Annotated in this window: 50 protein-coding genes and 1 pseudogene (1 of these 51 only partly in view); 26 read left to right on the top strand and 25 right to left on the bottom strand. The window is 71.6% G+C overall.

Translation table 11 applies throughout. From position 1 onward, the window contains the following. From araB to ACLQ25_RS00225, 7 genes are all read right to left on the bottom strand, one after another. Window positions 1-868, bottom strand: partial view of a ribulokinase gene (araB, locus tag ACLQ25_RS00255; protein ID WP_425727945.1) — the 5' portion only. It extends 815 nt beyond the left edge of the window; 868 of the gene's 1,683 nt are visible here — the first part of the coding sequence; it begins with the start codon at window positions 866-868; its stop codon lies beyond the left edge, outside the window. 535 nt (window positions 869-1,403) lie between these two features. Continuing rightward, window positions 1,404-2,192, bottom strand: coding sequence for an ABC transporter permease (locus ACLQ25_RS00250; RefSeq protein ID WP_425727943.1), 789 nt, complete (start codon window positions 2,190-2,192; stop codon window positions 1,404-1,406). Further along, window positions 2,189-3,157 carry an ATP-binding cassette domain-containing protein gene (locus tag ACLQ25_RS00245; RefSeq protein ID WP_425727941.1) on the bottom strand — a complete coding sequence of 323 codons (969 nt, stop codon included), beginning with the start codon at window positions 3,155-3,157 and terminating at the stop codon, window positions 2,189-2,191. The genes ACLQ25_RS00250 and ACLQ25_RS00245 overlap by 4 nt, the downstream gene beginning before the upstream one ends. A 32-nt stretch (window positions 3,158-3,189) precedes the next feature. Further along, a complete protein-coding gene (locus tag ACLQ25_RS00240) occupies window positions 3,190-4,032 on the bottom strand; it encodes a DUF4097 family beta strand repeat-containing protein (RefSeq protein WP_425727939.1) in 843 nt (280 codons plus the stop codon). 57 nt (window positions 4,033-4,089) lie between these two features. After that, window positions 4,090-4,617 carry a hypothetical protein gene (locus ACLQ25_RS00235; RefSeq protein WP_425727937.1) on the bottom strand — a complete coding sequence of 176 codons (528 nt, stop codon included), beginning with the start codon at window positions 4,615-4,617 and terminating at the stop codon, window positions 4,090-4,092. 66 nt (window positions 4,618-4,683) lie between these two features. Next, a complete protein-coding gene (locus tag ACLQ25_RS00230; protein ID WP_425727935.1) occupies window positions 4,684-5,895 on the bottom strand; it encodes an FUSC family protein in 1,212 nt (403 codons plus the stop codon). 95 nt (window positions 5,896-5,990) lie between these two features. Next, entirely contained in the window at window positions 5,991-6,959 is a 969-nt protein-coding gene (locus tag ACLQ25_RS00225) for an SDR family NAD(P)-dependent oxidoreductase (RefSeq protein WP_425727933.1), read from the bottom strand. An 82-nt stretch (window positions 6,960-7,041) separates the two neighbouring features. On the opposite strand from ACLQ25_RS00225, the gene ACLQ25_RS00220 reads away from it, so the two are divergent. Together ACLQ25_RS00220 and ACLQ25_RS00215 are read left to right on the top strand one after the other, a co-directional pair. Further along, window positions 7,042-7,968 carry an AraC family transcriptional regulator gene (locus ACLQ25_RS00220; protein ID WP_425727931.1) on the top strand — a complete coding sequence of 309 codons (927 nt, stop codon included), beginning with the start codon at window positions 7,042-7,044 and terminating at the stop codon, window positions 7,966-7,968. Between the two features lie 160 nt (window positions 7,969-8,128). Next, the gene (locus ACLQ25_RS00215) at window positions 8,129-10,324 is read left to right on the top strand and encodes a hypothetical protein (RefSeq protein ID WP_425727929.1); all 2,196 of its coding nucleotides are present in this window, start codon (window positions 8,129-8,131) and stop codon (window positions 10,322-10,324) included. Window positions 10,325-10,332: 8 nt separating this feature from the next. On the opposite strand, the gene ACLQ25_RS00210 is transcribed toward ACLQ25_RS00215, so the two are convergent. Next, window positions 10,333-11,082: an SDR family oxidoreductase gene (locus ACLQ25_RS00210; protein ID WP_425727927.1), complete on the bottom strand. Its 750-nt coding sequence runs from the start codon at window positions 11,080-11,082 to the stop codon at window positions 10,333-10,335. A gap of 123 nt (window positions 11,083-11,205) precedes the next feature. Here ACLQ25_RS00210 and ACLQ25_RS00205 point away from each other — a divergent pair, with 123 nt between their 5' ends. Further along, window positions 11,206-11,856 (top strand): methyltransferase domain-containing protein, encoded by a 651-nt coding sequence (locus ACLQ25_RS00205; RefSeq protein ID WP_425727925.1) that lies wholly within the window; start codon window positions 11,206-11,208, stop codon window positions 11,854-11,856. A gap of 6 nt (window positions 11,857-11,862) precedes the next feature. On the opposite strand, the gene ACLQ25_RS00200 is transcribed toward ACLQ25_RS00205, so the two are convergent. After that, window positions 11,863-12,393 (bottom strand): adenylate kinase, encoded by a 531-nt coding sequence (locus ACLQ25_RS00200; protein ID WP_425727923.1) that lies wholly within the window; start codon window positions 12,391-12,393, stop codon window positions 11,863-11,865. Between the two features lie 100 nt (window positions 12,394-12,493). Between ACLQ25_RS00200 and ACLQ25_RS00195 the strand changes: the two genes are divergently transcribed. From ACLQ25_RS00195 to ACLQ25_RS00185, 3 genes are read left to right on the top strand one after another with little or no spacing between them, the layout of a single operon-like run. Continuing rightward, the gene (locus ACLQ25_RS00195) at window positions 12,494-13,834 is read left to right on the top strand and encodes a hypothetical protein (RefSeq protein WP_425727921.1); all 1,341 of its coding nucleotides are present in this window, start codon (window positions 12,494-12,496) and stop codon (window positions 13,832-13,834) included. Next, window positions 13,831-14,439 carry a hypothetical protein gene (locus ACLQ25_RS00190; RefSeq protein ID WP_396802088.1) on the top strand — a complete coding sequence of 203 codons (609 nt, stop codon included), beginning with the start codon at window positions 13,831-13,833 and terminating at the stop codon, window positions 14,437-14,439. The genes ACLQ25_RS00195 and ACLQ25_RS00190 overlap by 4 nt, the downstream gene beginning before the upstream one ends. Window positions 14,440-14,443: 4 nt before the next feature. Further along, the gene (locus ACLQ25_RS00185) at window positions 14,444-15,049 is read left to right on the top strand and encodes a hypothetical protein (RefSeq protein ID WP_425727919.1); all 606 of its coding nucleotides are present in this window, start codon (window positions 14,444-14,446) and stop codon (window positions 15,047-15,049) included. A 46-nt stretch (window positions 15,050-15,095) separates the two neighbouring features. Here the strand turns inward: ACLQ25_RS00185 and ACLQ25_RS00180 are convergent, their stop codons facing one another. After that, window positions 15,096-17,684: a LuxR C-terminal-related transcriptional regulator gene (locus ACLQ25_RS00180; protein WP_425727917.1), complete on the bottom strand. Its 2,589-nt coding sequence runs from the start codon at window positions 17,682-17,684 to the stop codon at window positions 15,096-15,098. Window positions 17,685-17,938: 254 nt separating this feature from the next. Here ACLQ25_RS00180 and ACLQ25_RS00175 point away from each other — a divergent pair, with 254 nt between their 5' ends. Beyond that, window positions 17,939-19,126 (top strand): RNA ligase RtcB family protein, encoded by a 1,188-nt coding sequence (locus tag ACLQ25_RS00175; RefSeq protein WP_425727915.1) that lies wholly within the window; start codon window positions 17,939-17,941, stop codon window positions 19,124-19,126. Beyond that, window positions 19,123-19,785, top strand: coding sequence for a peptide chain release factor H (gene prfH, locus ACLQ25_RS00170; protein WP_425727913.1), 663 nt, complete (start codon window positions 19,123-19,125; stop codon window positions 19,783-19,785). The genes ACLQ25_RS00175 and prfH overlap by 4 nt, the downstream gene beginning before the upstream one ends. A 14-nt stretch (window positions 19,786-19,799) precedes the next feature. Here prfH and ACLQ25_RS00165 read toward each other — a convergent pair whose 3' ends face one another. Further along, a complete protein-coding gene (locus ACLQ25_RS00165) occupies window positions 19,800-20,693 on the bottom strand; it encodes an alpha/beta fold hydrolase (RefSeq protein ID WP_425727911.1) in 894 nt (297 codons plus the stop codon). A 183-nt stretch (window positions 20,694-20,876) separates the two neighbouring features. Here ACLQ25_RS00165 and ACLQ25_RS00160 point away from each other — a divergent pair, with 183 nt between their 5' ends. After that, window positions 20,877-21,704, top strand: a complete 828-nt coding sequence (locus ACLQ25_RS00160; protein WP_425727909.1) for a PIG-L family deacetylase — start codon at window positions 20,877-20,879, stop codon at window positions 21,702-21,704. Window positions 21,705-21,747: 43 nt separating this feature from the next. Here the strand turns inward: ACLQ25_RS00160 and map are convergent, their stop codons facing one another. Beyond that, window positions 21,748-22,566, bottom strand: coding sequence for a type I methionyl aminopeptidase (map, locus tag ACLQ25_RS00155; RefSeq protein WP_425727907.1), 819 nt, complete (start codon window positions 22,564-22,566; stop codon window positions 21,748-21,750). A gap of 101 nt (window positions 22,567-22,667) precedes the next feature. Between map and ACLQ25_RS00150 the strand changes: the two genes are divergently transcribed. Both ACLQ25_RS00150 and ACLQ25_RS00145 read left to right on the top strand, forming a co-directional pair. Continuing rightward, window positions 22,668-22,934: a helix-turn-helix domain-containing protein gene (locus tag ACLQ25_RS00150; RefSeq protein WP_425727905.1), complete on the top strand. Its 267-nt coding sequence runs from the start codon at window positions 22,668-22,670 to the stop codon at window positions 22,932-22,934. A gap of 656 nt (window positions 22,935-23,590) precedes the next feature. Beyond that, window positions 23,591-25,024 (top strand): arabinofuranosidase catalytic domain-containing protein, encoded by a 1,434-nt coding sequence (locus ACLQ25_RS00145; protein WP_425727903.1) that lies wholly within the window; start codon window positions 23,591-23,593, stop codon window positions 25,022-25,024. Between the two features lie 142 nt (window positions 25,025-25,166). Here ACLQ25_RS00145 and ACLQ25_RS00140 read toward each other — a convergent pair. Together ACLQ25_RS00140 and ACLQ25_RS00135 are read right to left on the bottom strand one after the other, a co-directional pair. Continuing rightward, window positions 25,167-25,445: pseudogene (locus ACLQ25_RS00140) on the bottom strand (ricin-type beta-trefoil lectin domain protein); the annotation flags it as partial. Further along, a complete protein-coding gene (locus ACLQ25_RS00135) occupies window positions 25,346-26,524 on the bottom strand; it encodes an extracellular catalytic domain type 1 short-chain-length polyhydroxyalkanoate depolymerase (protein ID WP_425727901.1) in 1,179 nt (392 codons plus the stop codon). The gene ACLQ25_RS00135 and the pseudogene ACLQ25_RS00140, both read right to left, overlap by 100 nt. Window positions 26,525-26,884: 360 nt before the next feature. Here ACLQ25_RS00135 and ACLQ25_RS00130 point away from each other — a divergent pair, with 360 nt between their 5' ends. After that, window positions 26,885-27,454, top strand: coding sequence for a hypothetical protein (locus tag ACLQ25_RS00130; protein ID WP_425727899.1), 570 nt, complete (start codon window positions 26,885-26,887; stop codon window positions 27,452-27,454). Here the strand turns inward: ACLQ25_RS00130 and ACLQ25_RS00125 are convergent. Then, a complete protein-coding gene (locus ACLQ25_RS00125; protein ID WP_425727897.1) occupies window positions 27,420-28,208 on the bottom strand; it encodes a phosphatase PAP2 family protein in 789 nt (262 codons plus the stop codon). The genes ACLQ25_RS00130 and ACLQ25_RS00125 overlap by 35 nt on opposite strands. 83 nt (window positions 28,209-28,291) lie before the next feature. Further along, window positions 28,292-29,932, bottom strand: coding sequence for an MDR family MFS transporter (locus ACLQ25_RS00120; protein WP_425727895.1), 1,641 nt, complete (start codon window positions 29,930-29,932; stop codon window positions 28,292-28,294). A 174-nt stretch (window positions 29,933-30,106) separates the two neighbouring features. On the opposite strand from ACLQ25_RS00120, the gene ACLQ25_RS00115 reads away from it, so the two are divergent. After that, window positions 30,107-30,724 (top strand): TetR/AcrR family transcriptional regulator, encoded by a 618-nt coding sequence (locus ACLQ25_RS00115; RefSeq protein ID WP_425727893.1) that lies wholly within the window; start codon window positions 30,107-30,109, stop codon window positions 30,722-30,724. Window positions 30,725-30,730: 6 nt separating this feature from the next. Here the strand turns inward: ACLQ25_RS00115 and ACLQ25_RS00110 are convergent, their stop codons facing one another. Both ACLQ25_RS00110 and ACLQ25_RS00105 read right to left on the bottom strand, forming a co-directional pair. Next, entirely contained in the window at window positions 30,731-32,329 is a 1,599-nt protein-coding gene (locus ACLQ25_RS00110) for an arabinofuranosidase catalytic domain-containing protein (protein WP_425727891.1), read from the bottom strand. A gap of 192 nt (window positions 32,330-32,521) precedes the next feature. Then, the gene (locus tag ACLQ25_RS00105; protein ID WP_425727889.1) at window positions 32,522-34,357 is read right to left on the bottom strand and encodes an RICIN domain-containing protein; all 1,836 of its coding nucleotides are present in this window, start codon (window positions 34,355-34,357) and stop codon (window positions 32,522-32,524) included. 299 nt (window positions 34,358-34,656) lie between these two features. On the opposite strand from ACLQ25_RS00105, the gene ACLQ25_RS00100 reads away from it, so the two are divergent. The 4 genes from ACLQ25_RS00100 to ACLQ25_RS00085 are packed head-to-tail and all read left to right on the top strand — an operon-like array spanning window position 34,657 to window position 39,463. Next, window positions 34,657-35,907 carry a sugar ABC transporter substrate-binding protein gene (locus tag ACLQ25_RS00100; RefSeq protein WP_425727887.1) on the top strand — a complete coding sequence of 417 codons (1,251 nt, stop codon included), beginning with the start codon at window positions 34,657-34,659 and terminating at the stop codon, window positions 35,905-35,907. Window positions 35,908-35,925: 18 nt separating this feature from the next. Beyond that, window positions 35,926-36,897 (top strand): carbohydrate ABC transporter permease, encoded by a 972-nt coding sequence (locus ACLQ25_RS00095; protein WP_425727885.1) that lies wholly within the window; start codon window positions 35,926-35,928, stop codon window positions 36,895-36,897. Beyond that, on the top strand, window positions 36,894-37,718 hold the full coding sequence (locus tag ACLQ25_RS00090) for a carbohydrate ABC transporter permease (protein WP_357171492.1): 825 nt from the start codon (window positions 36,894-36,896) through the stop codon (window positions 37,716-37,718). The genes ACLQ25_RS00095 and ACLQ25_RS00090 overlap by 4 nt, the downstream gene beginning before the upstream one ends. Before the next feature lie 32 nt (window positions 37,719-37,750). Then, window positions 37,751-39,463 (top strand): amylo-alpha-1,6-glucosidase, encoded by a 1,713-nt coding sequence (locus tag ACLQ25_RS00085; protein WP_425727883.1) that lies wholly within the window; start codon window positions 37,751-37,753, stop codon window positions 39,461-39,463. A 143-nt stretch (window positions 39,464-39,606) separates the two neighbouring features. On the opposite strand, the gene ACLQ25_RS00080 is transcribed toward ACLQ25_RS00085, so the two are convergent. Next, complete coding sequence (locus ACLQ25_RS00080) at window positions 39,607-40,620, bottom strand: LacI family DNA-binding transcriptional regulator (RefSeq protein WP_425727881.1); 1,014 nt, start codon at window positions 40,618-40,620, stop codon at window positions 39,607-39,609. Window positions 40,621-40,844: 224 nt separating this feature from the next. Between ACLQ25_RS00080 and ACLQ25_RS00075 the strand changes: the two genes are divergently transcribed. After that, a complete protein-coding gene (locus tag ACLQ25_RS00075; RefSeq protein WP_425727879.1) occupies window positions 40,845-41,294 on the top strand; it encodes an iron chaperone in 450 nt (149 codons plus the stop codon). A 43-nt stretch (window positions 41,295-41,337) separates the two neighbouring features. Beyond that, a complete protein-coding gene (locus tag ACLQ25_RS00070; protein ID WP_425727877.1) occupies window positions 41,338-41,655 on the top strand; it encodes a hypothetical protein in 318 nt (105 codons plus the stop codon). A gap of 66 nt (window positions 41,656-41,721) precedes the next feature. Here ACLQ25_RS00070 and ACLQ25_RS00065 read toward each other — a convergent pair whose 3' ends face one another. Then, window positions 41,722-44,571 carry a glycosyl hydrolase family 95 catalytic domain-containing protein gene (locus tag ACLQ25_RS00065; RefSeq protein WP_425727876.1) on the bottom strand — a complete coding sequence of 950 codons (2,850 nt, stop codon included), beginning with the start codon at window positions 44,569-44,571 and terminating at the stop codon, window positions 41,722-41,724. 406 nt (window positions 44,572-44,977) lie between these two features. Here ACLQ25_RS00065 and ACLQ25_RS00060 point away from each other — a divergent pair, with 406 nt between their 5' ends. The 3 genes from ACLQ25_RS00060 (at window position 44,978) to ACLQ25_RS00050 (ending at window position 47,706) form a co-directional block, all read left to right on the top strand. Next, a complete protein-coding gene (locus ACLQ25_RS00060; RefSeq protein WP_425727874.1) occupies window positions 44,978-46,018 on the top strand; it encodes a LacI family DNA-binding transcriptional regulator in 1,041 nt (346 codons plus the stop codon). Between the two features lie 129 nt (window positions 46,019-46,147). Next, window positions 46,148-46,552, top strand: coding sequence for a YciI family protein (locus ACLQ25_RS00055; protein ID WP_425727872.1), 405 nt, complete (start codon window positions 46,148-46,150; stop codon window positions 46,550-46,552). An 8-nt stretch (window positions 46,553-46,560) separates the two neighbouring features. Further along, a complete protein-coding gene (locus tag ACLQ25_RS00050; protein ID WP_425727870.1) occupies window positions 46,561-47,706 on the top strand; it encodes an RNA polymerase sigma factor in 1,146 nt (381 codons plus the stop codon). A 19-nt stretch (window positions 47,707-47,725) separates the two neighbouring features. Here the strand turns inward: ACLQ25_RS00050 and ACLQ25_RS00045 are convergent, their stop codons facing one another. Next, complete coding sequence (locus ACLQ25_RS00045; protein WP_425727868.1) at window positions 47,726-47,914, bottom strand: hypothetical protein; 189 nt, start codon at window positions 47,912-47,914, stop codon at window positions 47,726-47,728. Between the two features lie 112 nt (window positions 47,915-48,026). Beyond that, on the bottom strand, window positions 48,027-48,917 hold the full coding sequence (locus tag ACLQ25_RS00040; RefSeq protein WP_425727866.1) for an SGNH/GDSL hydrolase family protein: 891 nt from the start codon (window positions 48,915-48,917) through the stop codon (window positions 48,027-48,029). A 202-nt stretch (window positions 48,918-49,119) separates the two neighbouring features. Here ACLQ25_RS00040 and ACLQ25_RS00035 point away from each other — a divergent pair, with 202 nt between their 5' ends. Further along, window positions 49,120-49,833 (top strand): hypothetical protein, encoded by a 714-nt coding sequence (locus tag ACLQ25_RS00035; RefSeq protein WP_425727864.1) that lies wholly within the window; start codon window positions 49,120-49,122, stop codon window positions 49,831-49,833. Window positions 49,834-49,840: 7 nt separating this feature from the next. Here the strand turns inward: ACLQ25_RS00035 and ACLQ25_RS00030 are convergent, their stop codons facing one another. Further along, on the bottom strand, window positions 49,841-50,677 hold the full coding sequence (locus ACLQ25_RS00030) for an alpha/beta fold hydrolase (protein ID WP_425727862.1): 837 nt from the start codon (window positions 50,675-50,677) through the stop codon (window positions 49,841-49,843). 106 nt (window positions 50,678-50,783) lie between these two features. After that, window positions 50,784-51,353 carry an alpha/beta fold hydrolase gene (locus ACLQ25_RS00025; protein ID WP_425727860.1) on the bottom strand — a complete coding sequence of 190 codons (570 nt, stop codon included), beginning with the start codon at window positions 51,351-51,353 and terminating at the stop codon, window positions 50,784-50,786. A gap of 265 nt (window positions 51,354-51,618) precedes the next feature. Between ACLQ25_RS00025 and rph the strand changes: the two genes are divergently transcribed. The 3 genes from rph (at window position 51,619) to ACLQ25_RS00010 (ending at window position 55,990) form a co-directional block, all read left to right on the top strand. Beyond that, the gene (gene rph, locus ACLQ25_RS00020) at window positions 51,619-54,237 is read left to right on the top strand and encodes a rifamycin-inactivating phosphotransferase (protein WP_425727858.1); all 2,619 of its coding nucleotides are present in this window, start codon (window positions 51,619-51,621) and stop codon (window positions 54,235-54,237) included. Between the two features lie 147 nt (window positions 54,238-54,384). After that, on the top strand, window positions 54,385-54,741 hold the full coding sequence (locus tag ACLQ25_RS00015; RefSeq protein WP_425727856.1) for a YciI family protein: 357 nt from the start codon (window positions 54,385-54,387) through the stop codon (window positions 54,739-54,741). Window positions 54,742-54,814: 73 nt separating this feature from the next. Continuing rightward, complete coding sequence (locus ACLQ25_RS00010; RefSeq protein ID WP_425728299.1) at window positions 54,815-55,990, top strand: RNA polymerase sigma factor; 1,176 nt, start codon at window positions 54,815-54,817, stop codon at window positions 55,988-55,990. A gap of 28 nt (window positions 55,991-56,018) precedes the next feature. On the opposite strand, the gene ACLQ25_RS00005 is transcribed toward ACLQ25_RS00010, so the two are convergent. Further along, window positions 56,019-56,378, bottom strand: a complete 360-nt coding sequence (locus tag ACLQ25_RS00005; RefSeq protein WP_425727854.1) for a VOC family protein — start codon at window positions 56,376-56,378, stop codon at window positions 56,019-56,021. Window positions 56,379-56,625: the final 247 nt, after the last annotated feature.

Raw genomic sequence — 56,625 nt, 5'->3', positions numbered from 1 at the left:
CGGGCTGTACGGCCTGGGCAGAGGCCGCGGTGACGTGCGCGTCGACGTTGCCGACCGCCACGGCGATCCCCTCCGGGAGGCCGGTCCAGGCGGAGGCGCGGGCGCTGAGCGTGCCGGCCCGCGCGCCGAGCGGCAGCAGCGGACCGTCGAGCTTGGCCACGAAGTCGCCGAAGTCGGGGTTGAGCGCGGTCAGGAAGCTCTCGGACGGGTACTGCCCGTCCTGCAGGATGCCCTTGTAGCCGGCCGTGCAGACGTTACGGGTCTCGGTGCCGCTGAGCTGCCAGACGATCCAGTCGGCGGCCTCGATGAACCGCTCGGCCCGGTGGTAGATCTCCGGGTCCTCCTCCAGGATCTGCAGACCCTTGGCGTACTGCCACTCGGCGGAGATCTTTCCGCCGTACCGGCCGATCCACGGCTCCGACCGCTCGTGGGCCAGCGCGTTGATCCGGTCGGCGTGCGGCTGCGCGGCGTGGTGCTTCCACAGCTTGACCCAGGAGTGCGGCCGGTCGCGCAGCTCGGGATCCTCGCAGAGCGGGGTGCCGTCGGCGCGCGTCGGGAGCACGGTGCAGGCGGTGAAGTCGATGCCGATGCCCACCACCGCCGCCGGGTCCACCCCCGCCGCGGCGATCGCGGCCGGAACGGCGTGGCGCAGCACGTCGCGGTAGTCGTCCGGATTCTGCAACGCCCAGTCCGGAGGCAGCGACCGACCTCCGGGCAGCGTCTCGCTGATGACCCCGTCGCCGTACTCGTGCACCGCGGTCCCGAGCTCGGCACCATCAGAAACCCGGACCACCAGGGCCCGCCCGGAGAGGGTGCCGAAATCGACACCCACGACGTAGCTTTCGGCAGCTCCGCCCACACGCTCCATGTTCACCTCCACCGTTAACGGGGATAGTGTTAACGCTCACATCCAGCCTCGTCAAGACATCTACCTGCAACAGCTCCGTAACGGAACGCGGAGGCCGTACCGACTCGGGCTCGTCGATACCGGACCGGCGCACGGCGCTCGATCCGGGGCGGCGGGCGGGCGTGACCCCGTCAGATGGCGATGACGATCGCCCGCCGGCACGGATGGCAGCGATAACATCGACGGTCTCGCCGCCCCCGCATGATCAGACGCGTCGAACGCGCCCGGGCCCCTGACCCCGCGCTCCGGTGCCCGACCACCACGGGGGGTCGCTGGCCGGTGCGGCGTGTTATCGATGACATTCGATGCGCCGATCCCGGTATCTGATCATCGCCGCAGTGGCCGGCTCCGGGCCGACCGTGTCCGGGGCTTCCGGGCCCCTCCGGACGGGCGGGCCGGGCTGCGGGCTGGCGCGGGTACCGCTCGGCGACACACCGAAAGACCGACGGCCCGGCCCCATCCGGGCCGGGTCATCGGTCGTCAGAGGACGTTGGGGTCAGGCCGTTCGGGGACGGTTGTAGAGCGCCTTTGCCCAGCAGAAGCAGCCGACCGTGATGACGGCGCACCAGGCGACCGCGAGGAGCCCGTTGACACCGATTCCGCTGCCGAGCAGCAGGCCACGGAGCGTCTCCATGACCGGGGTTAAGGGCTGGTAGTCGGCGAACAGGCGGACCGGCGTCGGCATCGAGTCGGTGGGGACGAACCCGCTGCCGAGGAACGGCAACAGCACCAGCGGCATGGGCAGGTTGCTGGCCGTCTCGACGCTTCTGGTGACCAGACCCAGGGCGACCGACAGCCAGGTGACGGCGACGGTGACCATGGTCAGCACGCCGATCGCGGCGAGCCACTCGACAGCGTCGGCGGTGGGGCGGAACCCGACGAGCAGCGCCGCGCCCGTGACGGCCGCCAGGCTGACCATCGTCTGGAACACGCTGCCCACCACGTGGCCGGTGAGCACCGACGGTCGGAAGATCGCCATGGTACGGAAACGGGCGATGATGCCCTCGGCCATGTCCATGGCGACCGAGATCGCGGTGCCCTGCGTCGCGCTGGCCACCGTGATGAGCAGGATGCCGGGGGTGACGTAGTTGGCGTACTCGGCCCGACCCCCGGTCGGCCCGAGGCCGGCGCCGAGCGTGCCGCCGAAGACGTACACGAAGAGCAGCAGAAGGATGACCGGGATGCCGACGAGCATCAGGGTCAGCGACGGGTAGCGGCGCATGTGCAGGAGGTTGCGCCGCAGCATGGTGGAGGAGTCGCGCAGGGCGAAGGTGAGGGTGCTCATCGCGCGGTGGCCCTTTCGCGGGTGGAGGGAGCGTCGGGTTGGCCGGTGAGGGCGAGGAAGACGTCGTCGAGGTCCGGGGTGTGCACGGCGAGACCGGCGACGGTGATGGAGCCCCGGTCGAGGTCGTCGAGGAGGGACCGCAGCGAACCCACCCCGCCGTCGCTCGGCACCTCGAGGGTCAGCGCCGCGTCGTCCCGGGTGGCCGTCGCGAACGTACGGGCCGCCGAGTCGAGTTCGCCCTGGTCGGCGAAGCGCAGGACCACGTGACCGCCCGGGATGAGTCGCTTGAGCTCGTGCGGGGTGCCCTCGGCGATCAGCCGACCGTGGTCGAGGAAGGCGACGCGGTCGGCGAGCTGGTCGGCCTCTTCCAGGTACTGGGTCGTCAACAGGATGGTGACGCCCTCGGCGGCCAGCGCCTTGATGATGTGCCACATGGCGCGGCGGCTGCGCGGGTCGAGCCCGGTCGTCGGCTCGTCGAGGAAGATGACGCGGGGATCGCCGACGAGTGTCATCGCGAGGTCGAGTCGACGGCGCATGCCGCCGGAGTACGTCGCGGCCGGCTTGTCCGCCGTTTCGGTCAGGTCGAACTGGTCGAGCAGGTCGGCGATCCGGCGGCGGCCCGCCGCGCGGTCCAGGTGACACAGATCGGCCAAGAGGTGCAGGTTCTCCCGGCCGGTGAGCAGGCTGTCCACCGCGGAGAACTGACCGGTGACGCCGATCGACCCGCGTACCGCGTCGGCCTCGCGGGTCACGTCGTGGCCGAGGACGCGGGCGTGGCCGCCGTCGGCGGGAAGGAGGGTGGAGAGGATCTGCACGGTGGTGGTCTTGCCGGCGCCGTTGGGGCCGAGCAGCGCGAAGATCGTTCCCTCGGTGATCATCAGGTCGATGCCGTCGAGCACGACCTTGTCGCCGTAGGACTTGCGCAGCTCGGTGGTGACGATCGCGGGTCTGCTGCTGCCGGTCATGGTTTCCTCATCTGTGGTGGGGCCGGGGCGCGTCAGGCGCGGCGGATGGTGATGTCGCCGTAGGAGGTGTTGGCGCGGATCTCGACCGTCTCGTCGGTCTCGGCCGGGCTGTCGGCCGCGTCGAGGGCGTTGTGGACGCGGCCGTGTCGGGAGCTGACGTCGAGCCAGGCGGCGGTGCCACGCCGGACCCCCACCTCGATCGCGCCGTAGGAGGTCTGTGAGTCGATTGACCCGCGCACGACCTCGCCCAGCCGCACGTTGCCGTACGCGGTGCGCGCCGCCACCGAGGCGGTCGACGCGTCGACGGTGATGTCGCCGTATGCGGTGTTGATGCGGACGTCGCCTCCGCTGCGGCCGATCCAGCAGTCGCCGGAGGAATTCTTGATCTCCGCGTCGCCGTCGACCGCGCCGAGGCGCACCTTGCCGGACGACGCCTTCACCCGGGCCGAACCGGTGACATGCTCCACCGCGACCTCGCCGTGGCTGCTGTCGATCTCCAACGGCCCGGTCTCCTCCAGTCGGATCGCGCTTCCGGTCTTGATCCGGCACTCGCCGAGCCGCCCCTGGGCGCGGAAGGCCGCCCACGCCGCCTCGGCGTACAGCCGCGTGCCGGTCGGCACCTCGATCAGGACGTCGACCGACGGTCCGGAGCCGAAGCCGTACCGACGCCAGCTCTTCGGCACCCTGATGCGCAGTTGCCCGGCGGCGAAGTCGACGGTGGTCTGCTCGGCCGCGTTCACGTCGGCCTTGCTCGACGGGTCGCGGGGCCGGACCCGTACCACTGTGTCGGTGCGGTCGGTCGCGGCGATCCAGGCGTCCCCGATGGGCAGCTCGACCTGGACGGAGATCGGTTCTGGCGTGTCGAAAACAGGCATGGTGGTCTCCCGGGAGGTGTTGGCGGAGGCGGAAAGAGCTACGGGTGGGCGTGCGGCTCAGCGCGCCCAGCCGGTGACGTGCTGGCCGGACCTCGGGGGCTCCGGCCGGCGCGGCGGCTGACGGTCGGGGCCGCCGGCCCCGACGGCGCCGGCGACGGCGCGCACCAGCCACGCGTTGACGGAGAGCCCGGCGCGACTCGCGGCCTCGTCGACGCTGGCCTTGAGGTGATCGGGAAGGCGGAGGTTGATCCGGGACGTGCCGCCCTCGTCGCCCTCGGGTGGTAGCAGCGGCACCGGGGCCGGAGCCGGCGCGGCGGGCTCGACCGGCCCGTCCGTGGGCGAGGTGGCGGGCGCCACCACGAAGTCGGGCTCACGTCCGCGCAGCCGGACGTGCACCGACCCGGGGGCGAGATCGCGGGTGATCTCGTCGGCCGCGTCGGACAGCGCCTCGAGCAGCGTGAGGTGGGTCGCCGCTTCGAGCTGGGTGAAGAGCCGTTCGGCCAGCGCCCGACTCTCCGGTTCCACGCCCTCGGCTGCCACGGCGAACTCGTTACGCAGGTTCTCGACGTACGGCCTCAAGTCCATGGCACCATCATGGCACCACTTTGGCTCAGGGTGCAACACCTGTGGCTCAGATTGCTGCCATGGTGCTCATCGGCGCTGCTCAGCGGGTGTGTCAGCGGTTGCGAACGCGCGGCGGACCACCCGGTTCGCGGCGTCCTGGCTCAGACCGGTGGCCACCAGCAGGTCGCTGGCGGTCGTCCGGACCTGCGCCACCACGACGTTCCCGGAGAAGCCGACGCCTTCCCGGTAGGCGTCGCCGGCGGCGCAGACCGCCTGGAGCGCCCGCTCGCGCGCCTGAACGGGTTCACGGCCGGCGGCGAACTGCCGCTGGAGCAGGCGTACCGCCTCGGCCAGGCCGGCGACCGCCGTGGGCATGGGTTCCGGGACGGGCTCACCATCCTCGAGCAGGGTCACCGCCCTACGGATCAGCGTCCCCGCGTTACGCATGGCCCGGTCGACCGGCTCCGCCGTGCGCGCGTACCGGGCCACCGGCCCCTGCCGCTGATGCCAGTGCACGGGAGAGAGGGTGCTGGCCTCCCGGGCCCCCTGCGTCGCCTCGATGAGCGCACCCAGCTCGTCCTTGTTCTGCCGCAACCTCGCCCGGGCGGTCAGCGCGCGGTCGATGTCCCGGTCGGCCAACGCGCCGGCGGTGGCGTCGAGTTGGGCGCTGAGCAGGTCCAGCGCCGGTCGCGCGGCCCGGTTGAGCACCCGCAACGGGCTCAACGGCAGCAGGACGGCGGTGACCAGCAGCGCCACTGCGCCCCCGACGAGAGCGTCCACGAAGCGGGGGATCTCCAGGTCGCGCACGGTTGGACTCAGCGTCGCGATGAGCACCGCCGTGGCGCCCGCCTGGATCACCACGGCCGCGCTGCCGACGAGGAACAGCGCGACGAGGATCGCCAACACGACGATCAGGGCGAGCTGCCACCACCCCGTGCCCATCACCCCGAGCAGCAGGTCACCGACCAGCACCCCGACGGTGACACCGATGATCAGCTCTACGGTGCGGCGCAGGCGTTGCCCGACCGACGCCGCGAGGGTGGAGACCGCGGAGATCGGCGCGAACACCGGCTGCGAGACGTGCAGCACCTCGCGCACCACCAGCCAGGACAGCGCTGCGGCCACGCCGGCCTGCAGGGCCAGCCCCCCGATACCCCGAACCCGCCGCGCTCGATCCCGCAGCGTGCCCGACAGCTGGCCCCGCAGCCGCGCGACGGCCGACGCCGGGCCGGCCGGCGCTGCCCCGTCGGCGCGCGCCGACGCGTCCCCGTCCGCACCGGGACGACCGGCAGCGACCATGGCGGGCGGCTACCCCGCCGTACCCCGATCAATCCTGAACGCCGGGCGCGCCCACGCGGGCCCGCGCCGCGCCCGGCGCCGGACGGCGGTCCCGCTCAGCGCTCGGCAAGCGCTTTCTCGGCGTACGCCCAGAGCTCGTCCGCGGCCGCCGGGTCGACCGCGTGGTCCGCGACGCCGTCCGAGGCATCGGGGCCGCCGGGAACCACCTCCATCTCCTGGTTGTCGACGAAGTACCGGCCCCCGATGCCGTCGAGCAGGGGCGACGCCGCGAGCAGGACCGTGGTCGACGCGCCCCGGGCGGGCGTCTTGTAGTAGTCCGGCACCAGGAGGTTGCCCGCCTCGTCCATCCCGCCGAGCGCGCGCATCGTGTCGTCGTCGAGGTGGCGCTGGAGCTTTGTGTGGATGTATCCGGGGTTGAGGGCGTTGGCGGTGATCCCGTCCGCCGCCCACCGCCGGGTGATGCCCACCGCCAGCAGGACGTCCGCCGTCTTCGACTGCCCGTACGCCGTCCACCGGTCGTACGGCCGCCGCTCGAAGTGGGGATCCGCGGCGTCGAACGGGGCGCTCAGGTGCGCTCCAGAGCTGACCAGCACGACCCGCGCCGCGCCCGCCGCCCGCAGGTTGTCGCGCAGTCCGACGGCCAGCGCGAAGTGCCCCAGGTAGTTGGTCGCGAGCTGGAGTTCCCAGCCCTGGGCCGAGAGCTGACGGGTCGGCAGCGCCATGATGCCGGCGTTGGCGACCAGCGCGTCGAGCGGGCCGTCCCAGGCCTCGACGAACGCGTCGACCGACGACAGATCGGCGAGGTCGAGCGCGGCCGACCGGACGCTTCCCCGCGCGGCGTCGCCGACGAACTCCTCGACGAGCCCCGCGGCCCGATCCGGGTCACGGACCGCTACCGTGACCTCCGCGCCGGCGCCGGCCAGGGCGCGAACGGTCTCGACACCGATGCCGGAGGCGCCGCCCGTGACGATCATCCGACGCCCGGTCAGGTCCACACCGTCGAGGATCTCGGCGGCGGTGGTGCGGGCGGTGAATCCAGTGGTGAGACGTGCGTGCGCTGTCATGTCCACCACGCTATGCAGCTCACTCTGGACTGCCTATAGTCTGGAATCCTTCATACTTTCGCGAGCGTCCAGGACGGTGAGGATGGACCCGCTCGAAGACGTGCTGGCACTGCTCGGCGCCACCGCGCACCTGTCCGCCGGTCTCGTCGCCGGTGGGCGCTGGGCGGTCCGGTTCGACCCGCCGGTCGGCGCCAAGTTCAACGCCATCCGACGCGGCAACTGCCACCTCCTCATCGAGGGCGAGGCGGAACCGATCGCCCTCACCGAGGGCGACTGCTACCTGTTGACCCGGCCGGTGTCGTACACGCTCTTCAGCGATCCCGACGTGCCGGCCCAGCCGGCGTACCCGATCTTCGCCGCCGCCGGCGACGGCGTGGCACACGCCGGTGCGGGCGCCGACATGTTCCTCATCGGCGGCGCGTTCTCCCTGGGTGACAGGGGTCGCAGCCTCCTGCTGGACGGCCTTCCGCCGGTCATCCACGTGCCGGCCGACGCTCCCGAGGCCGCCACCATCCGGTGGGCCCTCGACCAGATCGACATCGAGCTGCGGCGGCCCCAACTCGGGTCGCGGCTCGTCGCGGAACACCTGGCGCTCGTCCTGCTGATCCAGGTCCTGCGGGTGCACCTCGCCCGCGACCCGCAGCACACCTCCGGTTGGCTGGCCGGGCTCGCCGACCCGGTGGTCGCCCCCGCGCTACGGGCGATGCACGCCCGGCCCGCGCAGCAGTGGACGGTGGACGCGATCGCCCGCACCGCCGCCGTCTCCCGCTCGACGCTCGCCGCCCGCTTCCGGAAGGTCGTCGGCGTCGGTCCGCTGGAATACCTCACCGGATGGCGGATCGAACTCGCGGCGGACCGCATCCGGCACGGCTCCGACTCCGTCGCGGCCATCGCCCGAGCCGTCGGGTACGGCTCGGAGAGCGCCCTCAGCGTGGCCTTCAAACGGGTCACCGGCGTCTCACCACGCGCCTACCGCCAGGAGGTGTCCGGGAGCGTTCCGGGCGGGTAGGTGCGCGGCAAGCGCCGACTGGGGCGACCCCGGGCGATTGGGCGCTTCCGGGCGGGGTAGACCCCGGTCCGCCACACCGGTGGCGGGCCACCCACGGACCGATCGCCGGCACCGGGCGGTCGGGGTGTCTCGGGGGGCGGTGGCGGATGGATCAGCGCGGATGAGCGGCCCGGACACCGCCTCCGGCATCGTGGAGCTGCGGGTGCACGGCGTTTCCGGCGCGAGCACCGAGCAGGTGCTGGGCCTGGCGCGGACGGTGCAGGTCGCGGGCGACCACATGGGCGGCTTCGTCCGGGTCCGGCCGCGCTGGGCGAGCCCCGAGGCGCGCGGTGTGACGCTGGAGGCGTACCGCTGGGGCGACCTGCCCTCCGGAACCGTCGCCCGCACCCTGGCGCTGGTGCTCCTACTGCCGTTCCTGCTGATAAACGTGGCGATCTGGATGCGGCCGGCGAACCCCCGCTCGGAGAGCGTGGTCAAGTCCCTCTGCCGGGTGCTGGCACTCACCCTCACCGTGCTGTACGTGCTCGCCATCGCCGGCGTCGCCCTCGACCTGCTCGCCTGGCACTGCCTGAACTCGCCCCGCTGCCTGGCCGGCCGCAGCTGGTTGTCCTGGTTCAGCGGGCAGCCCGTCGGGCGACGACTGGCGGTGTTCGCGCTGGTCCCGGCCGCCGCGATCGGCCTGGTGTGGCGGCTCAGCAACCGGCCCGGGCGGTCGTTCGAGGCGTTCCGCGCGCCCGACGAGGAGGTCGCCGGGCATCGGCTCAGCAAGGTCGGCACGTGGGACGCGGAACCCCTGGTGGGGCGGCTGCGGTCCGTGCACGTCGCCGGGGCGTTCGGGACGCTGAGTCTCGTCCTGCTCACCGCTCGCGCCGCGCGCGACGCCTCGGTCGCCACGATCGCGTTGGCGGTGGTCACGGGCGTGGTCCTGGCGGCCTGTGTGGCGCTGCTCTGCACGCCGGCGCTGATCGACCGGTCCCCGACCGACCGGCGGCTCGACACGATCACCACCACCCTGCGCACGACCGCGACGGTCCTGGCCGTCGTGGTCGCCGCCCACGTGGCGACCAGCCCGGCCGGCTGGCGCGAGGACGCCACTCTGCCCGGCTACGACAGGACGCTGGTCTGGCTGTTCGCCACCCAGACGATCCTGCTGGCCGCCCTCGGGGCGATCCTGCTCTGGCGGCGCAGGGGCAGCCCCCTGTTCGGGTTGGGAGCGCTGGTCATCGCGGCCGCGGCGATCAGCACGGCGGTGGGGTACTCCGCCGAACTGGCCTACCGGGTGGCGGACTACCTCGACCGCGACCTGCCGACCGGGGAGGGCATCGCGACGGGTCCGCCCCGGGCGTACACCTGGGCGATCTTCGGTTTTCTCCGTACCGCGCTGGTCACGGCGCTCGTCGCCGTGCTGGTCGTCACGGTCTCCCGCTCCGGTCGTCGCCGCCGTGCGGCGGCGATCGTCACACGCGACTACCCGGACGCGCCGACGGAGGCCCGCCCGCGGCTGCGACAGGTACGCGACGCGGTGGCCCGGGCCAGCTTCACCGAACGTCTGGTGCTGCTGGGCGTGATCTTCGGTTGTCTCGCCGGGGTCAGCTCCGCCACCACCACCCTCGGCCTGATGGGCGTGTTTCCGGGCGACATCGTCGAGCGGGTCACCCGGTTGCCGGCCGGTGCGATCACCTTCAGCATCGCGTTCACCAGTTGGGTGAAGGCGGTGGGCCTTCTCGGCCTGGTGCTCGCCGGCGTCTTCGCCTACCGCACCACCACCTTCCGGCGGCACGTCGGGGTCATCTGGGACCTCGGCACCTTCTGGCCCCGGGCCGCCCACCCGTTCGCGCCGCCGTGCTACGCCGAACGGGCCGTGCCGGAGCTGACGCGGCGGATCACCTACCTGGTGGAGCGCGGGGACCACGTGCTGCTCTCCGGGCACAGCCACGGCTCGGTCCTGCTCGCCGCCGCGGTGCTCCAGTTGCCGTCCCGGATCGGCGATCGGGTCGCGCTGCTCACGCACGGGTCACCGCTGCGCCGGCTCTACGCGCGACTCTTCCCCGCCTACGTCGACGACGCGGTGCTGCGGGAGATCGGCAACCGGGTGGGCTGGCGCTGGGTCAACCTCTGGCGGGACACCGACCCGATCGGCGGGCGCGTCTTTGCCGACCGGGGACCCGAGGCGTCCGCCGGTGACCCGGCCGCCGCGGTGGACCGCCGGGAGGTCGACCCCAGCGACGTGGTGACCCCGCCCGGCGACAGCGTTCCGCCGCCGATCCTCGGGCACTGGCCGGCCGAATCCGACGAGCGGTTCGCGGCGGTGGTGCGGGAGTTGACGCACCGCCTGCGGCCCACCCCACCGGGGTGAGGCGGCGGCTACCCCGCCGTCCGGGCGCGCCACCCGTCGAGGCGGGTGGCGGCGATGCGGGCGCCGTCAGCCGGAACGAGCGAGCGCTCGGTCAGCGTGGCGCCGAAGTAACGCGCCCCGGGGTCGGAGACGACCGAACGGGAGTCGTGCCGGGTGGCGAGGACGGACCGTCCCAGCTCGTCGAGACGGAACTGTTCCGGTCCGGCGATCTCGACGACGCCGTTCGTCGGCTCGTCGAGCGCGACAGCGGTCACCTCGGACGCGACGTCGTCCGCCGCCATGGGTTGGATGAGCACCGGCGCCAGCCGTACCGTGTCGCCGTCCGTGGCGGCGTCGACGATGCCCTGGAGGAACTCGAAGAACTGGGTCGCATGGACCAGCGAGTACGGCAGACCGGACCCGGCGACGAGTTTCTCCTGTACGACCTTCGCCCGCATGTACCCGCTCTCCGGGAGCCGGTCGGAGCCCACGATCGACAGCACCACGTAGTGCCGCACCCCGGCGGTAGCGGCGGCGGCGAGGAGGTTCCGGGTCGACGTCTCGAAGAACTCCCGGACGGCGTTGTCCTCGAACGACGGGGAGTTCGACGTGTCCACGACGACGGCGGCGCCGTCGAGCGCCTCGGCCACCCCCTCGCCGGTCAGGGTGTTCACGCCGGTCTTCGGGGATGCCGCCACCGCCTCGTGGCCCTGCCCACCGAGGTTCTGGACGACCTTGGAGCCGATGAGACCGCTCCCGCCGATGACGACGATCTTCATGATCGGACCACTTCCGGTGCGCGGAATCGCCTGACGAACCCAGCCTACGGAGCGCGTCGGACCGACGCGGTTGACATCGCGACCCATGATTGTGGTCGCCGCCCGCGAATCCTGGAGGTCGACGTGGCCGCTGTGTCCCATCCGGTGTTCGCGCGGGTCTACGAGCGGCTCAGCGTCGCCATGGACCGTGCCGGCACCGCCGAGTTCCGCCGTGACCTGGCCGCCGGCCTGAGTGGCCGGGTGGTCGAGGTCGGCGCCGGCAACGGACGCATGTTCGCCCACTACCCCCGCGCCGTGACCGAGGTCGTCGCGGTCGAACCGGAACGTCGCCTACGCGCCGCCGCCGTCCGGGCGGCCGCGGGCGCACCGGTGCCGGTCACGGTCGTCGACGGCCTGGCCGAGGCGCTGCCCGCCGCCGACGGCGAGTTCGACGCGGCAGTGGTCGCGCTGGTGCTGTGCACCGTGCCCGACCAGGCGGCAGCGCTCGCCGAGATCCACCGCGTGCTGCGCCCCGGCGGGCAACTGCGCTTCTTCGAGCACGTCGCGGCCGAGGAACCCAGCCGCCTGCGCCGGGTACAGCGGCTGTCCGACGCCACGCTGTGGCCGAAGCTGTTCGCCGGCTGCCACACCGGCCGCGACACCACGGCCGCCATCACGGCGGCGGGGTTCGCCGTCGAGGAGCTGCGACGCTTCCGGTTCCCGACCGGCAGCTCCAGCCCGTCCTCGCCGTGCGTCGTGGGCCTGGCGAGGAGGGTCGACAAGCGGGCGGGCTGAGCGCGCTCACCGGGTCGGCAGGTTCGACAGCCAGTCATCCAGGGCCGCGGGGTGCGTGAACAGGAGAACCGGCGGGCCGGCCGGATCGGCCTGCCAGGCGCGCATCCGCCGCCGTGCGCGCCCGAACGCGGCGACGTGCCAGAGCAGGATCGAGTCCCGGGACAGCACACTGCCGACTGATTCGCGGTTGCCGTTGCAGATCACCTCGCCCGTGCCCAGGCGACGCGCCGTACGACGCAGGAGACGCCCGAACGAACGCCACCGCGGGTAGTCCAGGGCCACGACCAGGTCGGCGCGCGCCAGCGGTACGTCCCGCCACCCGTGGTACGCGCCGTCGAGGATCCAGGCGTCCCGGCGGCAGATCTTCTCGATCCGGCTGCGCTGCTCGGCGACCGGCACCTCAACCCACCCCGGCAGCCACAGCAGGTCGTCCACCGGATACCACGGCACGCCGAGGCGCTGCGCCAACCGCGCGGCGAGAGTGGACTTGCCCGCGCCGTACACCCCGTAGACCAGGATGCGACGCGGTGTGGCCATCGCGGCAGCGTACGCCGGCCGGCGACTACGTAGTCGGGTGGGCCAATCTACGTAGCGGCTGCGGACGTCCGACCACCCGGCTCGCGGCTGCAATGGACACATGACCAGCAACGAGGCCGCGAAGGCCAGCGACCCGGACAGCGCCGAGGCGATCGCCCGGCCCACCACCGCACCGACCACACCGCCGCAACGAACCACCCCGGACGAGGCTCCGGCCCGGGCGGACGTCGCCGCACCGGCGCCGCCGCCGGTCCGGGCACCCGCGCCGGCCCGCGAGGCCGAGCAGGCGCAGCGCGCCGACGGGCCGCCCGACACGGCGGTGCCGGCCAAGGGTGACGCCCAGGCGGCACCGGCCACGCCGACGGCGACACCGCCGACGACCATCACCGCCGACACCGTCGCCGCCCGGGCCGTCGTGCTCGACGGCGCCGACAACGCTCTCGTCCTGACCAACTTCACGACCCGCGCGTACACGATCGGGATGAACGGCGGCACCAGCACCATCAGCCTGGCGAACGACAAGCGCGCCTACACGACCGTTCTGGACGGGCAGAACGGCAACCTGTGGGCCGCCAACAACGTCAACAGCCGGAGCCTGAGCGCCAACCAGGTCGACCTGGACGGGCCGGGTAACCACGTGAAGTTCTGCCACAGCAAGACCCGCACGTACACCATCGGCATCGACGGCGAGCACAGCTCGATGTCCTTCGCCCACCCCGACACCCGGCAGTACCGGCTACTGCTCAACGGCACCACGGGCGACGTGTGGGCCGCCAACAACGTGAACAGCCCCAGTGTCACGGCGACCAACGTGTCCGCGACCAACGCGGTCAACTCCAAGGTCGTCGCGGCGAACGAGGTCGACCTCGACGGCGCCAACAATCACATCAAGTTCTGCCACAGCAAGACGCGCACCTACACGGTCGCGATCAGTGGTGACCAGAGTTCGATGTCCTTCGCCAACCCGGACACCCGGGCGTACACCGTGGTCATCGACGGCGTGCACGGCGACATCTCGCTCAGCAACGCCGACCTGGCCGAGGAGTTCGACGTCGCGGCCGGTCACCTGCCGTCGGCGATCCCGGGCGCGGTGCTCGTGATCGGCGAGACCGGCGCGTTGGAACTGGCCGACAAGCCGTACGACACGGCGGTGGCCGGTGTGGTCTCCGGCGCCGGCAGCTTCGCGCCGGCCATGGTGCTGGACCGGCGACCGGACAGCGAGCAGCGTCGTCCGCTGGCCCTGGCCGGCAAGGTCTACTGCCTGGTCGACGCGACGCACGGCGCGGTGCGCCCCGGCGACCTGCTGACCACCTCCCCCACCCGGGGACACGCCATGCGGGTGGCCGACCCGCTCAAGGCGGTCGGGGCGATCCTGGGCAAGGCGCTCGGGCCGCTGCCGACCGGCCGGGCACTGGTGGCGATCATGGTGACCACGTCATGAACAGCCTGCGTCAGAAGGCCGGGAAGTACCTACGGTTCGAAGCGCCCATGACGGTGCGGGAGGTCGGTACGGAACTGGGCCACCCCACCGGATCCACCCGCCGGCTGCTCGTACAGCTCGAACAGACGTCGAGCGAGTGGTTCTCCGGGAGCCTCCTGCCCTCCAGCGTCAAGGGTTCGGCGTGGCTGCGGCTGTTCAGCGACGGCGGCTACATGTTCGACGGGCACGTGCACGAGAACGGCGCCGTCACGCACAACTGGTCGCTGGTCGCCACGCCGGGCTTCGTGGACGATGACGGCAACGCCTTCGTCTTCTCCAAGAGCGGCAAGGTGTCGGACAACTCGAGCACCGACACCTTCGCCGAGCACGGGCAGGACCCGCGGATCGCGCAGTACTGGGATCAGCTCAGCACGGCCAGCGTGAACTTCCGGCTGAGCGTGTCGATGAACGTGGCAGAGCTGATCGGCAACATCCTGAAGTGGATTCCGGTGGTGATCTTCGGCGCGGTGGTCGCCGGGTGGGTCGCGTTCTTCGGCCAGCCGGGCAAGGTCCACGCGTACAAGGACGAGAACGGGACCACCCACTTCTGGAAGTCGAGGGAGTGAGGCCATGGCCAGCGTCCGTACCGCCGCCGGCCGGTACCTCGATATCCGTGCTCCGCTGACGCTGCGTCAGGTGGGCGCGCAGGTCGGGCATCCGGGCGGGTCGACGAGGGTGGCGATGGACCGACTGGAACAGGAGTGGACCGAGACGTTCTCCGGCAGCCTGCTGCCGTCGAGCGTGAAGGGCACGGCCTCGCTGCGGATGGCCAGCGACGGCCACTACTGGTTCCAGGGGCACGTACACGAGAACGGCTTTCTCAGCCACAGCTGGAGCTTCGCCGCCGGACCGAACGTCGTGGACCAGCACAGGAACGTGTTCGTGGCCATCGCCACCGGCCGGGTGACCGACGACCACAGCAGCGACGACTTCAGCATCACCGGTCAGGACCCGCGCATCGCCGAGTTGTGGGAGCAGATCCGGTACGCGCCCGTCAGCTTCCGGCTCGACGTCACGGCCAACTTCGCCGAGGTCGCCAAGAAGGTGGGCACGGCGATCCTGACCGGGTTGGGTTTCACCCTCCTGGTCGGCACGATCAACGTCCTCGGCGCCAAGGGCGCGGACTGCCGTGAGGACTCCAACGGCAAAATCACCTGCTACACGAAGAACTCCTAGGGCGGTGGCCGGGGCGCACGTCGCGCCCCGGCCACCGTCGGTGTCCTCAGCCGGCAGGCCGCAACGCGTCCGACAGGTCCCGCCGCGAGGTCACCGCCAGCTTGCGGTAGGCCCGACCCAGATGTGTCTGCACGGTACGCACCGACAGCACCAACGCCTCGGCGATCTCCCGGTCGGACAGGCCCCGGGCGGCGAGCCCGGCGATCTGCCGCTCCCGCGCGGTCAGCCCGGCCACCCTCGCGGGGTCTTCCCGCACCGCCGACCGCAACCGGGCACGCAGGTCGACGGCGAGCCGGACGGTGTCGGTGACCCCGGCCCGCCGGCCGACCTCGCCGGCCACCTTCAGCGCCTCCCCGGTCATGTTCATGTCCACCAGACGGTGCGCGTGCTCCAGGATGACGGTGGGATCGCGTCCGGCCAGCGCGATCACCGCCCGGCCGGCGGCCACGAGCCGCTCGGCGTCCACGTGGACGAGAGCCTCGGCGACGCGGTCCGCGTAGCGGGCCGGACCGGCGACCGGGTCCAGGTGCGCGGCGTAGATGAGATAGCCCAGTTCCACCAGCCAACTCCCGGAGGCGTGCGCGACGACGATCGCCTCGTCCATCAGCTCGCCCGCCCGAGCGCGCCGACCGGTCGCCGCGGCGACCGCCGCCAGCGCCCACGGCCGCAGCCCCGGGACCAGCGCGACCGCGTCGACGGGGTGCGCCCGTAGCACCGCCTCCGCCTCATCCGGGCGGCCGTCCTCGGCCAGGGTGACGGCCAGCCAGCCGGTTGCCTCGGCACGGAACATGCCGTTGCCACCGGCCTGCTGGGCGACGGCGTCCCGGAGCCGGCTGATGGCGCCCGCCCGATCCCCGCTGACCCGCTGGGCGTACCCGTCGAAGAGGGGCCAGGCGGTGGGGGACAGACCGGAGACGAGCGGGTCCGGGGGCAGCGGCCACCGACCGGCGGCGGGGTCGCTGACCGGACCGGTCGGGGTGGGCTGACGCCACAGCTCGGCCAGTGCCACCGCGGCCCCGGCCATGCCACGGATCTGCGGCATGGCCGAGGAGCCGGCCCGCTCGACCGCCTCGACCACCGCGCGGCCCACCCGTACCGCCTCTTCCGTGCGGCCGGCCAGCACGAGCGCCGCGACCGACGCCAACATGACCCGCAGCCGCGCGCCGCGCGGGAGTGACTCGCCCAGGAGCTGACGAGCGCTCGCCAGCGCCCGTGCCGTCTCGCCGCTGAACAACTGGACCAGCACGCCGGCCACCGCCAACTCCGCCCGGCCGGCCGCATCGGCGTCCGCGCGCAGTCGCCGCAGGTCGTCGTACGCCTGTCGCGGCTCCCGCCCGACCCAGAGGCGGTGCGCGGCCAGGGCCACGCCCACCGTCACCCGGGCGGTCGGGTCACCGGCCGTGTCGGCGTCACGTGCGGCGGTACGCAGCGTCTCGTACGCCTCGACGGCGCGGCCCTGCTCCGCGAGGGCGGCGCTGAGCGCGACCGCTGCCGACGCCCCACCACCCTCCTGCCAGGCGCGTCGGGCCAACTGTTCCGAGGCCGCCGGGTCGGCGTACAGGCACAGGCCGGCCGACCGAACCAGCTCCGGCGGGTCAACCGGTTGCCCGGCGTGCACCGCCCAGAGCGCGCGGGCCACCGCGTGCGAGCCACGCGGCGTGGCCTGCCGCGCGCCGGTCAGCAGCGCGGCGGCTATGCGGCGACGCCGGGCGGGTGACATGCGTCGGCGTACCGCCGCGCCGAGCATCGGATCGCGCAACCGCACCAGGACCTCGTCGCCGCGCTCCTCGCTGCGGACCATACCGAGCTGTTCGAGGTCGGCGAGCAGTTCCGGCGACGCGGCGGCCTCCGCGACGGGAAGCGGCAGCGGCCCGCCGAGCGCCATCGCGGCCAGCGCCTCCTCACCGGGGCGGCCGACACGGTCCAGCTCCCGGTCGAGCAGGTCCGCGACCTGTGCCGGCACCGCCAGACCGGCGCGCCAGCGCCACTGGTCGCTGTCGCGGGCCAGCGAACCGACCTCCTGCCCGTGGTCGAGCAACGCCACCGCCAGATGCGGCAGTCCGCCGGTCCACTGCCACAGCAGGTGGGTGGTGGAGCGGCTGACCGGACCCGCCAACCGCTCCGAGGCCAGCGCGCCGACCTCGGCCTCGGTCAGGGCGGGCACCACCAGTCGGGACAGTCCGACGTCCTTCCACAGCGCGACGACGGCGTCGGGCACCGGGACCCCCGACCGGACGGTGAGCAGGGCCCGGGCCGCTCGGGCCTGCACGAGGCCGAGCAGCACACCGGCGGACGGCCCGTCGAGCAGGTGGGCGTCGTCGACGACCAGGACGGGCGTGCGGGCCGGCCCGCACCGCTCGACCAGGCTGGTCAGGACGGTGCTGTGCACCAGGGCCGGGTGCAGGGCGGGGTGACCGCCCGTGAGGAGTCGACCGAGCGCGCCGAAGGGCACCTCCTTGCTCGCCTCGGTGGCGGTGATCCACACCGTGGCGAAAAGTCGCGGCGGCAGGTCGGCGACCACCGCGCGAGCGAGGGCCGTGCGACCCACCCCCGCCGGACCGATCAGGACGGCGCCGTCGGCCCGCACCAGCGCGGCGCGGGCCTCGGCGAACGTGCCGTCACGCCCAGTCAGCATTCCCGGATGATGACGGGCGAGCCGCGTCCCGGGCCATCACCCATCCGACAGATGGCGAGCGGCGTCAATCGTGCCGGGTCGGCAGGTGCCCACGCCCCACCGATAACCAGTTGCCGTGCGCATCAGACATCGCCACAGTGGTGCCCATGACGTACTGACGGACACCACCTGAGCACCGCGCCGAGGCCCATTTCACGCCGCCCGGTGCCGTACCGCCGTCCGTCCACTTGCGACTCAGCGAGAAGTGAGCGTCGTTGTCCGAGCACCACTCCCCCGGGGAGTCCCTGTCCCTGTCCACCCCCGCCACCGTCACCGTGTTCGCGTCCGCCTCGAGTTGGATCGAGTCCGCCGCGCTCGACCAGTGCCGGCAGGTGGCCGCCCTCGACGGCATGGTCCACGTCGCCGGCATGCCGGACCTGCACCCGGGCAAGGGCGCCCCGATCGGCGCGGCCATGGCGTCGACAGTCCTGTACCCGTTCCTGGTCGGCTCCGACATCGGCTGCGGTATCGCCGTCTTCCCGATTCGACTCCGGCGCGTCGTACCCGAGCGGCTGGCCGCCCGGTTCCCGGACCTCGACCGCGCGCTGGACCCGGAGCGGGACGCCGACGACCCCGCCTGGGCCGTCCTCGCGGGCGACGTTCCCGCCGGCCACCTGGACGGGCTCGGTACGGTCGGCCGCGGCAACCACTTCGTCGAGCTGGCCCGCGTCGACACCGTCTTCGCGCCGGAGCACGCCGACCGTCTCGGGCTGGCAACCGGTGACCTCGTCCTGGTCGTGCACAGCGGTTCGCGGGGCCTGGGTGAGCGGATCCTGCGGACGCACACCGAGACGCACGGGGCGGGCCCCGCACCCGACCCGGCCGCCTACCTGACCCGACACGACGAGGCGGTGCGCTGGGGCTCGCTCAACCGACGGCTGCTGGCCGCCCGGGTCGCGTACGCCCTGGGGGCCGAACCGACCGAGCCGGTCGTCGACCAGTGTCACAACCTGGTCGAGGTGCGCGACGGCGTCTACCTGCACCGCAAGGGAGCGGCGCCGGGTGACGGTCGCGATGTGCTCGTCGCCGGTACGCGGGGCACCGCGTCGTACCTGGTGGCCGCCCACGCCGGGGCGGACGCCAACCATTCGGTGGCGCACGGCGCGGGTCGCAAGATGTCCCGCGCCGACGCGCTCCGCCGGGGCCGGGCCAAGCACACGGTCGAGGAGCTACGGCGTACGCCGGTGGGTTCGCTGGTGGTGTGCGGCGACCGGCAGTTGCTCTTCGAGGAGGCGCCCACCGCGTACAAGCGGATCGAGCAGGTGATCGGCGATCTCGTCGCGCACCAGCTCGCCACGCCGGTGGCCACCACGATCCCCCTGGTCACCTACAAGACGCCGGACGTCGGGGCCGCGCCTCGCTCGGACCGGCGGGACCAGCGTCGCGGGCGGGGTCGGTCGTGAGCCCGGCTCTGTTGCTGTCCGCCGGCCGTGGGCCGCGGGAGTGCGCGTGGGCGCTGGCCCACCTGCTGCGCCGTCTGGAGGGTGACGCCATCCGGCAGGGCGTGGCGGTCCAGCGGGTCCACGTGGTGCCCGGCGACCGGCCCGGCACCTACCGGTCGGTGCTGATCCGGCTGTCCGGCGTCGACGTCGAGGCGTTCGCCGCCTCCTGGACGGGGACGTTGTGCTGGCAGGCGCCCAGCCCCTACCGAACGAGCGCGGGTCGAAAGAACTGGTACGTGACGGCGCAACCGCCGCCGAGTGACGCTCCCCCGACGACGTTCGCCGAGGCCGACGTCGAGATCGTCGGCTGCCGCACGGGCGGTCCCGGCGGCCAGCACCGGAACAAGGCCAGCACGGCGGTACGCGCCACCCACCGCCCGTCGGGCCTCGTCGTCGTGGTGGACGACGAACGGCAGTTCAGTCAGAACCGGCGCATCGCTCTGGAACTGCTTCGCCAGCGTGTCGAGCGCGGCGACGAGGCGGCCCGCCGCGCGGTCACCACAGCCAGGTGGCGCATCCACGACGACCTAGTACGAGGCGATCCGACCCGCGTCGAACGCCCGGAGCCGACCTCGACGCCGGGTCGACGGCGGCGCGGACAGGCGGCCTCCGGCCACTGACACGCGGCCCCGCCTCACACCTCCAGGACCGCGTCGGCGAACGCCCGCGGCGCCTCCTGGGGCAGGTTGTGCCCGACACCGCCACCGACGGTCCGGTGCTCGTACCGGCCGGAGAACTGCTTGCCGTAGACGCTGGGGTCCAGGTGGGGCGCGCCGTTGGCGTCACCCTCCAGCGTGATGCTGGGCACCGTGATCTTCGGCTTGCCGGCGAGGCGCTTCTCCACCTCGGCGTACTGCGGTTCGCCGTCGGCCAGGGCCAGCCGCCACCGATAGTTGTGGATCACGATGTCGACGTGGTCGGGATTGTCGAACGCAGCGGCGCTGCGGTCGAACGTCGCGTCGTCGAACGTCCATTTCGGCGATGCCGTCTGCCAGATGAGCCGGGCGAATTCGCGGCGGTTGCGGTCGTACCCCTGCCGGCCGCGCTCGGTGGCGAAGTAGTACTGGTACCACCAGGAGAACTCGGCCTTCGGCGGCAGCGGCACCCGGCCCGACTCCTGACCGTCGATCAGGTAACCGCTCACCGACACCAGACCCGCACAGCGCTCGGGCCACAACGCGGCCACGACGTCGGCCGTACGCGCTCCCCAGTCGAATCCGGCCAGCTTCGCGCTGTCGATGCCCAGGGCGTCCATGAGGGCGACGAGGTCGAGCCCCATCGCGGCCGGCTCGCCGTTGCGGACGGCGTCGTCGGCGAGGAACCGGGTCGTGCCGTAACCCCGCAGGTACGGCACCACGACCCGGTGGCCGGCGTCGGTGAGCAGCGGCACGACCTCGGTGAAGCTGTGGATGTCGTACGGCCAGCCGTGCAACAGGATCACGGGCGGCCCGTCCGGCGGGCCGGCATCGACGTACCCGACGTTCAGGACCCCGGCGTCGATCTGTCGCACGTCCTCGAAGTCCGCCATGGGAACCGGTACCTTTCGTCCAGGCTGTTGGCGCGTGGCATCGGTGCGCCGGCCGCCCCGACAGCGTAGGAAGCCCGGAGCGGCCCGACGGCGCGTTGGGCGAAGAGGCCAGGACCGGCCGGCAGATGGCTAGGATGCGTCGCCTACCCCTTCCGGGCGTGACGCTGGTCGTAGGGTGATGACATGGCTGAGCGATCCCTGACCCTGATGGCGGTGCACGCGCACCCCGACGACGAGGCGACGAGCACCGGTGGCGTCCTCGCCCGGTACGCCGCCGAGGGTGTCACCACGGTCCTCGTGACCTGTACGGACGGGCGGTGCGGCGACGGGCCGGGCGGGGTCAAGCCCGGCGAGCCCGGTCACGATCCGGCCGCCGTCGTGGCGATGCGTCAGGCCGAGCTGGAAGTCAGCGCGGCCACCTTGGGAATCACCCACCTGGAGACGCTCGGCTACGCCGACTCCGGGATGATGGGTTGGTCGACGAACGACCAGCCCGGCTCCTTCTGGACGACGCCGGTGGCGCAGGCCGCGGACCGGCTCGCGGAGCTGATCCGCCGGTACCGGCCGGACGTCGTCGTCACCTACGACGAGAACGGCTTCTACGGTCACCCCGACCACATCCAGGCGCACCGCATCACCATGGCCGCCGTGGCGCAGTCCGACGTCCCCGCGAAGGTCTACTGGACCACCGTGCCCCGCACGGCGTTCGAGGAGTTCGGCCGGATCATGAAGGAGCTCGGCGTCGAGTGGGCCGACCCGGACGAGTCGTCGGACATGCCGGAGCTGGGTCTCCCCGACGACGAGATCACCACCTGGGTCGACACCCGCGCCCATGGTGCGCAGAAGTTCGAGGCCCTGGCCGCGCACGCCAGCCAGACCGAGAACATCTTCTTCCTCCAGCTCGGCCAGGAGCGGTTCACCGAGTTGATGGGCGTGGAGACCTTCGTCCGGGTGCGGGACACCACCGACGCGCCCGTTCCCGAGGACGACCTCTTCGCGGGCCTGCGCTGACGCGTGGCACACCGCCCCGCGCACGCGGGGCGGTGGTAGTCGGTCAGGAGGCCGCGGCCGACTGTCCGCTGCGGCGGCCCCGCTCCGGGTGCTCCCCGGGGCGGGACGTCAGCACCCGGGGACCGGACTCGGTGACTGCGATGGTGTGCTCGGAGTGGGCCGAGCGCGAACCGTCCGAGGATCGGATCGTCCAGCCGTCCTGGTCGAATTTGATCTTGTCGGTGGTCCGGCAGAGCCACGGCTCGATCGCGAGCGTCAGGCCGGGCTTGAGTGTCATGCCCCGGCCGGGACGGCCGTTGTTGGGCACGTGCGGGGCCTCGTGCATGGTGCGACCGATGCCGTGCCCGCCGAACTCGTTGTTGACCCGGTAACCGTAGCGGTGGGCGACCTCGCCGATGGCGGCGGAGATGTCGCCGAGCTGGTTGCCCGGTCGGGCGGCTTCGATGCCGGCCTTCAGCGCGACCTCGGTGGCCTCGATCAGCTTCAGGTCGGCCGGGTCGGGAGCCCCGACCACGAACGACAGCGCCGAGTCGGCGGCCCAGCCGTCGATCTCGACCGCCATGTCGATGCTCAGCAGGTCACCGTCGCGCAGGGGGTAGTCGTGCGGCAGGCCGTGCAGCACCGCGTCGTTGACCGAGAGGCACAGGACGTTACGGAACGGCCCACGACCGAACGACGGCGTGTAGTCCCAGTAGCACGATTCGGCACCACGTTCGGCGATGCGGCGGCGGGCATGGTGCTCGATCTCCACCAGGTTGACGCCGACAGCGGCCACCGTCCGCAGCTCGGCCAGCAGCTCGCCGACGAACTGGCCGGTCACGGCCATCCGGTCGATCTCCGCGGCAGACTTCAGCTCGATCACGACAAACCCTCCCCATCCGGTGCGGTATATTTATACCACGTCGCGCGGGAGTCCGGCGGGTCGACATTGCCGGCCTCCAGGGGCGGAACTATCCTGCTCACATGGTTCGGCCACCGCTCACACCGGAGCAGATCGCCGCAGGGCAACGCCTTGGCGCGGCGCTGCGGGTCGCGCGGGGCAGTCGCAGTATCGTCGAGGTCGCCCTTGCCGCCGGCATGTCACCGGAGACCCTGCGCAAGATCGAGGTGGGTCGACTCCCGGCGCCCGCCTTCGGGACCGTGGTCTGCCTCAGCGAAGTCCTCGGTGTCGCGCTCAGCGACCTCGCCGACGTGTGGCTCGCCGACCCGCGGGTCCGCGAGGCGTCCTGAGTACTGGGCCAGGGCACGCTCGCGGCCATGCGCCGCCCGGAACACCCGGACCGGCACCTCGCTCGCTCCCCTGAACAGGGGTATCGGCGCCCAGAACCGGCCGACGGCCGGAAAGGCCACCGACAACCGTCTATGGACAGGGCCGCCTGTTAACGCTAACGTAACGACGGCCGTCGATAACTGACCGTCACCGGTGCCGTCCAGCTGCTGGCCCCGGCCGCGGTCTACGTCGTTCGCGGCGCGGGCGGGTGGAGCGTGGCCGACACGGGACGGCCCGAGTTCACCACCGGGCGACCCGTGCCGAGGGCCGGACGACGGATGCCTGACCAGCGGCGCCCGCAGGTCGGCATCACCCCGATCGGCCGGAGCCGTGCCGCCGATCGGCCTTCCCACGACCGCTCCAGGCCACAGCCACCGCCGTCACCGCGACCCCGGGCCGGGTCGCGGGCGGCGACCGCACCGCCGCATACCCGTCGCGCCTGGCCCGCCGACCCCACCGTCCGCACGGTCGATCCCGCGCCGGACGGTGCCGGCGACGCCGTACGCGCCCGCGGACCGGGCCCCGTCCCGTCGTCCCCCTGCTCAGAGTCCGGGCCCGAGCAGGGTGAACGGGGCGGGGCCCGCACACCGCCAACTCCCACCCATGAGGAGAGAACGTGCGACCCCAAGACATCCGCCATCGGCGGCCGGCGCTCGTCGCCGCGGCCGCCGCCCTCGTGCTCGTCGGCGCCGCCGCCGCTCAGACCGGCGCCTCAGCGGCCGCCGCCGGCTGCCAGGTCACCTACGCGGTCAACTCCCAGTGGCAGGGCGGCTTCGGCGCCAACGTCACCATCACCAACGTGGGCGACGCCATCAACGGGTGGCGGCTGACCTGGAACTTCGCCGCCGGCCAGACCGTCACCCAGCTCTGGAACGGCAGCTTCACCCAGGCCGGCTCCCAGGTGAGCGTCACCAACGTCGCCTACAACGGCAGCATCCCCACCAACGGCAGCACCAGCTTCGGCTTCAACGGCAGTTGGACCGGCAGCAACCCGACGCCGACCTCCTTCGCCCTCAACGGCGTTACCTGCAACGGCGTGGTGGACCCGACGACGCCCCCGCCCACCACACCGCCGCCCACCACTCCCCCACCGACCACGACGCTGCCCTGCGACATCTACGCGTCGGGTGGCACGCCCTGCGTCGCGGCGCACAGCACCACCCGCGCCCTGTACGCCTCGTACAACGGCTCGCTCTACCAGGTACGCCGATCCTCGGACAACACCACCCGCACCATCGGCGTCCTCAGCGCGGGCGGACGCGCCAACTCCGCCACCCAGGACAGCTTCTGCGCGAACACCACGTGCGTCATCACGGTCATCTACGACCAGTCGGGGCGTGGCAACAACCTCGGCTACCAGGGGGCCGGCGGCATCGGTGGCGCCGTACAACCGGCGGTCGCGACCAGGGAGTCGTTGACCGTTGGCGGGAACAAGGTCTACTCGCTCTACATCAACGGCAACAGCAGCTACTGGCGGGACGGCCACCTGACCGGCATCCCGACCGGCGCCGCACCCGAGGGCATGTACATGGTGACCAGCGGCACCCACGTCAACAGCGGCTGCTGCTTCGACTACGGCAACAGCGAGACCACCCGCCGCGCCGACGGCGCGGGCGCGATGGACGCGATCTACTTCGGCACCAGTTGCTGGTTCGGCGGCTGCTCCGGCTCCGGCCCCTGGGTGCAGGCCGACTTGGAGTACGGCCTCTACCCCGGCGGCAGCAGCTCCTGGAACAGCAACCAGCGGGCCTTCACCAGCAAATTCGTCACCGCCACCCTGAAGAACAACGGCACGTCCCGCTTCGCCATCAAGGGCAGCAACGCTCAGTCCGGCGGCCTCTACACCCTCTATGACGGGTCGCTGCCACGCGGGTACAGCCCGATGAGGAAGCAGGGCGCGATCATCCTCGGCAGCGGCGGGGACTGCTGCATCGACAACTCCAACCAGAGCGTCGGTACGTTCTACGAGGGCGCGATGGTGGCGGGCTACCCGTCCGACGCGACCGAGAACGCGGTGCAGGCGAACATCGTCGCCGCCGGCTACCGCTGAGAGCGCGTGACCGCCGCCCTGCGACGCGACGGCGGCGGTCACGAAGGTCCGCGCACGCCGTGTGGCCCGACCCGGGGATGTCCCGGGCCGGGCCACACCGGTGGTTCAGGCCGCGTTGCGGCTCACCACCATCGGGTACGCCTCAACCGCGCGTCCACTTCTGACCGTTGCCGCCGTTGCAGGTCGCGAGCACCACCTGGGTGCTGTTGGCGGTTCCACCGGCGTTCGGCGCGAGGCACAGTCCGGACTGCACACCGGTGACGGAGCCGTCCGTGTTGAGGTTCCACTGCTGGTTCGCGCCTCCGGTGCAGTCCCAGATGATCACCCGGGTGCCCGACGTCGTCGCGGCGCCCTCGGCGTCCAGGCACTTCGTCCCGTACACCTGGAGTTGCCGGCCCGCCGTCGAGGCCCACTGCTGGTTCGCGCCGCCGTTGCAGTCCCACAACGCGACCTGGGTGCCGTGCGCGACTGCGCCGGGACGTCCAGGCAGCGGCCGGCGGCGGAGTTGCGCAACGCCCCGGTCGTGCCGCCCGGGGGCGGCGTCGTCGGAGGCGGCGTCGTCGGAGGCGTCGTGCCGCCGGTGGTGTCGAAGCCGAGGAAGCGGATGGCCTGCGCGGCGTCGAACGGGATGGAGTGGCCGTACCCCTGGAAGCTGATCGCCTCGACCGGCGCGGTGCCGCCGGTGCCGCCGTAACGCGTCCTGGTGGCGCTGGCCTGCGGGTAGTCGGTGTAGCTGGGGGTCTGGGACACGCCCTGCACGTTTGTCCACTGCTTGATCTGCTCGCCGAAGTTGACGTAGCTCAACGTGGTGTCCGTGGTGCCGTGCCAGATCTGGAAACGGGGACGTTTGCCGGTGTAGCCGGGGTACGCGTTGCGCACCAGGTCACCCCACTGCTGCGGGGTCTTGACGATCCGGCCGCCGGAGCACTCGCTGTTCCACTCGGCGCCGTTCGTGGTGGCGAAGCAGCCGAACGGAACGCCGGACGAGCTGACTCCGGCGTTGAACACGTCCGGGTAGAGGGCGGTCATGACGTTGGTCATCATGGCGCCCGAGGAGAAGCCGGCGACACCGATGCGGTCCGGGTCGACCGGGTAGCGGCTCCGGACGTAGTCGATCATGGATTTGAGGCCGACCGGGTCGCTGCCGCCGTCGCGGCGCAGGGCCTGCGGGGAGGAGACGTCCCAGCACTTGCTGCTCCGGGTCACGGACGGGTAGATCACGATGTAGCCGTAGCGGTCGGCCAGCGAGCTGAGCCCGAAACCAGTGTGCACGGCCGGGCCGCTGCCGGTGCAGTAGTGCAGGGCGAGCAGCAGAGCCGGACGTGCCGCGACCCGGTCCGGCACGTACAGGTGCATCTGCAGGTTCGTCGGGTTGGTGCCGAAGTTGGTCACCTGGGTGAGAGTCGCGGCCGACGCCGGGGTGGCGACCGTGACCACGGCCGTCATCGTCGCCAGAGCGGTCGCCAACGCGGCGGCCAGCAGTGCGAACCTTGTTCTCATGGGCGGATCCTTCTGGGTCGGTGGCGGCGGGGGTGGCGGCGCCGCGCGGGAAGGACGTCCGGCCCGATCGTCGGGGGACGTCCACGGGGGCACGCGACATCTGCCGCGCGTCGCCGGCGGCTGGTGACAGGGCCTGATGGCGACGTCCGCTTGCCCGGAGGGGACGTCCGGATGGTGGGGGCCCGAAGCGGATGGCTCGCCCGGTGAGCCGTGGGTGCGGCCGCCTCGACATCGACTGTGAGCGATAACATGCCGTTCGTCAAGCGGTAACGGATGACGCCGACGACGCCCGCACGGGGAGAACCGGACCGGGTCCGAGCCCGCGCGGCGACACCAATCGGCGGCAGGCATCATGTCGGCGTGAACTCAACCCTGGCCGCTCTGCTCGGCTCCGCGATCACCGCCTGCGCCTCGCTCCTCGTCGTGTGGACGCACAGCCGGGTCAAGCGACGCCAACGCGAGCGGGCCGAGCTTCAGCGGGCGTACGTCCTGGTCCTGTCCGGCGCGCTACGCCTCGCCCACAAGGTCGAGGCGTTGCGGCAGACCCGGTACTGGCGGTCGGGTCTGCCCGAGGCGGGCAACGACCTGCTCGGCGGGCACAAGCCGCTGGGGCCGATGGGGCTGCACGACTGGCTGGCCCGGGACATGGTCACCGTGGAGGCCGCGTGGTCGGAGATCTGGACGCGCGGGGACCAGGACGGAATCGCGCTCGCCAACGGGCTGATGACCTCGTACAACGCGGTGCTGGCCGCCGCGTTGCAGGCCAGCGGGAGGGAGCCGTTCGAGGCGTCCGACGACATGACGACCGCGAGCCGCCGCCTCGGCGAGGCACGTCGGCAGCTCGCCCTGCACGCCCGCCGGGTCGCCAAGCTGGGTCCGCGGGACGTCGACCTGTTCACCGAGCGGGAGTACGGCGTGCCGGTGGGCTGATGTCGGGCTCGGCGTCGGCAGGGGGAGCCGACGCCGGCAGCGCCAGGTGGACGACGCCGAGCATCGCCGCCGCCAGCACACCGTCGAGCCAGTAGTGGTTGCCGGTCGCCACGACGACGAGCATGGTGACGAGCGGGTGGGCCAGCCACAGCCACCGTAGGCGTCCACGGGTCACCGCGACGAGCGCGACGGCGACGGCCAGCGCCCACCCGACATGCAGGGACGGCATGGCCGCGTACTGGTTGCTGAGCGCGTCGGTGTCGGGCGGCCCGTAGACGGAGGGCCCGTACCGGCTGCCGGTGTCCAGCATGGCCGTCAGCGCGGTCAGCCGGGGCGGCGCCAGTGGGACCACGACGTGCACTGCCAGGGCCGCCGCGGTGAGCACGGCGAGCGTACGGCGGGTGTGCAGGTAGCGCGCCGGGTGCCGCAGGTAGAGCCAGACCAGGGTGAGGGCCGTGGCCGGGAAGTGCACGTACGCGTAGTAGCCGTTGGCCAGGTGCGCCAGCAGGGTGTGCGAGAGCACGGGGTGCTGGACGACGGCCTCGTCGGGCAGGCGCAGCAGCCGCTCCAGATGCCAGACCGACTCGCCGTTGGCCAGCGCGGTGGACACCCGGCCGGCCACCACCATCCGCGCCCCCTTGTAGAGGAGGAACAGCGTGGCGACCAGCAGCAGCTCCCGCACGGCCCGGCGCGCCGCAGCGGCCCGCCGGCCGGGCGTGACAGACCTTGACGCCGTCAGCTCGGCGATTCCCACAGGCGTCTCGATTCAGTCTCTCTCAACCAGGGGCCGCCACCGTTCGTGACGGTGGCGGCCCCTGGTTGTGTGTTCTGGAGAGGTCAGCGCCGCTCGGGCGCCCCCTTCGCCGTGGAATCGACGGCGACCTGGTCGAACGCGGGCGCTCCGTCGACCGCGTCGGCGGCCACCGCCGTCGACGTGGCGGCGTCCGGCAGGTCGAGGCTGGTCCGCAGGGTGACCGGCCGGAGCAGGAGCGCGGCGATGACGCCGACCACCCCGATGGCCGCGGAGATGAGGAAGATGTGGCCGGTGGCGTCGCCGTACGCGGCCCGGACGATGTGCTGAACCCCCTCGGGCAGCGCGGTGATGTTGAGGTTGCTGTCGCCACCGCTGCCGGAGGTGGGGATCCCGGCGGCGGCCAGGTCGCGCGTGATCTGGTCGGTGACCCGGTGGGCCAGCACGGCGCCGAGCACCGAGACGCCGACGGCGCCGCCGAGCGACCGGAAGAACGCGACGCTGGCGCTGGCCGCGCCGATGTCCTTGAGGGCCACCGTGTTCTGGACGGCCAGGACGAGGTTCTGCATGGTCATGCCGACGCCGGTGCCGACGATGAACATGCCGACGCCGACGAGCACCAGGGACGTCTCGTGGTCGATGATGCCGAGCAGGCCGAATCCGACGACCAGGGTGATCGATCCGGTGACGATGTACGGCTTGATCCGCCCGGTCCGGGTGATCAGCCGGCCGGCGACGATCGAGGAGCCGAGGACTCCGGCCATCAACGGGATGGTGAGGAGGCCGGCCTCCGTCGGGCTGTAGCCCCGGCCGATCTGGAAGTACTGGCCGAGGAAGACCGCGCCGCCGAACATGGCCATGCCGACCGCGAGGCTGCCCAGGATGGCCAGGGCGGTGGTGTGCTCGCGCACGATGGCGAGCGGGACGACCGGCTCGGCCGCCCGCGACTCGACCCAGACCGCGAGGGCGAGCAGGAGGAGCGAGCCGGCCACCATGGCCGCGCTCTGCCACGAGACCCAGGCGAACGAGCTGTCGACGAAGGAGATCCAGATCAGCAGCAGGCTCACGCCGGCGGCGATCAGGCTCGCGCCCAGGTAATCGATCTTGACGTTGTCCCGCCGGAAGGTCGGCAGGTGCAGGGTCACCTGGAGCAGGATCAGCGCGACGACGGCGACCGGAACGCCCACGAAGAAGCACCAGCGCCAGCCGAGCCAGGATGTGTCGACGATGAGGCCGCCGAGCAGCGGGCCACCGACGGTCGCCACCGCCATGACGCCGCCGAGGTAGCCGTTGTAGCGGCCCCGCTCGCGCGGCGGGATCATGGCGGCGATCGCCACCTGGACGAGAGCCTGCAGGCCGCCGACGCCGATGCCCTGGAACGCGCGGGCCGCGATGAGCTGGCCGGCGCTCTGCGAGAAGCCGGCGATGACGGAGCCCAACAGGAACACCACGATGGCGACCTGGATGAGGAGCTTCTTGTTGAACAGGTCGGCGAGCTTGCCCCAGATCGGGGTGGTGGCCGTCGCCGTGAGCAGGGTCGCGGTGACCACCCAGGTGTACTGGGTCTGGGAGCCGTTCAACGCACCGATGATCTTCGGAAGCGCGGTCGAGACGACCGTGCTGCTCAACATCGCGACGAAGAGCACCAGCAGCAGGCCGCTGAGCGCCTCGAGGGTCTGCCGATGGCTCATCGGCTCGGCGCCGGGCGTGGTGGTGGGTGCGCTCATCGCGCGACCTCCCGCTTGTCGTGGGTTCCAGGACGGCAACCAGGCGTACGCGGCGGCCTGGGGTACGGACATCCGCGCGCCTAAGTTGGTTGCCTCACGCAAGCATCTACCGATCTTGCCCAGTCGGCAAGTTTGCCCATTGAGAAGCCGCTCACTCGACGTACGCTGACGACGATGGACGAGATCACCGGCCTGCGGGAGCGCAAGAAGGCGGCCACCCGCCTGGCCCTGCACGAGTCAGCCCTGCGCCTCGCGGCCGAGCAGGGCCCCGACAGCGTGACCGTCGAGGCGATCGCCGACGCCGCCAACGTCTCCCGGCGGACGTTCTCGAACTACTTCTCGAACAAGGAGGAGGCGCTCTTCTACGGCGATACCGTGCGCCTGCGCCGCCTGTTGCAGTTGGTGCGTGAGCGGCCGGGCGGCGAGCCGCCGTGGACCGTGCTGGGCCGGGCGGCCGAGAACCTCACCGCGGAGTCGTCGCGCGACCGCGACCACGACTGGCTGACCCGACGCCGGCAGTTACGCGGGCACCCGGGCCTGGCCGCGCACCAGGTCGCGGCGTACACCGCGATCGAGCGCGAGTTGGCGGCCGAGCTCGCGCATCGCCTCACCGGCCCCGATGTGGCGCTGCGCGCCCGCCTGCTGACCGCGACCTTCCTGGCCGCCCTGCGCGTCGCCATGCAGCACTGGATCGACCACCCGGGCCGCGACCTGCCGGAAATCGTACGAATCGCGCTGAGCGAGGTCGGACCCCCGCCGGCCGTGCGGCCGGCGGGGGACTCGACGTCCTGATCGTCGTCAGCGGTAGCCGGCGCTCACCACGTTGGACTGGACCGCGTTCTCGGTCGCGTCGGACGGGTAGCCCGCAACCATCGCGCCCTCGTAGAACGTGCCGGCGCTGAGGTTCGCGCCGCCGTCGGGCTTGCAGCAGTCGCCGCCGCTGCCCAGGATGATCGCGCCCTGCTTCTTCATCGGGCTGTAGCCGGACGGCAGCGAGCCGTCCCACAGCGTGTACAGGCTGCCCGACTGGGCGTCGCTGCCCTTCATGGCGAAGCGGGACGTGCCGTTGTTCTTCAGCGTCGCCGTGACGAACTTGCTGGTGAACGCCCGCTGGTTCGGGTTCCACGAGCTGCTGCCGCCCGGGAACAGGCCCCACTCCAGGTCGGCCTGGACCCACGGGCCCGTACCGGAGCAGCCACCGAACCAGCACTGCTTGCCGAAGTTGATGGCGTCCATCGCACCGGCGGCGTCGGCCTTGCGCGTCGTCTCGCTGTTGCCGTAGTCGAAGCAGCAGCCGCTGTTGACGTGGGTGCCACTGGTCACCATGTACATGCCCTCGGGCGCGGCGCCGGTCGGCACGCCAGTCAGGTGCCCGTCCCGCCAGTAGCTGTTGCCCGGGTTGATGTAGAGCGAGTACGCCTTGGCGCCGCCCACCGTCAGAGACTCCGTGGTGGCGGTGGCCGGCCTGCTCTGCGGCGAGCCCGGAACCACGCTCGACCCCTGGTACCAGAGGTCGTTGCCGCGCCCGGACTGGTCGAAGACCACCGTGATCACGCACGTCGTGCCCGCACAGAACGAGTCCTGCGTCGCCGCGTTGGCGGTGCCACCCGTACCGGTCAGTCCGATGTTGCGGGTCGTGTTGTCCGACGAGCGCCGGACCTGATAGAGGTTGCCGGCGTACGTTCCGTAGAGGGCCCGCGTGGTGCTGTGGGCCGCCACGCACGGGGTGCCGCCCGAGGCGTAGATGTCACACGGGCGCGCGCCGCCCGGCGGCGGGCTGGTCGGCGGGGCGGTGGTCGGCGGGACGCTGGTCGGCGGCGTGCTCGGCGAGGCCCACTGCTGGTTGGCGCCACCATTGCAGGCCCAAAGAATGATCTTCGTGCCGTTCGCGGTGCCGGCACCGTTGGCGTCGAGGCACAGCCCCGACTGCACTCCGGTGATGGTGCCGTTGCTGTTCACGTTCCACTGCTGGTTGTTCTGCCCGTTGCAGTCCCAGATGATCGCCTGGGTGCCGTTGGTGGTGCCGCGGCCGGAGGCGTCCAGGCACTTGTTGCCGTACACCGAGAGCTGTTTGCTCGACGTCCAGGTCCAGGTCTGGCCGGCCGCGCCGTTACAGTCCCACAACTGGGTCTGCGTGCCGTTGGCGGTGCCGGAGTTGGGGACCTCCAGGCACCGGCCCGAGGCCGCGCCCACGATGGTGGTGCTCTGTCCGGGCGCGATGGCCGCCGCCATCGCCGCGGCCTCCGCGGCTGACGACGAGGCACCGGCCGTGGCGCCGACGGTGACGAGGACAAGGGCGCCGGCCAACGCGCCGGCCAACATGGCCAGGCGCCCGGGGCGACGTCTCGGGATGGGATCGCGGGCCAGGCCGGGCCCGGTGGGGGACGGGGTACGCACAGGATGGCTCCTGGAGAGTCGTGGCAGCGCACGGGGTGTGCCGACGCGCCGCAGGGTGGTGGCGGGGCGGGCGAATCGATTCGTAGCGATCGTAGGAGCGGATTTTGATCAGTGTCAATGAAAGCCCGGTCGGCGGGAATCCGGCGGTGGCCACCCGTGCCGGCGGCCACCGCCGGGGTTCACGCGCGTCGCCTACCGACCCCAGATACGCCAGGTCTGGTTCAGCGGACTGCCCTGGCCGACCGCGTTGCAGGGCCACTGGATGACCGACGCGCGGGCCGCCGTGGAGACCCCGTTGACGTCGACGCACTTGCCGCTGTGCCGGGCCACGAGTTGGTAGTCGTGCGCATCGTTGCCGGAGTAGGTCACCTTCCGGAGGGCGAACTGCTGGTTCGTCGCGTTCGAGCAGGTCCGCTGGATCACTGCGGCGGAGTTGGCGGTGGAAGCGCCGCTGACGTCGAGACACTTGCCGCTCTGCTGGTTGACCACCGTGTACGTGTTGGCCACGCCGGCGACCGGCCGGAAGTTCCAGAGCTGCTGGTCACCGCCCTCGCAGTAGAACTGCTGCTGCGCGTTGCCGTCGGCGGTGCTCAGGTTGGTGTTGTCCAGGCACTGCTGGGAGTGCTGGGCCACCGCCACCGACTGGAAGCCCGCCTCGGAGGGCGGCAGCAGGGTCACCGTGTACGTGTCGTTCTGGTTGCCGTACGGCAGGTTCACCGTGGCGTTGTTGTTTGACAGGTTGACGACGGTGTTCGAGACCGTGACGGGCCCCTGCACCGCGCCACCGTTGTTGTACGGAGTGCGCTGCGTGAGCACCCGTACCTGGTTGTTCTGCACCACGCCGCTCGTCGTGTCGAGACGTTGCAGGTTGACGGCCAGGTTTCCGGTCGTACGACCACCGCCGACCAGGACCTTCGCCACCCCGCTCGCCTTCGTGGCGTACGCGTCGTAGGACTGACTGCCGGTCACCGCCACGATCTCCCCGGCCTGGGAGGCGTAGTAGCGGTAGACCCACCACTCTCCCTTGGGCTGGTGCTGACCGGCCGAGTTGCGGACCAACAGGTTGCCGAGATCGTTGTGCAGGTTGCCGGCGCTGGCCCAGTTCGCGCGCAGACCGTCCGCCCCGGCCCGTTCCAGACGCGAGATGTACCAGGCGCCGTCGGCCGGGTTCTGCTCGTTGGACGCCCCGTACTCGTTGATCTGGTACGGGCGGGGGTGCGGGATGCCGCGCGGATCGAGGGTGGCGTTGGCGGCCGCGACGTTGGCGACCGGGTCACCCGGCAGGGAGTGCCAGCTGATGATGTCCGGAACGGTGTTCGTCGAGCGGACGAAGTCGAGGTACTGGTTCCAGAACGCGTGCGAGGTTGACGGCACGCAGGCGCAGCTCGGCCCGACGATGAGCTGGTTGGGGAACTCCACGCGGAGCCGCTGGTACGTGCGTCGCCAGAGTTCGAGGTACTGGGAGATCGGCCGGTTCCAGAAGATGGTGATGTTGGGTTCGTTCCAGATGTCCCACTGCACGCTCAGCCCGGACGCCCGGACGTCGCCGATGACGCGGTTCAGGAAGTTGTCGTAGTCCGTCCAGTTGCCGTTGTCGCCGGGAAAGCGCGAGATGCCGGCGCCGTCGGCGCCCCACAGGTCGTGGGGCAGCAGGATGAACTGCCCGCCGAGGGCGACGGTCCGGCGCGCCTGGGCGAGGGTGGCGTTCCAGCGGCGGTCGTAGTTTCCGCCGACCCAGCCACTGCCGGGCAGTTGCGCGCCGCCGGCCCGCATGTAGCGGAAGTTGACGTCGCGGTAGAAGTGGTCGGGTGGGCCGCTGGCGTTCTCGGTCATGCCGTAGATCCAGCCGGACGCACGGTAGGTCGGCGTGCCGGTGGTCGTGGAGAAGTTCACGCTTATCGACTCGTCGGCGGCCTGGGCGGGGGACGCGGCGACGGTGATGACCGTGGTGGCGGCGAGCAGGCCGACGGCGAGTCGGGCGACGAGCGCGCGTGCTCGGCCGGGCCTGCTGCGGGACGGGGTGTTCACGGGCGGCTCCTTGGTGGGGCGCGGGGGACGCTCTCCGGAGGGCTGCGCTTTGCGAATCGATTCGCTCGGATCGTAGGTCGGAGACTCACTCATGTCAATGAAGTGACGGCCCGGTAAAGCCGGTGTTTCCCGGCGCCCCCAGGAGGACTGCCGGCCGACTCTTGACCACCGAACACGGACGGTCCTATCTTCGTGCGAACCGGTTCGTCGAATCGGTTCGCCTCATGGTCGGACCCAGTCCGGCCCGCGACGGTCAACCCACGACCCCACCACACGATCGAGTTGAAGTGAGGCAGCACATGACACGACTCAACCGACGGCGGCGACTGGCCGCCGTGGCCGTGATAGCACTCGCCGCCGTGACGACCAGCGCCTGCTCGTCGTCGTCCGGAGGCTCCGGCAACGACGACGGTGGCGGCGGCGCCTACCTCGTCTGGGACCCGTACCCCCAGTTCGCCGACGACTCCGACTGGGTCGCCCTGCTCAAGAAGTGCGGAACCTCGGCGGGCGTGACGGTCGAGCGGACCGGCTACGACACCACCGACCTGACCAACAAGGCGCTGCTCGCGGCCCAGCAGGGCAACTCGCCGGACGTGCTGATCGTCGACAACCCGGTCATCTCGACCCTGGCCGAGGCCGGCGCGCTCACGACGACCGAGGAGAACAAGCTGGACATCTCGAGCATGGAGAAGAACCTGCTCGGCGCCGGCCAGAGCGCGGGCAAGACGTACGGCGTGCCGATCGGCGCCAACACGCTCGCGCTCTACTACAACAAGGACCTGCTGACCGCCGCTGGCGTCGACCCGGCCTCGGTCACCGACTGGACGTCGCTGACCACGGCGCTCACGAAGGTCAAGGCCAAGGGCAAGAAGGGCATCACCTTCTCCGCGATCGGCACCGAGGAGGGCAGCTTCCAGTTCCTGCCCTGGTTCTGGGGCTCGGGCGCGCAGTTGACCAGCCTGGACTCGCCGCAGGCGGTCTCCGCGCTGACGCTGTGGACCGACTGGCTGAAGCAGGGGCTGGCCCCGAACTCCGTCATCAACAACACCCAGACCACGAGCTGGCAGGAGTTCGCCACCGGCGACTTCGCGTTCGCCGAGAACGGCACCTGGCAGCTCGCGAACGCCGAGAAGCTGGGCTTCTCGTACGGCACGATCGCGATTCCGGCCAGCGCGGGTGGGCCGGCCCCGGCGCCGACCGGTGGTGAGTTCGTCTCCATCCCGGTGCAGAGCAAGACCGGCCGGTACGCGACGTCGCAGAAGCTCGTCACCTGCCTGACCAGCGCCGACAACCTCCTGACCACCGACACCACGCTCTCCTACGTCGCGCCGGTGGCCGCCGTGCAGGACCGGCAGGCCACCGAGAACCCCAAGCTCAAGGTCTGGGTCGAGGCGGTCCGGGCGGCCAAGGGTCGCACCGGCGACAACCTCGGCACGAAGTACCCGAAGATCTCCGAGCCCCTGTGGAGCGCCGTGCAGGCGGCTCTGAGTGGTGGGAAGTCGCCGCAGGAGGCCCTGACCGCCGCCCAGGCCACGGCCACGAGCAAGTAAGCGCGCCGAATCGACGACATGACCCCCACGACGCAGAACTCCACCACCACGCGGGACCACGGTGGGGCGGCCGACGCCGCCCCACCCGGGCCCACCGCGCCTCGTACCCGTCGAACCGGCCGCTGGCTGGCCTGGGGCTTCCTGGCGCCGACGGTCATCTACCTGCTGGCCTTCTACGCCTACCCGCTCTACCGCAACGTCGAGCTGAGCCTGCGCGAGTACACGGTCCGGTCCTTCGTGCAGGGTGGCGCGCCCTTCGCCGGCCTGGACAACTACCGCACCGTCCTGACCGATCCGGCGTTCTGGCCGACGTTGACGCACACCCTGGTGTTCACCGGCGCGTCGCTCGTCTTCCAGTTCGGCATCGGCATGGCCCTGGCGCTCTTCTTCCGCCAGCACTTCCCGCTGTCGGGCACCCTGCGAGCGTTGATCCTCGTACCGTGGCTGCTGCCGCTGATCGTGTCCGCCTCGACCTGGTCGTGGCTGCTCAACAGCGACTCGGGCCTGGTCAACGCCGCGCTCGGCGTGGTGGGGATCGACCCGGTCAACTGGCTCACGTCGCCGACCTGGTCGCTCACCTCGGTGATCATCGCCAACATCTGGATCGGGATCCCCTTCAACCTGGTCGTGCTCTACAGCGGCCTTCAGGCGATCCCGGTCGAGGTGTACGAGGCGTCCGCGCTCGACGGCGCGACCGGCTGGCAACGGTTCTGGTCGATCACGTTCCCGCTGCTGCGCCCGGTCTCCGCGATCACGCTGCTGCTCGGGCTGATCTACACGCTGAAGGTCTTCGACATTATCTGGATCATGACCAGGGGCGGCCCCAGCGGCTCCTCGGCCACGCTCGCCACCTGGTCCTACCGTCTCGGCTTCGGCAACCTCCTGCCCGAATTCGGGCCGGGCGCGGCCGTCGGCAACCTGCTCATCGTGCTGGCGCTGGTCGCCGGGCTCGTCTACATCCGGTTCCAACGGAGGCAGCACCTACGATGACCACGTCACCGCGTCGAGTCTGGTGGAAGACCCTCGTCGGCCTGGCGCTCACCGGGCTGATGCTCTTCCCCGTCTACTGGATGATCAACGTTTCGTTCACCCGGGACCAGGACATGCGGGCCAGTCCGCCGCACCTGTTCCCCACGAACGGCACGCTGGACGGCTACCGGGCCGTCCTCGACCAGCAGCTCCCCTACCTCGGCACCAGCTTCGTGGTCGGCCTCGGGACGGTGGCGCTGACGGTGGCGCTCGCCGCCCCCGCCGGGTACGCGCTCGCGAAGCTGCGCCCACCCGGCGGCCCGGTGCTGAGCTTCCTGCTGCTGATCGCACAGATGATCCCCGGGATCATCATGGCGATGGGCTTCTACGCCATCTACCTCACCCTCGGCGTCCTGAACACGCTGCCCGGCCTGATCCTGGCCGACACCACACTCGCGGTGCCGTTCGCCGTACTGATCTTCACCGCCTTCATGTCGGGCATCCCCGACGAGCTGCTCCAGGCCGCCGTGGTCGACGGCGCGGGACAGCTGCGCACCTTCTGGTCGATCGTGCTGCCGGTCAGCCGCAACTCGATCGTCACGGTGTCGCTGTTCGCGTTCCTGTGGTCCTGGTCGGACTTCATCTTCGCCTCGACCCTCGCCGGTGGCGGCGACCACCAACCGATCACCCTCGGCATCTACCACTACATCGGCAACAACAACCAGCAGTGGAACGCCATCATGGCCACCGCTGTGGTCGCCTCCGTCCCCGCAGCCGTGCTGCTGATCCTGGCTCAGCGGTACGTCTCGATGGGCGTGACCGCCGGCGCCGTCAAGGATTGACCACCCGCACCACAGAAAGGCAGCCGCCACCCATGACTGTCGCCCCGTCCGGTCCGGAGTTCGCCATCCAGGACATCCCGTTCAGCTATCGGGGATCCTGGCTCAACATCTCCCCCGTGGTCGCCGAGAAGACGTACGCCGAAGACCTGCACCTGGTGTCGCACCAGACCGGGCTGCACCCGGTGCTACGCCTCTGCCCCGGCGCCCCGGACGCCACCGTCGTCGCCACGCCGGCGCTGCTGACCTGGCGTGCCGGTCCCGGTCGGGTCGAGGCCGTCTTCGACGGACCGGACACCCTGCGGATCCGGGGCCGGCAGCTCGGCCTGCGGATCGCCGCGGCGGCGGACACGCTCACCCCGTTCAGCGGCAGCTACCTCTACCGCGACCCGGTCGACGGCTCGCACGTGTTCACCTCGTACGAGACCGGACGTCGCTACCGGGTCACCGTCCTGGCCGGCGCGCTGCGCCGCGCCGAGGGCGTCGAGGCGCTCGGCACCGCCGACCGGTCCCTGGACCTCGCCGGTGACGAGCCCTGGGAGATCGCCATCGAGGAGTACGCCACCGCGCGCCAGCCCTACGCCACGGCCGTCACCTTCGACCAGGTGTGCCACGACCGGAGCGCCGACTTCGCCGCGTTCGTCGACGCGGTCGCGCCGTGGCGCGGCGAGGACACCCCGGCCGCCGAACTGGCCGCGTACGTACTGTGGTCCGCCACCGTCGACCCGGCGGGCTTCGTCACCCGGCCCGCCGTCCTGATGTCCAAGCACTGGATGGACAAGGTGTGGAGCTGGGACCACTGCTTCAACGCGATCGCCCTGGCCGCCGGCGAGCCGGAGCTGGCCTGGCACCAGTTCCACCTGCCCTTCGACCACCAGGACGCCGCGGGCGCCCTCCCCGACTCGGTCACCCACTCCGAGGTCCTGCACAACTACGTCAAACCACCCATCCACGGCTGGGCGCTGCGGCACCTGCGCCGACGTCTCCCCCACCCACCGGACCGGGCGGCGCTCGCGCAGACGTACGACCGGCTGGCCCGGTGGACCGGGTTCTGGCTGGACGCGCGCCGCGCACCCGGTGCGGACCTGCCGCACTACCAGCACGGCAACGACAGCGGCTGGGACAACGCCACCACGTTCGACGACCACCGGGTCCTCCAGACCGCCGATCTGGCCGCGTTCCTCGTCTCGCAGTTGGAATGCCTGGCCGACCTCGCCGCCGAGCTGGGCGAAGAGGCCGACCGGTGGTCCCGGGAGGCCGACCGGATCCGTACGGCGATGCTCCGGGAGCTGTGGGACGGTGAGCGTTTCGCCGCCCGCAGCCCGCACACCGGGCAGCGGCGGACCAGTCGTAGCCTGCTCGACCTGATGCCGGTCGCGCTCGGCGCCGACCTGCCCACCCCGATCGCCGACGCGCTGGCCCGGGGCATCGAGGCCCACCTCACCACCCACGGACTGGCGACCGAGCCGACGGACTCGACCCACTACCTCGCCGACGGCTACTGGCGGGGCCCGATCTGGGCGCCCTCCACCGTGCTGGTCGAGGACGGCCTGCGGCGGGCCGGGCACACCGCGATCGCCGACGACATCAGCCAGCGCTTCCTCGCGCTCTGCGAGAAATCGGGTTTCGCGGAGAACTTCGACGCCGAGACCGGCGCGGGGCTGCGCGACCGCGCGTACACCTGGACGGCCAGCAGCTACCTCATCCTCGCCGCCGCCCAGCAGGAGCGCCGGGCCGCGCGGCGCTGACCGGGCCGGCGGCTTGGTCACGCGCCGGCGGCGTGGTCGCGCGCCGGCCGGCGTGGTCGCGCGCCGGCCGGCGTGGTCATGCGCCGGCGGCTTTGTCGCACGCGGCCGGCGTGGTCATGCGCCGCCGGCGGGAGCGGGCCGGATCAGCGGACCCGGACCGGGCCCGTGCTGGACCGCAGCGAGATGGGTGGGCTGTACAGGCGGTGCCGCGGCACGCTGCCGGGGGCCGCGATGATCTCCAGCAGCAGTGACACCGCCTCCGCGCCCATGTCCCGCATGGGTACGTCCGCGGCGGTCAGCGGCGGCCGGAAGTCCTCCGCCCAGTGCTGGGCGGCCACGCCGGTGACAGAGAAGTCCGCCGGCACGGCCAACCCGGCGCCGGTCAGCGCACGCTGCATCCCGGGCAGCGCCGCCTCGTTGATGGTGGCCACCGCCGTGACCTCCGGATGCGTGACGAGCAACTGCTCCACGCAGGCCTCGCCGGAGGCGGTGTCGTCGCCGCAGCAGACGTCGATGCCGGCGAGGCCCCGCTCCGCCACCGCCGCCTGGAAACCGGCCAGGGCTCGGTGGCTGGGACCGTAACCCGCCGCCACCAGCTCGGCGGAGCGGTTCACCAGGGCCACGTGGCGGTGCCCCAGGTCGGCCAGGTGGTGCACGCAGCGTGCGATCAACCCAGCGTAGTCGATGTCGACCCAGCTCATGCCATACGCCTCGGCCGTGCGGCCGATCGTGACGAACGGCAGACCAGCGCGAGCCAGCCGGGTCACCCGGTCGTCCTCCAACCGGATCTCCATCAGCACGACGCCGTCGACGCGACGCCCGGTGACGATCCGCTCGAACGAACGGTCGTGGTCGCCTCCCGACGGGGACAGCAGCACGTCGAGGTCGTGTCGGGCGGCGGCCTCGACGACGCTGGCGACGAAGCCCAACTGCATGTCGGTCAACCGTTGGCTGGCCGGTGGGATCACCAGTCCGAGGGTGCGCGTACGCCCCTCCTTCAGCGCACGGGCGCTGGCGTTCGGCCGGTAGTCCAGCTCGTCGATGACCGCCTGGATCCGCTGCCGGGTCGCCTCCGACACCGTCCGCTTGCCGCTGAGCACGTACGAGACCGTGCTGCGGGACACCCCCGCCCGACGGGCGATCTCCCCGATGTTCATCCGCCGCCCTCGAATCGACTGCTGCCCCGACGGGGACGCGCCCTGCTCCGGTTTCCGAGCATAAGCGCTCGCCGAGCGCACCCGGACGCCCCGTCCGCCCCCGCCCCGGCGCATCCGCCCCGAGCCGGTCAGGAATCAAGAAGCTCGCGGGCACCGTCCGGGCCTAGCCTTTTCCCAGGTGGCCGGCAGGATGCCGAACCACGACGAGCGAGAGGGAGCCCGACATGTCCGCGAAGTCCTCCACGACCGATTCCGACGGCTTCAGCGCCGAGGAGCGCGCCGCGATGAAGGAGCGTGCGGCTGAGCTGCGCGCCGAGGGCAAGAAGGGCGCCAAGAAGGCCGACGGGCTGCAGGCGGTCCTCGACCGGATCGCGCAGATGGCGCCGGACGACCGCGCGCTCGCCGAGCGGGTACACGTGGCGGTCACCACCACCGCGCCCGAGCTGTCGCCGAAGACGTGGTACGGGATGCCCGCGTACGCGAACGCATCCGACAAGATCGTCGTCTTCTTCCAGGACTCCGGCAAGTTCAACTACCGGTACTCGACGCTGGGCTTCCAGGACCCGGCCAACCTCGACGACGGCGACTTCTGGCCGGTGTCGTACGCCCTGCGCGCGTGGAGCCCCGAGGTGGAGAAGCGGATCGTCGAACTGGTGCGCGCGGCGGTCTCCTGAGCCACGCCCCGGTGCCCTTGCGCGCGACGGCGATGATCGCCGGGTGTCGTTCTGGGAATTCGTCACGGACGTCGGCCTACCGCTGATCGTCGTCGGCTGCGCCGCGGGCATCGCGGTCAGCGCGTTCACCGAACCGCCGGAGGAATTCCCCTGGCCGCGCGGCTGGGAGTGGGCGTGGGTCGTCGGGGTGTGGTTCATGGTGAGCGGCGAGGCGGCGTTCGGCGCCGGCCGACCGTGGTCGGAGCGCGCCTGGAAGGGCGCCGCTGCCCTGGTCAGCGCGGTGGCCTTCCTGGTCGCCGTCTGGCGATGGTGGTGGCGGCGCAGGCGGGCCCGGGAGACGGACGGCGACGCGGCGGGGTGACCAGGCGGGTGGGTGCGCCCGGCCCGCCGCCGGCGCGGGGCCGACGGCGGGCGGGAACGCGCCGGGTCAGGTGGTCGTGCAGGTGATGTCGGTCGGCGGGTTGTTGGTCCCCGTCGAGGTGGCGAGGAAGCCGAACGTGGTGGAGCCACCGGCCGGCAACGAGCCGTTGTAGTCCACGTTCGTCACCCGCACGCTCGCACCGCTCTGGGTGTGTGTGCCACCCCAGAGCTGGCTGATCGCCTGCCCGTTGGGGAAGGTCCAGGAAACCGTCCAGCCACGGATCGCCGTCGCGCCGGCGGTCACCGTTACCGAGCCCTGGAAACCGCCCGACCAGGCGTTCGTCACCGTGTACGTCGCCCGCGCGCCGGACGGCGAGGGTGTGCTCGACACGGTCGGCGTGGGCGTCGGGATCGGGCTCGGTGTGTCGGTCGGACTCGGGGTCGGCGAGCCGGTGGGCGACGGCGTGCCGCTCAGCGTCGGTGACGGTGTCACACCGGGCCGCGCCGCGCGGTAGGTGTGACCGGCGCGGACGGCGAGTTGCACGACATCCGTTTCGGGTCGGGTGGTGCTGGGTGTGCTGCCGTCGGCGTCGTCGACGATCGTGAAGGACCCGGTGAACAGGCGGGCGCGCAGGCGTACGGTGCCGTCCCGGTCGGCGCGGACGCTGATCTCGTCGGCCTGCCCACTGGTCCAGGCCACGCCGACGGTGTACCCACCCCGCCCGCGCAGGCCCGCGACCTGGCCGGTGGGCCAGGCGCTCGGCAGCGCGGGGAGCAGGTGCAGCTCGCCGTTGTGGCTGTGCAGCAGCATCTCGGCGACGCCGGACGTCGCGCCGAAGTTGCCGTCGATCTGGAACGGTGGGTGCAGGTCGAACATGTTCGGCGCGAGCCGGTCGGTGCGGACGAGGTCCTTCAGGAGCTTGTAGGCGCGGGCTCCGTCCTCCAGCCGGGCCCAGTAATTGATCTTCCAGGCGAGGGACCAGCCGGTCCCGTCGTCGCCGCGCAGTTCCAGCGTCCGGCGGGCGGCCTCGTAGAGCTGCGGGGTGCCGCGCTTGGTGATCTGGTTGCTGGGATGCAGGCCGTACAGGTGGGAGACGTGTCGGTGGTTGCGTTCGGTCTCGACCCAGTCGGCGAGCCACTCCTGCACGTTGCCACGGGAGCCGACCTTCATCGGGGCCAGCCGGTCCCGCGCCGTACGGACCTGGGAGCGGAACGTGGTGTCGACTCCCAGCACCTCGCTGGCCCGGGCCACGGCGTCGAACAGGTCCCGCAGGATCTGGTTGTCCATCGTGGGCCCGGCGCAGACGCTGGCGTTCGAGTGGTGCGGCAACTCCGGCGAGTTCGACGGGTTGGTGACCAGGTAACCGAGCGACGGGTGAGCGACCAGGGTGTCGAGGAAGAACTGGGCCGCGCCCTTGAGCGCCGGATAGTTGGCCGCCAGGAAACCGGCGTCGCCGGTGAACAGGTAGTGCTCCCAGATCAGCGTGGACAGCCAGGCCCCGCCGGTCTGCCACATTCCCCACAGCGCCCCGTCGACGACCGAGGCGCCACGCCACGCGTCGGTGTTGTGGTGGGTGACCCAGCCACCCGCGCCGTACTGCGCCTGGGCGACGCGGGCGCCGGTGGCCGTCAAATCCTTGATCATGTCGAAGACCGGCAGGAAACACTCGGCCAGGTTCGTGGTGTCGGCGGGCCAGTAGTTCATCGGCAGGTTGGCGTTGATCGTGTACTTCGAGTCCCACGGCGGCGTCATCGAGTCGTTCCAGATGCCCTGCAGGTTCGCCGGTTGCGTGCCCGGACGCGAGGAGGAGATCAGCAGGTACCGGCCGAACTGGAACAGCAGAGCCGAGAACTGCGGATCGTTGGTGCTCCCGTGCTGGGCGATGCGTACGTCGGTCGGCTGGTCGGCCGCGGCCGTCCGCCCGAGGTTGATGGTCACCCGGTTGTACAGGGCCTGGTAGTCGGCGAGATGGCGGCTGCGAAGCTGGTCGTAACTTGCCCCGCGGGCGGCGCTGAGGCGGGTACGCGCGATGCCCTGGTAGTCGCCGTTGACCGTGCGGTAGTTGACGTAGCTGGACCCGATCGAGATCAGGACGGTCACGCTCGTGGCCCCGGAGACGCGCAGGGTGCCGCCCGAACTGCTGACCGTCCCGCCCGTCGCGGCGGCGTAGGCCAGCGCGAGGAAACGCACCGACCCGTTGACACCCTCCATGGCTCCGGAGATGCCGTCGACCGCGATCGTGGCGGCGTCGGGGCTCGACATCGTCGTGCGTTGTGGACTGTCAAAGGTGGCGCCGAACGTGATCGAGTTGGCGCGGTCGGCGGTCAACCGGAGCACGATCACCCCGTCGGGCGCGCTGGCGAACGCCTCGCGCTGGTATCGGACGCCGTTGAGCACGTACGTGGTGGTGACGGTGGCGGTGGTCAGGTCGAGCGTCCGGTTGTACTGCGACGCGCCGCTGGCGGAACCGAAGGCGAGACGCAGGTTGCCCACCGGCTGGTAGGCGAGCTGGCCGCCCGGGTTCCCCATCATCGTCTGGTTGATCAGGTCCTGCGCCGACGTCCACTGGTCGGCGAAGACCCGCCGCCGGATCTCGGCGAGGTTGGCCGCGCCCCGGGTGTTGGCCGAGTCGTACGGGCCGCCGGCCCAGACGGTGTCCTCGTTGAGCTGCAGCCGTTCGGTGTCGACATTGCCGAACACCATCGCGCCGAGACGCCCGTTGCCGATCGGCAGCGCGCGGAGCCAGTCGGTGCCCGCCGGCTCGTCGTACCACAGAGCCATGTCGTTTGCGGCGAGCACCTGCGGCGGCGCGACGGAGCCGGCGCGGGCGACGGCGGACCACGCGACCGGTAGCAGCGCGGCGCCCGCGCCCACGGCACCGGCGCGCAGCACGTTTCTTCGTGTCACTTCGGACATGGTCTCTCCAATCTGCGCAGGCCAGACAGCTCGCGCAGGTGGGGACGGCGCCGCTGGAGACGCCGCCGGAATTTGGCGCTATGGCGGGGACGTGCCCACGGCCGGACTGCCGTTCGAGTCCTGGCGAGGACGGTCGGCGTCGGCCGGGAACGCGTGGTGGGCGCTCGCTGTTAGCGTTAACAGGCGCGGCCCGCTCGCACCCTCTGGCAACGTCCACAGCCGAGACCCGGCGCACCGGGCTCCCGGCGGCGCGCCATACATCCTCCATAGACCTTCGTAGATAACAACGCTGCTCGTCAATAGATGACGACCATGTTTCGGGCCGGCCTCCACCTGCTTCGACAACCGCCGCCGGGTGCGCGCCCGCCGGACCGGACGACCGGTGCCGCGACCGTAGACTCGCCGTGTGAGCGACGAGAGCCGGCGGCGCCGCCCCCGCAAGCCACTGAGGGGTGACCTGCCCGTCGCCACGATCGCCGAGCTCGCCGGAGTGTCCCCTCCCACGGTGTCCAAGGTCCTCAACGGCCGCGCCGGGGTGGGTGAGCAGACCCGGCAGCGGGTGGAGGCGCTGTTGCGCGACCACGGCTACCGCCGACCGGGGGACGCCGTGAGAACCCGCTGCGTCGAGGTGCTCTTCCACCACATGCTGCCCTCGATCGCGCTGGAGATCCTGCGCGGCATCCAGGAGGTCGCCGACGCGCGGCACTGCACCGTCGGGTTCGTCGACCTCCGTCACCGCGTGACGGCGGGGCTGCCCTGGATGGAGCCTCTGCTGCTGCGGCATCCGACCGCTGTCATCGCGGTCTGTTCTCTCGTCACCGCCGAACACGGCCGACAGTTGGCCGCCATGGGCATACCGCTGGTCGCCATCGACCCGGGGGGCGAACACTTCCCCACCCCCGCCGTCGGGTCGAACAACTGGAGCGGCGCCCTCGCCGCCACCCGGCACCTTCTCGACCTCGGCCACCTGCGGATCGGGGTACTCACCGGGCCGGTGCAGGACCTGGCGGCGCGGGCTCGCCTGGACGGCTTTCGCGCCGCGCTGGATCATGCCGGCATCGGATTCGACGACAGCCTCGAACGGCAGGGGGTTTTCAGCTTTGTGGCCGGCCGGGACCTCGGCCGCGAGTTGCTGGCCCTTCCCGAACCACCCACCGCCATCGTCTGCGGCAACGACCTGCAGGCCCTCGGCGTCTACGCGGCGGCACACGACGTCGGCTGGCGGATCCCCGAAGACCTCAGCGTCGTCGGGTTCGACGACGTGGACCAGGCGAGCTGGACGTCGCCACCACTGACCACGGTGCGACAACCGTTCACCGAGATCGGGGCCACCGCCGCCCGCCTCGCGTTGACGCTGGCCGACGGTCACGCCCTGCCCCAGGAACGGTACGAACTCAGTACGGCGCTCATCGTCCGGGGCAGCACCGGGCCACCCGGGCACCGGTAGCCGCGCCGGCACGGCGGGTCCCGACCTCGCCACGGTTTTCTTCAGCGACCATGTCGAGAAACCAGACCCGGCGTCGTCCCCGGGGTGAACGCGACCGGAACGGGTCGCGCCAGCGAGGAGGAACACGAGATGAAGTACCTGCTGCTGAAGCACTACCGGGGCGGTCCGGCCGGAGTGAACGACGTGCCGATGGACCAGTGGACGCCGGACGAGATCTCGGCGCACATGCAGTACATGCACGACTTCGCCGCCCGGCTGGAGAAGAGCGGCGAGTTCATCGAAGGCCAGGCGCTCGCCCCCGAGGGGGCCTGGGTCCGCTACGACGGAGAGGGACGCCCGCCGGTTACCGACGGCCCGTTCGCCGAGACCAAGGACCTCATCGCCGGCTGGATGGTCATCGACGTCGACACTTACGAACGCGCCGTCGAACTGGCGGGCGAGCTGTCGGCCGCGCCGGGCGCGGGCGGAAAGCCGATCCACGAGTGGCTCGAGGTACGCCCGTTCCTCACCGAGCCGCCCACCATCACGGAGTGACCTGAACGATGGACCAGGCACTGCTCCGGAGCCTCACGCCGAGCGTGCTCGCCGTTCTCGTCCGCCGCGGAGCTGACTTCGCGGCGGCCGAGGACGCCGTGCAGGATGCGCTTGTGGAGGCCGTTCGCATCTGGCCGGCCGATCCGCCGCGCGACCCGAAGGGCTGGCTGATCACCGTGGCGTGGCGTCGGTTCCTCGACACCGCCCGCGCGGACGCCGCCCGTCGCCGTCGGGAGGACGTGGTGGACACCGAGCCGACGCCCGGTCCCACGAGCGGCGTGGACGACACCCTTGCGCTCTACTTCCTCTGCGCCCACCCTTCGCTGACGCCGTCGTCGGCCGTCGCGCTCACGTTGCGCGCCGTCGGAGGGCTGACCACCCGGCAGATCGCCCAGGCCTACCTGGTGCCCGAGGCGACCATGGCGCAGCGCATCAGCCGGGCCAAACGCACCGTCTCCACCGTACGATTCGACCAGCCCGGCGACGTGACCACCGTGCTGCGCGTGCTCTACCTGGTGTTCAACGAGGGCTACACCGGTGCCGTCGACCTCGCCGCCGAGGCCATCCGGCTCACCCGGCAGCTCGCGGTCGCCATCGACCATCCCGAGGTGGCGGGACTGCTCGCCCTCATGCTGCTGCACCACGCCCGCCGTGCCAGCCGGACCGCGCCCGACGGCAGCCTGGTGCCGCTCGCGGAGCAGGACCGCAGCCGATGGGACACGACCGCCATCGCCGAGGGCGTCGGCGTCCTCCAGGCAGCCCTCGCCCGCGACCGGCTCGGCGAGTTCCAGGCACAGGCCGCCATCGCGGCGCTGCACGCCGACGCTCCCACCGCCGAGGAGACCGACTGGGTGCAGATCGTCGAGTGGTACGACGAGCTCGCACGCCTGACCGACAGCCCGGTCGTCCGGCTCAACCGCGCCGTGGCGGTCGGCGCGGCCGACGGCGCCCGGGCCGGGCTGGCGGCCCTCGCCGCGTTGGACGACTCGCTGCCCCGGTACACGGCGGTGGCCGCGTACCTGCACGAGCGCGCCGGTGACCTGACGACGGCGGCGCGGCTCTACGCCGAGGCGGCCCGTAAGGCGGCCAACCTCGCCGAGCGGGACCACCTGACCCGCCAGGCCGCCCGCCTCAACGACCACCGACGGCGGTGAGGGCTGGCGCGCGACCGCCTCAGACGCTCGGCAGGGGCGCGTACCACTGCGCGCCGGTCACCCGGATCCGCTGCGACTGCCTGCGGTTCCACTCCACCCGCATGTTCAGGTTGCTGCGCACCACGCCCCAACCCCGCTGCTGCTCGCGCCGGGCGGTCAGCGCCCTCTCGTACGCCGACCTCAGGTCGTCGTCGGTGGCGCCGTCCATCCATCCACGGCGGGGATCCTGGCACGGACCTCGGACAGTGTCCGGCGGTGGCGGTGCGGACGGTCCGGCCCCGCCGTCGTACGGCGGGGCCGGCTGCGGCGGTCGCGCCCGGTCAGCTCAGGGTGGCGAGCAGCGCGGTGCTCATGCCCTGCTCACCACGGGCGTTCGGATGGAAGGGCGCGGCGGAGTTCTGCGGCACCAGACCCTCGACCCAACGGGTGCCGCTGCTCTTGCACGCGTCCCGACCGATCGACGGCGTGTAGACGTCGGCGTAAGTGGCGCCGTTCGCGCCCGCGGCGCTGGCCAGCATGGCGTTGAGCGACTTCTCGATGCCACGCAGGTACGGCACGTCCTGGTAGGCGATCGGGACCACCGGCCAGCAGCCGTACCCGCTGTCGGGCAGGATCGCCGGATAGCCGAGGACGACGACGCGCGCGTTGGGCGCGGCCCGGCGGATCGACTGGAGCACGGTGGTCACCTTCGGCACCGTCGCCGCGATCCGGGCCTGCAACTGGTCGGTGCCGCCGGCCGTGTACCGGTTCTTGCACGGCGAGCCGAGGGGACTGCTGAGGCTCGCCTCCGCGCACTCGCCGATGATGCCGGAGAAGCCGATGTCGTTGCCGCCGATCTGCACCGTCACCAACGATGTGCTCGAGGTGACCGCGTTGAGCTGCGGCGGCAGGTTGATGCCCAGTTGACCGCTGCCGCCGTAGAGGATGTCGTCGGTCGTGGCCCCGGAGCAGCTCACGTCCGCGAACGACGTCGAGCCGGCGGCCGCGGCGACCAGGGAGGGATAGTTGCGGTTCGACCGTAGACAGTTGAGGTCCACCTGGGTCGGGATCAGGGGACCTGCGGTGTACGAGTCGCCCAGCGCGACGTAGCGGCCGGAGGGGACCGCGGCGCTGGCGGGGGTGGTGACGGCGAGCAGGACGCCGACGGTGGCCGTGGCGAGTACGGCCAGTCGGGCGGCTGCCCGCAGGAGCGGCAGGCGGGGACGGGGCATGACGCCTCCCAAGGGAGATCGCGGTGGTGGTGGTGCCGAGATCCTGTCCCCGGTCGACGATCGACGTCAATATAGATAGCCCTCACTAAACGACACGCTGGAATGTGGATTTCGCCTTTACCCCACACCCCTGCGACACGCGATGATCCCCCGCCGCATAGCATGGCGACAGTTCGGGACGGCTCTGCTGAAACGAGGCGACATGCGTTGGCTCCAGCGGCTGCTGGGCGGCGGACAGGTCCAGCTCGACCCGCAGCGGCAGCAGGCGCTGCTGCGAGACCTCCAGCACGGATACGGCCCGCGGGAGCGGACCCCGTTCCCCGCGCAGGTCGAGGCGGCGACCGGGATGCTGAACGGGGACGACGGACTGGTGGTCGCGGCCCGCGTCCTGCACCAGGTCGCCGACGAGGCGCACCTCGATCTTCGGGCGCAGGCCCAGGACATTCACCGTCGGACGGGCCGGCGACTCCTCCTGAACCGGCGCAACTACCGGCAACTGTGGTCGGAGGCCGGCCCCGGACTGCGCTGGCCGCTGTTCGCACTGCCCTGCGGCTTCCACCCGTACGCGCAGGTGGCCGCCGCTGTCGCGGTGGTCGGCGGTCGCGCGGCCCGGCTCGACCGGGTGACCGATCCGGCGCCGCTGGTGACCCACATGTTCGAGGTGCTCGACCTCACCACCGCCGGCTGGGAGTACGGCCGGGTGCGGGTGGACACCGACGGGGCAGCCCTGGTCGATCGACTGATCGCGAGCGCCGCGCAGATCCTCGCGGCCATGGACGACCCACCGCGACTGCCGCCGCCGGTCCGCGCGCTGATGCGCCGCAACAACAGCCTCGACGTCCACGATCCGCACGCCGGACATCCGGTGGGACGGATCAACCTGGGCGCGCGGATGCGGGAGCAACTGCTGGCCTGACCGCCGATCAGGCGTGGGCGTGAGCGGCCAGGAAGGCGAGCAACAGGGTCGCCACCTCGTCGGGGTACTGCACGTGCGGGTAGTGACCCGCGCCCTCGACCATCTCGAGCCGGCCCAGCCCGGCCGGCAGCGCGGCCACGATGGCCGCGCCCTCGGCGCGCGGGTCGGTCCAGTCCGGGTCGAGCGTGCCCTCGACAATCAGGACCGGACAGCGGACGTTAGCCAGTTGCGCCCCGGCGTCGGTCGGCGCGGACCCGCCCATCTTGCGCATCGCCGCCATCCGGCCGGGTTCGCGCATCATGGCGTCGATCTGGGCCGTACGGGCGGACCAGTCGGCCGGCTTGCGGCCCGGGTAGGCCACGTCGAGATAGCTGCGCCAGAGCCGGACGCTGCCGAACAGGCCGGCACCGAGCAGCCGGGCGATGCCCCGGCGGTAACGGGAGACCCGCAGGTCACCCAGCTTGATCGACTGCTTACGTGTGAAGGGGGCCAGTTCGACGACTCCGGCGACCGACTCGGGGGCACGGGCGGCGGCGATGGTGGCGGCGCCACCGGAGATCGAATGGCCGACCACCACGGCCGGGCCGCCCAGGTGGCGGATGACGGCGAGCAGATCGCCCGCGATGTCGGTGCGACTGTAGGAGCGCCAGCCGACGCTCGACTCGCCACAACCGCGCAGGTCGACCGCGGCCACCCGGTAGCCGGCGGCCGCCAGGCGCGGCACGACAAAACGGTACGCCTCGCGGCTGTCACCCATGCCGTGGGCGAGCACGACGAGCGGCCCGGAGGCGCCGGTCACCTCGTACGCCAGGGTGCCGCCGTCCACGTTCAGGTACTCGGTCATCGAAGCCTCCAAGCTAATCATCTTAGCTCAAGGCTAATACCATTAGCCTGTGCCGTCAAAGTGACGTCCGACGCAGCAAACGAGGGCCACGACCAGGAAGTTGCGCTCAGCGCGCGGACGCGGCGTCCCGGATGATCACCCGCGCCACCTCGCCGAGGTCGTCGTCGAGCTGATGGTCGCGCCCCGGGAGCCGGTACAGGAGCGCCTGCGGCAGCGCCTGCGCGTAGCGATCGGCGTGCGACGGTGGCACCGTCTCGTCCCCGAGGCCGTGGAACACCCGCACCGGCACGCCGCGCGGCAGCCTGGCACCGAGGTCGCCCGGCAACTCGAACTCGTCGCTGGGCCAACCGCCCGCCCCGACGAACGGAGCTGCGACCAGAACGATCAGCGCCAGCTCACGCTCCGGTGGCCGCTCGGCGAGCACGTGGGCGAGGATCGCCCCGCCGACCGAATGGCCGACCACGACCGCGCCGTCGTCCAGGGCCGCGATCTCCCGGCGGACGGCAGCGCTCCAGGTGGCGTAGCGCGGATCGCCCTCGTCGGGCAGGCGCGGATAGCGGACGTCGTACGAGTCGCCGAGTTCGCGCCGCAGGCTCTCGACCATCCGGCTGTCCCACTCGTCGTACGTGCCGGGGCCGGCGCCCTGGACGAAGAGGATCTGCGTGGCCGCTGTCACGGCAGCTCCCTCTCGCGCCTCGTCAGCGGGGATCGCGCCGCTTTTTCGCGATTTTCATTCGTGGCGTTCCATTCGTGGCCGGAAAACGCCACCGGTATCCGCTCCCACTTTAACGTATATCGCGACCGGGCCCTTGCCGCAAGACCCCCGTCGTGACGCAGAATCGTCGGCCGGAGACGGAACGATGCGAAGAATCGGGGCACCACGTGGGTGTGTTGTGCAGGGCACGAGTGTTCACGCCGACCGTCCGGGCCGAGGTGGCGCGATGACGGACCGGTACGTGTGGGATCTCGACGAGGTCGACGAGACGCGGGTCGCGCTCGTCGGCGGCAAGGGCGCCCGGCTGGGGGCGCTGACTCGGATCGACAGCGTCCGCGTACCGCCCGGTTTCTGTGTGACGACCGATGCGTTCCGACGGGTTGTGGCCGAGGCGTCCGCGATGGCGGATCACCTCGACCGTCTGTCGCGCCTCGCGGCGGACGACCGGGACACGATCCGTGCCCTCAGCGCGGAGATCCGCCGAAGCATCGAAGCGATCGTCCCGCCGGACGACGTGGTGACGGCGATCGGCGCGGCCCTGCGCCGCCACGGCGCGGACACGGCCTACGCCGTCCGGTCCAGCGCCACCGCGGAGGACCTCGCGACGGCCTCCTTCGCGGGACAGCAGGACACCTACCTGAACGTCCGGGGCACGGAGGCCGTCCTCGCAGACGTCCGCCGGTGCTGGGCCTCGCTCTTCACCGAGCGGGCCGTCAGCTACCGGCAGCGCAACGGCATCGACCACCGGGCGGTCCACCTCGCGGTCGTCGTGCAGAAGATGGTGTTCCCGCAGGCGGCCGGTGTGCTGTTCACGGCCGATCCGGTCACGTCCAACCGCAGGGTCGCCTCCGTGGAGGCCAGCTTCGGTCTCGGCGAGGCTCTGGTCTCCGGGCTCGTGAACCCGGACGCCTACCGGGTGCGCGACGACGCGATCGTCGACAGGTCGATCGCCGTCAAGCGCCTCGCCATCGACGCCCTCCCGGGCGGCGGCACCGCCCGACGGGCGATCAGCGCGGACCGGCAGGGCCGGCCGGCGCTGACGGACGACCAGGTCCTTGGGCTGGTACGGGTGGGGCGGCGCATCGAGGCGGGCTTCGGTTGCCCGCAGGACATCGAGTGGTGCCTGGCCGACGGCGACGTCCAGATCGTCCAGAGCCGGCCGATCACCACGCTGTTCCCCATACCCGCCGCCGCCCGGGACGGGGAGAACCACGTCTACCTGTCCGTGGGGCATCAGCAGATGATGACCGACGCCCTGAAGCCGCTGGGACTGTCCATGTGGCAGCTCACGGCGATGGCGCCGATGCACGAGGCCGGTGGGCGGCTCTTCGTGGACGCCATCGGAATCCTGGCGTCGCCCGCGAGCCGTGCCGGCTTCCTCGAGATGATGGGCAGGTCCGATCCGTTGGCCCGGGACGCGCTGGAGACCCTCCTCGCCCGCCCCGACTTCGTACCGACGCGGACCGACGACGCTCCCCGTGTCCCCCGGCTCGGCGGCACGCCGGCCACGATCGAGAACGATCCGGCCATCGTCACCGAACTGGTCGAGCGCAGCCGGACGTCCCTCGCCGCGCTGCGACGGGACATCGCGACGGTGACCGGACCGGCGCTGTTCGACTTCCTGCGCACCGCATTCGAGGAGCACAAACGGCTGCTCGCCGATCCATTGAGCATGCAGGCGATCATGGCGGGGATGGAGGCCACCTGGTGGCTCAACGAACAGCTCGCCGGATGGCTGGGTGAGCGGAACGCCGCCGACACCCTCACCCTGTCGGCCCCCGGCAACATCACGTCGGAGATGGGCCTGGCGCTGCTCGACGTCGCGGACGCGATCCGTCCGTACCCCGAGGTGGTGACGTTCCTGCGGGACGTCGACGACGACGGCTTCCTCGACGAGCTGCCGAGGCTGCCGGGCGGCAGCCAGGCGCGCGACGCCATCCGGGCCTATCTCGACCGGTACGGGATGCGCTGCGTCGGCGAGATCGACATCACGAGGCCGCGCTGGACCGAACGTCCCACCACGCTCGTACCCCTGATCCTCGACAACATCAGGTTGCACGAGCGCGGCGCGGCCGCACGGCGCTTCGCGCAGGGGCGCGAGCAGGCCCAGCGCAAGCGCGAGGAGCTGCTGGAACGCCTGCGCGCCCTGCCGGACGGGGTGCGCAAGGCCGACGAGACCGCTCGGATGTTCGACCGGGTTCGCACCTTCATCGGGTACCGGGAGTACCCGAAGTACGCGATCATCAGCCGCTACCTCGTCTACAAGCAGGCCCTGCTGCGGGAGGCGGGACGCCTCCTTGAGGCAGGCGTGCTGCGCCAGCTCGACGACATCTTCTACCTCACCTTCGCCGAGCTGCACGACGTCGTACGGACGCACCGGATCGACGATCACCTCGTCGAGCGGCGCAGGGAGGCGTTCCGGACGCACCAGACGCTCACCCCGCCCCGGGTGCTCACCTCGGAGGGAGAGGGCATCTCCGGGGCGTACCGACGCGATGACGTGCCGGCCGGCGCGCTTGTCGGTCTCGGCGTCTCCGACGGGATCGTCGAGGGTCGCGCCCGCGTCCTTCCCGGCCTGGCCGAGGCCGACCTGGAACCGGGCGACATCCTGGTCACCGCGTACACCGACCCGAGCTGGTCACCGCTGTTCGTGGCGGTCGCCGGACTGGTCACCGAGGTGGGTGGCCTCATGACCCACGGGGCGGTCATCGCCCGGGAGTACGGCCTGCCCGCCGTCGTCGGCGTGCCGGACGCGACCAGGCTCATCCGTGACGGGCAGCGGATCCGGGTGCACGGCGCCGACGGGTACGTCGAGATCATGTCGAACGAGGGCGCTCAGGTGTAGGGCCTGGTCGGGAACCAGCCGTAGCCCGATCGCCGCGAAGTCCAGGATCAAACTGTGCGGCGTGACTGTCGATCTACCGCCCGCCCGAGCCGTCGTACTGTAGGGGCCCACCACCGAGGGGGCCGGCACACGGACAGGACTTGAGCCATGGCCAAGTACATGATTCTGATCTACGGCGACGCCCAGCAGTGGGAGGCGATGACCGACGAGCAGTGGAAGGCGCACGACGCCGCGCACGAGGCGTTCGCCGGGAAGGCCGGGACGCAGATCATCGACGGGAAGCAGTTGGAGATGGCGTCCACGGCCACCACGCTGCGCTCGGACTCGATGGGCCAGATCACGACGACCGACGGCCCGTTCCTGGAGACCAAGGAGGCGCTCGGCGGCTACTACCTGCTCGAGGCCACCGACCTGGACGAGGTGCTGTCGTTGGCGAAACTGCTCCCGGAGGTGCGCGCGTCGCACAGCGGTGTGGAGATCCGCCCCGTGGTCGACCACGGTTGACGTGACCGACCCACGGACGAAGGACGAGGTCGTCGCGGCGGTCGCCCAGGCGCACCGCCGCGACTGGGCCCAGGTGTTCAGCACCACGGCCCACCTGACCCGCGACCTCGACCTGGCCGAGGAGTGCACCCAGGACGCGTTCGCGCAGGCCCTGGAGACCTGGACGCAGGCCGGCATTCCGGACCGGCCGGGAGCCTGGTTGACCACCATCGCGCGCAACCGGGCCCGCGACGTCCTGCGCCGCGAATCGGTGTTCCGTCGCAAGATGCCCCTGCTCGTGGCCGACGAGACCACGCCGGGGCCGGAGGACGGCCTCGTCGACGACCGGCTGCGCCTCATCTTCACCTGCTCACACCCGGCCCTGGCCCGGGACGCCCAGGTCGCCCTGACGCTGCGCCTGGTGTGCGGGCTGTCCACGCCCGAGGTGGCCCGCGCGTTCCTCGTGCAGCCGGCCACCATGGCCGCCCGCATCACCCGGGCCAAGAAGAAGATCGCCGCGGCCCGCATCCCGTACCGGGTGCCGGGCCCGGACCAGCTCGAGGAGCGGGTGAGCGCCGTCCTGGAGGTCGTCCACCTGATCTTCACCACCGGCCACACGGCGCCGCTCGGCGCCCAGCTGGTCCGCCAGGATCTGGTGGACAGCGCGGTCGGGCTGGCCCGCATGCTGCATCTGCTGATGCCGACCAACGCCGAGATCAGCGCGCTGCTCGCGTTGCTCCTGCTCAACGTCGCCCGCCAGGACACCCGCAGATCCGCGGACGGGCGTCTGGTGCTGCTGTCCGAGCAGGACCGCTCGCGCTGGGACCGGCAGCTCATCGCCGAGGGCCGGGCTCTGGTGGCCGACGCGCTGCGTCGTCGGCCTCCGACGCGGTACGCGTTGGAGGCGGCGATCGCCGCCCTGCACGCCGAGGCGCCGAGCTGGCAGGACACCGACTGGGCCCAGATCGTCGCGCTCTACGACACCCTGTTCCGGATCTGGCCCTCTCCCGTGGTCGATCTCAACCGGGCCGTCGCGATCGGGCTGCGCGACGGCCCCCGGGCCGGCCTCGACGCGCTGAATCCACTGCTCGCCGACCCGGCCCTCGCCACGTACGGATACCTGAGTGCCGCCCGGGCCGACTTCCTGCGCCAGTTGGGGCAGTGGCGGCCGGCCCGGACGGCCTACGAGGAGGCCCTGACCCTCACCGACAACGACGTCGAACGGGCATTTCTCAGCGAGCGGCTGACCGAAGTGGAACGAAATCTGTGAGCGCCAGCGCCACTGGACGTGCGGTCGGTCAGACATCCGCCTCGATGGCGAACGTGTTGCCGTCCGGGTCCTGGATCCAGGCGATACGACCACCTCCGGCCCGCGCGGTGATCCCCTTCGGGTCGTGCTCGAACTGCTCGTACCGCACGAGGTCGACGCCGGCGGCCGTGAGTTCGTCGACGATCTCGTCGAGGTCGTCGACGTACCACGTCGCCAGCGTTGCCTCGGTCGTCCCGGCGGTGACCGACTGGTACACGTTGAGGGCCGGTCCGCCGCCGGAGGCGTAGATGCGGCTGCCGTCGGGGGTCTGGGCGCTGGGCGCGGACCGCAGCGCCCGCAGGCCCAGCTTGCCTTCGTAGAAGGCGACCGCCCGCGCGATGTCGGACACGGCGACCGATGTTCTGAGGTGGTGAGCGCTCAAGGGCATGCCCCCAGCCTGGCAGAGGCGGGGGCCGGTGGACGAGACGCGGGGCGGGCTCGGCGTGGTGCCGGGCCCGCCCTGCGGGTGGTGGTTCGGGTCAGCGTTGCAGGGTGAGCAGGCCGGGGCGGTAGGGCAGGAGGCCGTAGTCGACGCCGTTGGAGGAGGGCGATCGGCCTTGGTAGAGCAGTTGGAGGTTGCAGGGGTCGACGGTGAA

Source organism: Micromonospora sp. DT44, assembly GCF_049841635.1.
Taxonomy (GTDB): Bacteria; Actinomycetota; Actinomycetes; order Mycobacteriales; family Micromonosporaceae; genus Micromonospora.
This window is presented reverse-complemented; position numbering and strand designations above follow the sequence as displayed.

Coding starts and splice junctions, on each gene's coding strand:
- ACLQ25_RS00035 (WP_425727864.1), top strand. CDS start 49,120: ATGCGTTGGCTCCAGCGGCTGCTGGGCGGCGGACAGGTCCAGCTCGAC.
- rph (WP_425727858.1), top strand. CDS start 51,619: ATGACGGACCGGTACGTGTGGGATCTCGACGAGGTCGACGAGACGCGG.
- ACLQ25_RS00190 (WP_396802088.1), top strand. CDS start 13,831: ATGAACAGCCTGCGTCAGAAGGCCGGGAAGTACCTACGGTTCGAAGCG.
- ACLQ25_RS00050 (WP_425727870.1), top strand. CDS start 46,561: ATGGACCAGGCACTGCTCCGGAGCCTCACGCCGAGCGTGCTCGCCGTT.
- ACLQ25_RS00160 (WP_425727909.1), top strand. CDS start 20,877: ATGGCTGAGCGATCCCTGACCCTGATGGCGGTGCACGCGCACCCCGAC.
- ACLQ25_RS00165 (WP_425727911.1), bottom strand. CDS start 20,693: ATGGCGGACTTCGAGGACGTGCGACAGATCGACGCCGGGGTCCTGAAC.
- ACLQ25_RS00080 (WP_425727881.1), bottom strand. CDS start 40,620: ATGAACATCGGGGAGATCGCCCGTCGGGCGGGGGTGTCCCGCAGCACG.
- ACLQ25_RS00115 (WP_425727893.1), top strand. CDS start 30,107: ATGGACGAGATCACCGGCCTGCGGGAGCGCAAGAAGGCGGCCACCCGC.
- ACLQ25_RS00235 (WP_425727937.1), bottom strand. CDS start 4,617: ATGGACTTGAGGCCGTACGTCGAGAACCTGCGTAACGAGTTCGCCGTG.
- ACLQ25_RS00220 (WP_425727931.1), top strand. CDS start 7,042: ATGGACCCGCTCGAAGACGTGCTGGCACTGCTCGGCGCCACCGCGCAC.
- ACLQ25_RS00150 (WP_425727905.1), top strand. CDS start 22,668: ATGGTTCGGCCACCGCTCACACCGGAGCAGATCGCCGCAGGGCAACGC.
- ACLQ25_RS00075 (WP_425727879.1), top strand. CDS start 40,845: ATGTCCGCGAAGTCCTCCACGACCGATTCCGACGGCTTCAGCGCCGAG.
- ACLQ25_RS00090 (WP_357171492.1), top strand. CDS start 36,894: ATGACCACGTCACCGCGTCGAGTCTGGTGGAAGACCCTCGTCGGCCTG.
- ACLQ25_RS00065 (WP_425727876.1), bottom strand. CDS start 44,571: ATGTCCGAAGTGACACGAAGAAACGTGCTGCGCGCCGGTGCCGTGGGC.
- ACLQ25_RS00180 (WP_425727917.1), bottom strand. CDS start 17,684: ATGCTGACTGGGCGTGACGGCACGTTCGCCGAGGCCCGCGCCGCGCTG.
- ACLQ25_RS00095 (WP_425727885.1), top strand. CDS start 35,926: ATGACCCCCACGACGCAGAACTCCACCACCACGCGGGACCACGGTGGG.
- ACLQ25_RS00185 (WP_425727919.1), top strand. CDS start 14,444: ATGGCCAGCGTCCGTACCGCCGCCGGCCGGTACCTCGATATCCGTGCT.
- ACLQ25_RS00045 (WP_425727868.1), bottom strand. CDS start 47,914: ATGGACGGCGCCACCGACGACGACCTGAGGTCGGCGTACGAGAGGGCG.
- ACLQ25_RS00085 (WP_425727883.1), top strand. CDS start 37,751: ATGACTGTCGCCCCGTCCGGTCCGGAGTTCGCCATCCAGGACATCCCG.
- ACLQ25_RS00100 (WP_425727887.1), top strand. CDS start 34,657: ATGACACGACTCAACCGACGGCGGCGACTGGCCGCCGTGGCCGTGATA.
- ACLQ25_RS00240 (WP_425727939.1), bottom strand. CDS start 4,032: ATGCCTGTTTTCGACACGCCAGAACCGATCTCCGTCCAGGTCGAGCTG.
- ACLQ25_RS00135 (WP_425727901.1), bottom strand. CDS start 26,524: ATGAGAACAAGGTTCGCACTGCTGGCCGCCGCGTTGGCGACCGCTCTG.
- ACLQ25_RS00195 (WP_425727921.1), top strand. CDS start 12,494: ATGACCAGCAACGAGGCCGCGAAGGCCAGCGACCCGGACAGCGCCGAG.
- ACLQ25_RS00210 (WP_425727927.1), bottom strand. CDS start 11,082: ATGAAGATCGTCGTCATCGGCGGGAGCGGTCTCATCGGCTCCAAGGTC.
- ACLQ25_RS00250 (WP_425727943.1), bottom strand. CDS start 2,192: ATGAGCACCCTCACCTTCGCCCTGCGCGACTCCTCCACCATGCTGCGG.
- ACLQ25_RS00215 (WP_425727929.1), top strand. CDS start 8,129: ATGAGCGGCCCGGACACCGCCTCCGGCATCGTGGAGCTGCGGGTGCAC.
- ACLQ25_RS00200 (WP_425727923.1), bottom strand. CDS start 12,393: ATGGCCACACCGCGTCGCATCCTGGTCTACGGGGTGTACGGCGCGGGC.
- ACLQ25_RS00015 (WP_425727856.1), top strand. CDS start 54,385: ATGGCCAAGTACATGATTCTGATCTACGGCGACGCCCAGCAGTGGGAG.
- ACLQ25_RS00245 (WP_425727941.1), bottom strand. CDS start 3,157: ATGACCGGCAGCAGCAGACCCGCGATCGTCACCACCGAGCTGCGCAAG.
- ACLQ25_RS00055 (WP_425727872.1), top strand. CDS start 46,148: ATGAAGTACCTGCTGCTGAAGCACTACCGGGGCGGTCCGGCCGGAGTG.
- ACLQ25_RS00230 (WP_425727935.1), bottom strand. CDS start 5,895: ATGGTCGCTGCCGGTCGTCCCGGTGCGGACGGGGACGCGTCGGCGCGC.
- ACLQ25_RS00225 (WP_425727933.1), bottom strand. CDS start 6,959: ATGACAGCGCACGCACGTCTCACCACTGGATTCACCGCCCGCACCACC.
- ACLQ25_RS00040 (WP_425727866.1), bottom strand. CDS start 48,917: ATGCCCCGTCCCCGCCTGCCGCTCCTGCGGGCAGCCGCCCGACTGGCC.
- ACLQ25_RS00120 (WP_425727895.1), bottom strand. CDS start 29,932: ATGAGCGCACCCACCACCACGCCCGGCGCCGAGCCGATGAGCCATCGG.
- ACLQ25_RS00030 (WP_425727862.1), bottom strand. CDS start 50,677: ATGACCGAGTACCTGAACGTGGACGGCGGCACCCTGGCGTACGAGGTG.